At 65.8% G+C, this 55,051-nt stretch carries 55 protein-coding genes and 1 tRNA gene (1 of these 56 only partly in view); 25 read left to right on the top strand and 31 right to left on the bottom strand.

Annotated features, from left to right (window positions below):
* A protein-coding gene (locus ACFFJ6_RS09450) for a VOC family protein (protein ID WP_378386822.1) crosses the window boundary here: on the bottom strand, positions 1-142 show its 5' end (the start). Its footprint begins 254 nt before the window's first position; only the first 142 of its 396 coding nucleotides appear in the window; the start codon lies at positions 140-142; the stop codon falls past the left edge of the window.
* 496 nt (positions 143-638) lie between these two features.
* Here ACFFJ6_RS09450 and ACFFJ6_RS09445 point away from each other — a divergent pair, with 496 nt between their 5' ends.
* Positions 639-2,618, top strand: a complete 1,980-nt coding sequence (locus ACFFJ6_RS09445) for a sigma-54-dependent Fis family transcriptional regulator (protein WP_378386819.1) — start codon at positions 639-641, stop codon at positions 2,616-2,618.
* Between the two features lie 235 nt (positions 2,619-2,853).
* Here the strand turns inward: ACFFJ6_RS09445 and ACFFJ6_RS09440 are convergent, their stop codons facing one another.
* From ACFFJ6_RS09440 to ACFFJ6_RS09395, 10 genes are all read right to left on the bottom strand, one after another.
* Positions 2,854-4,482: a molecular chaperone GroEL gene (locus tag ACFFJ6_RS09440; protein ID WP_378386817.1), complete on the bottom strand. Its 1,629-nt coding sequence runs from the start codon at positions 4,480-4,482 to the stop codon at positions 2,854-2,856.
* 28 nt (positions 4,483-4,510) lie between these two features.
* A complete protein-coding gene (locus tag ACFFJ6_RS09435; RefSeq protein WP_378386815.1) occupies positions 4,511-5,272 on the bottom strand; it encodes a metal-sulfur cluster assembly factor in 762 nt (253 codons plus the stop codon).
* A gap of 4 nt (positions 5,273-5,276) precedes the next feature.
* Positions 5,277-6,317 carry an amidohydrolase family protein gene (locus ACFFJ6_RS09430; RefSeq protein WP_378386813.1) on the bottom strand — a complete coding sequence of 347 codons (1,041 nt, stop codon included), beginning with the start codon at positions 6,315-6,317 and terminating at the stop codon, positions 5,277-5,279.
* A gap of 104 nt (positions 6,318-6,421) precedes the next feature.
* A complete protein-coding gene (locus ACFFJ6_RS09425; protein WP_054163166.1) occupies positions 6,422-6,781 on the bottom strand; it encodes an MmoB/DmpM family protein in 360 nt (119 codons plus the stop codon).
* A 61-nt stretch (positions 6,782-6,842) separates the two neighbouring features.
* A complete protein-coding gene (locus tag ACFFJ6_RS09420) occupies positions 6,843-7,907 on the bottom strand; it encodes an aromatic/alkene monooxygenase hydroxylase subunit beta (RefSeq protein WP_378386810.1) in 1,065 nt (354 codons plus the stop codon).
* Positions 7,908-7,975: 68 nt separating this feature from the next.
* Positions 7,976-9,019 carry an NADH:ubiquinone reductase (Na(+)-transporting) subunit F gene (locus ACFFJ6_RS09415; RefSeq protein ID WP_378386808.1) on the bottom strand — a complete coding sequence of 348 codons (1,044 nt, stop codon included), beginning with the start codon at positions 9,017-9,019 and terminating at the stop codon, positions 7,976-7,978.
* Between the two features lie 103 nt (positions 9,020-9,122).
* The gene (locus tag ACFFJ6_RS09410) at positions 9,123-10,796 is read right to left on the bottom strand and encodes an aromatic/alkene/methane monooxygenase hydroxylase/oxygenase subunit alpha (protein ID WP_054163169.1); all 1,674 of its coding nucleotides are present in this window, start codon (positions 10,794-10,796) and stop codon (positions 9,123-9,125) included.
* 129 nt (positions 10,797-10,925) lie between these two features.
* Positions 10,926-11,198, bottom strand: coding sequence for a hypothetical protein (locus ACFFJ6_RS09405; protein WP_378386805.1), 273 nt, complete (start codon positions 11,196-11,198; stop codon positions 10,926-10,928).
* Positions 11,198-11,566 carry a hypothetical protein gene (locus ACFFJ6_RS09400; RefSeq protein WP_378386803.1) on the bottom strand — a complete coding sequence of 123 codons (369 nt, stop codon included), beginning with the start codon at positions 11,564-11,566 and terminating at the stop codon, positions 11,198-11,200. Before ACFFJ6_RS09400 ends, ACFFJ6_RS09405 begins: the two co-directional genes overlap by 1 nt.
* Positions 11,567-11,616: 50 nt before the next feature.
* Positions 11,617-12,660, bottom strand: coding sequence for an NAD(P)-dependent alcohol dehydrogenase (locus ACFFJ6_RS09395; RefSeq protein WP_378386801.1), 1,044 nt, complete (start codon positions 12,658-12,660; stop codon positions 11,617-11,619).
* A gap of 296 nt (positions 12,661-12,956) precedes the next feature.
* Between ACFFJ6_RS09395 and ACFFJ6_RS09390 the strand changes: the two genes are divergently transcribed.
* Both ACFFJ6_RS09390 and ACFFJ6_RS09385 read left to right on the top strand, forming a co-directional pair.
* Positions 12,957-14,858, top strand: a complete 1,902-nt coding sequence (locus tag ACFFJ6_RS09390; protein ID WP_378386799.1) for a sigma-54-dependent Fis family transcriptional regulator — start codon at positions 12,957-12,959, stop codon at positions 14,856-14,858.
* Positions 14,859-14,884: 26 nt separating this feature from the next.
* Positions 14,885-15,340 (top strand): SseB family protein, encoded by a 456-nt coding sequence (locus ACFFJ6_RS09385; protein ID WP_378386797.1) that lies wholly within the window; start codon positions 14,885-14,887, stop codon positions 15,338-15,340.
* 61 nt (positions 15,341-15,401) lie between these two features.
* Here ACFFJ6_RS09385 and ACFFJ6_RS09380 read toward each other — a convergent pair whose 3' ends face one another.
* Positions 15,402-15,656, bottom strand: coding sequence for a hypothetical protein (locus tag ACFFJ6_RS09380; RefSeq protein ID WP_378386795.1), 255 nt, complete (start codon positions 15,654-15,656; stop codon positions 15,402-15,404).
* A gap of 142 nt (positions 15,657-15,798) precedes the next feature.
* Between ACFFJ6_RS09380 and ACFFJ6_RS09375 the strand changes: the two genes are divergently transcribed.
* Positions 15,799-17,991: a methyl-accepting chemotaxis protein gene (locus ACFFJ6_RS09375; RefSeq protein ID WP_378386793.1), complete on the top strand. Its 2,193-nt coding sequence runs from the start codon at positions 15,799-15,801 to the stop codon at positions 17,989-17,991.
* A gap of 166 nt (positions 17,992-18,157) precedes the next feature.
* On the opposite strand, the gene ACFFJ6_RS09370 is transcribed toward ACFFJ6_RS09375, so the two are convergent.
* Together ACFFJ6_RS09370 and ACFFJ6_RS09365 are read right to left on the bottom strand one after the other, a co-directional pair.
* A tRNA-Ser gene (locus ACFFJ6_RS09370) sits at positions 18,158-18,247 on the bottom strand.
* A 189-nt stretch (positions 18,248-18,436) separates the two neighbouring features.
* A complete protein-coding gene (locus ACFFJ6_RS09365) occupies positions 18,437-19,564 on the bottom strand; it encodes an ROK family protein (protein ID WP_378386791.1) in 1,128 nt (375 codons plus the stop codon).
* A gap of 330 nt (positions 19,565-19,894) precedes the next feature.
* Between ACFFJ6_RS09365 and rplU the strand changes: the two genes are divergently transcribed.
* From rplU to ACFFJ6_RS09340, 5 genes are all read left to right on the top strand, one after another.
* Positions 19,895-20,281 (top strand): 50S ribosomal protein L21, encoded by a 387-nt coding sequence (gene rplU, locus ACFFJ6_RS09360; protein ID WP_378386789.1) that lies wholly within the window; start codon positions 19,895-19,897, stop codon positions 20,279-20,281.
* 87 nt (positions 20,282-20,368) lie between these two features.
* Entirely contained in the window at positions 20,369-20,638 is a 270-nt protein-coding gene (gene rpmA / locus ACFFJ6_RS09355) for a 50S ribosomal protein L27 (protein WP_011439148.1), read from the top strand.
* 127 nt (positions 20,639-20,765) lie between these two features.
* Positions 20,766-21,359 (top strand): GNAT family N-acetyltransferase, encoded by a 594-nt coding sequence (locus tag ACFFJ6_RS09350; RefSeq protein WP_378386786.1) that lies wholly within the window; start codon positions 20,766-20,768, stop codon positions 21,357-21,359.
* A 185-nt stretch (positions 21,360-21,544) separates the two neighbouring features.
* Positions 21,545-21,736 (top strand): hypothetical protein, encoded by a 192-nt coding sequence (locus tag ACFFJ6_RS09345; RefSeq protein WP_378386783.1) that lies wholly within the window; start codon positions 21,545-21,547, stop codon positions 21,734-21,736.
* A 162-nt stretch (positions 21,737-21,898) separates the two neighbouring features.
* Positions 21,899-22,066, top strand: coding sequence for a hypothetical protein (locus tag ACFFJ6_RS09340; protein ID WP_378386781.1), 168 nt, complete (start codon positions 21,899-21,901; stop codon positions 22,064-22,066).
* A 5-nt stretch (positions 22,067-22,071) separates the two neighbouring features.
* On the opposite strand, the gene ACFFJ6_RS09335 is transcribed toward ACFFJ6_RS09340, so the two are convergent.
* A complete protein-coding gene (locus ACFFJ6_RS09335) occupies positions 22,072-22,989 on the bottom strand; it encodes a DMT family transporter (protein WP_378386779.1) in 918 nt (305 codons plus the stop codon).
* A gap of 158 nt (positions 22,990-23,147) precedes the next feature.
* On the opposite strand from ACFFJ6_RS09335, the gene obgE reads away from it, so the two are divergent.
* The gene (gene obgE / locus ACFFJ6_RS09330) at positions 23,148-24,209 is read left to right on the top strand and encodes a GTPase ObgE (RefSeq protein ID WP_378386777.1); all 1,062 of its coding nucleotides are present in this window, start codon (positions 23,148-23,150) and stop codon (positions 24,207-24,209) included.
* 169 nt (positions 24,210-24,378) lie between these two features.
* A complete protein-coding gene (locus tag ACFFJ6_RS09325) occupies positions 24,379-25,554 on the top strand; it encodes a glycosyltransferase family 2 protein (protein WP_378386775.1) in 1,176 nt (391 codons plus the stop codon).
* On the opposite strand, the gene ACFFJ6_RS09320 is transcribed toward ACFFJ6_RS09325, so the two are convergent.
* The 3 genes from ACFFJ6_RS09320 to ACFFJ6_RS09310 are packed head-to-tail and all read right to left on the bottom strand — an operon-like array spanning position 25,487 to position 27,888.
* Positions 25,487-26,068, bottom strand: coding sequence for a class I SAM-dependent DNA methyltransferase (locus tag ACFFJ6_RS09320; RefSeq protein ID WP_378386772.1), 582 nt, complete (start codon positions 26,066-26,068; stop codon positions 25,487-25,489). The genes ACFFJ6_RS09325 and ACFFJ6_RS09320 overlap by 68 nt on opposite strands.
* The gene (locus ACFFJ6_RS09315) at positions 26,065-26,805 is read right to left on the bottom strand and encodes a PIG-L deacetylase family protein (protein ID WP_378386770.1); all 741 of its coding nucleotides are present in this window, start codon (positions 26,803-26,805) and stop codon (positions 26,065-26,067) included. Before ACFFJ6_RS09315 ends, ACFFJ6_RS09320 begins: the two co-directional genes overlap by 4 nt.
* Positions 26,806-27,888, bottom strand: a complete 1,083-nt coding sequence (locus ACFFJ6_RS09310; RefSeq protein WP_378386767.1) for an acyl-CoA dehydrogenase family protein — start codon at positions 27,886-27,888, stop codon at positions 26,806-26,808.
* Positions 27,889-28,369: 481 nt separating this feature from the next.
* Here ACFFJ6_RS09310 and proB point away from each other — a divergent pair, with 481 nt between their 5' ends.
* Positions 28,370-29,500, top strand: coding sequence for a glutamate 5-kinase (gene proB, locus ACFFJ6_RS09305; RefSeq protein ID WP_378386765.1), 1,131 nt, complete (start codon positions 28,370-28,372; stop codon positions 29,498-29,500).
* Between the two features lie 3 nt (positions 29,501-29,503).
* Here proB and ACFFJ6_RS09300 read toward each other — a convergent pair whose 3' ends face one another.
* Complete coding sequence (locus ACFFJ6_RS09300; RefSeq protein WP_378386762.1) at positions 29,504-29,800, bottom strand: type II toxin-antitoxin system RelE/ParE family toxin; 297 nt, start codon at positions 29,798-29,800, stop codon at positions 29,504-29,506.
* The gene (locus ACFFJ6_RS09295; protein ID WP_378386760.1) at positions 29,790-30,047 is read right to left on the bottom strand and encodes a type II toxin-antitoxin system ParD family antitoxin; all 258 of its coding nucleotides are present in this window, start codon (positions 30,045-30,047) and stop codon (positions 29,790-29,792) included. The genes ACFFJ6_RS09300 and ACFFJ6_RS09295 overlap by 11 nt, the downstream gene beginning before the upstream one ends.
* A 117-nt stretch (positions 30,048-30,164) precedes the next feature.
* Here ACFFJ6_RS09295 and ACFFJ6_RS09290 point away from each other — a divergent pair, with 117 nt between their 5' ends.
* The 8 genes from ACFFJ6_RS09290 (at position 30,165) to ACFFJ6_RS09255 (ending at position 38,102) form a co-directional block, all read left to right on the top strand.
* Positions 30,165-31,457 (top strand): glutamate-5-semialdehyde dehydrogenase, encoded by a 1,293-nt coding sequence (locus ACFFJ6_RS09290; protein WP_378386757.1) that lies wholly within the window; start codon positions 30,165-30,167, stop codon positions 31,455-31,457.
* A gap of 30 nt (positions 31,458-31,487) precedes the next feature.
* Positions 31,488-32,117 (top strand): nicotinate-nucleotide adenylyltransferase, encoded by a 630-nt coding sequence (locus ACFFJ6_RS09285; protein WP_378386755.1) that lies wholly within the window; start codon positions 31,488-31,490, stop codon positions 32,115-32,117.
* 239 nt (positions 32,118-32,356) lie between these two features.
* Positions 32,357-32,707 carry a ribosome silencing factor gene (gene rsfS, locus ACFFJ6_RS09280; protein ID WP_378386752.1) on the top strand — a complete coding sequence of 117 codons (351 nt, stop codon included), beginning with the start codon at positions 32,357-32,359 and terminating at the stop codon, positions 32,705-32,707.
* 111 nt (positions 32,708-32,818) lie between these two features.
* Positions 32,819-33,301, top strand: a complete 483-nt coding sequence (gene rlmH / locus ACFFJ6_RS09275) for a 23S rRNA (pseudouridine(1915)-N(3))-methyltransferase RlmH (protein WP_378386750.1) — start codon at positions 32,819-32,821, stop codon at positions 33,299-33,301.
* Between the two features lie 46 nt (positions 33,302-33,347).
* Positions 33,348-34,694: a murein hydrolase activator EnvC family protein gene (locus ACFFJ6_RS09270; protein ID WP_378387059.1), complete on the top strand. Its 1,347-nt coding sequence runs from the start codon at positions 33,348-33,350 to the stop codon at positions 34,692-34,694.
* The gene (locus ACFFJ6_RS09265) at positions 34,691-36,061 is read left to right on the top strand and encodes a S41 family peptidase (RefSeq protein WP_378386748.1); all 1,371 of its coding nucleotides are present in this window, start codon (positions 34,691-34,693) and stop codon (positions 36,059-36,061) included. The genes ACFFJ6_RS09270 and ACFFJ6_RS09265 overlap by 4 nt, the downstream gene beginning before the upstream one ends.
* Positions 36,062-36,220: 159 nt before the next feature.
* Positions 36,221-37,462 carry a divergent polysaccharide deacetylase family protein gene (locus ACFFJ6_RS09260; RefSeq protein WP_378386746.1) on the top strand — a complete coding sequence of 414 codons (1,242 nt, stop codon included), beginning with the start codon at positions 36,221-36,223 and terminating at the stop codon, positions 37,460-37,462.
* Between the two features lie 136 nt (positions 37,463-37,598).
* Positions 37,599-38,102 carry an RNA pyrophosphohydrolase gene (locus ACFFJ6_RS09255; protein WP_378386744.1) on the top strand — a complete coding sequence of 168 codons (504 nt, stop codon included), beginning with the start codon at positions 37,599-37,601 and terminating at the stop codon, positions 38,100-38,102.
* Between the two features lie 115 nt (positions 38,103-38,217).
* Here the strand turns inward: ACFFJ6_RS09255 and ACFFJ6_RS09250 are convergent, their stop codons facing one another.
* Positions 38,218-39,306 carry a glycosyltransferase gene (locus ACFFJ6_RS09250; RefSeq protein WP_378386742.1) on the bottom strand — a complete coding sequence of 363 codons (1,089 nt, stop codon included), beginning with the start codon at positions 39,304-39,306 and terminating at the stop codon, positions 38,218-38,220.
* 195 nt (positions 39,307-39,501) lie between these two features.
* Here ACFFJ6_RS09250 and ACFFJ6_RS09245 point away from each other — a divergent pair, with 195 nt between their 5' ends.
* Together ACFFJ6_RS09245 and ACFFJ6_RS09240 are read left to right on the top strand one after the other, a co-directional pair.
* Positions 39,502-40,449: a UDP-glucuronic acid decarboxylase family protein gene (locus tag ACFFJ6_RS09245; RefSeq protein WP_378386740.1), complete on the top strand. Its 948-nt coding sequence runs from the start codon at positions 39,502-39,504 to the stop codon at positions 40,447-40,449.
* On the top strand, positions 40,446-40,961 hold the full coding sequence (locus ACFFJ6_RS09240) for an RNA pyrophosphohydrolase (protein WP_378386738.1): 516 nt from the start codon (positions 40,446-40,448) through the stop codon (positions 40,959-40,961). Before ACFFJ6_RS09245 ends, ACFFJ6_RS09240 begins: the two co-directional genes overlap by 4 nt.
* Positions 40,962-41,056: 95 nt before the next feature.
* On the opposite strand, the gene ACFFJ6_RS09235 is transcribed toward ACFFJ6_RS09240, so the two are convergent.
* The 5 genes from ACFFJ6_RS09235 to ACFFJ6_RS09215 form a co-directional block, all read right to left on the bottom strand.
* Positions 41,057-41,464 (bottom strand): F0F1 ATP synthase subunit epsilon, encoded by a 408-nt coding sequence (locus tag ACFFJ6_RS09235; RefSeq protein ID WP_378386736.1) that lies wholly within the window; start codon positions 41,462-41,464, stop codon positions 41,057-41,059.
* A gap of 129 nt (positions 41,465-41,593) precedes the next feature.
* Positions 41,594-43,024, bottom strand: a complete 1,431-nt coding sequence (atpD, locus tag ACFFJ6_RS09230) for a F0F1 ATP synthase subunit beta (protein ID WP_378386734.1) — start codon at positions 43,022-43,024, stop codon at positions 41,594-41,596.
* 63 nt (positions 43,025-43,087) lie between these two features.
* A complete protein-coding gene (locus ACFFJ6_RS09225; RefSeq protein ID WP_378386732.1) occupies positions 43,088-43,963 on the bottom strand; it encodes a F0F1 ATP synthase subunit gamma in 876 nt (291 codons plus the stop codon).
* A 139-nt stretch (positions 43,964-44,102) separates the two neighbouring features.
* A complete protein-coding gene (atpA, locus tag ACFFJ6_RS09220; protein WP_378386730.1) occupies positions 44,103-45,635 on the bottom strand; it encodes a F0F1 ATP synthase subunit alpha in 1,533 nt (510 codons plus the stop codon).
* The gene (locus tag ACFFJ6_RS09215; RefSeq protein ID WP_378387057.1) at positions 45,635-46,195 is read right to left on the bottom strand and encodes a F0F1 ATP synthase subunit delta; all 561 of its coding nucleotides are present in this window, start codon (positions 46,193-46,195) and stop codon (positions 45,635-45,637) included. Before ACFFJ6_RS09215 ends, atpA begins: the two co-directional genes overlap by 1 nt.
* An 808-nt stretch (positions 46,196-47,003) precedes the next feature.
* Between ACFFJ6_RS09215 and ACFFJ6_RS09210 the strand changes: the two genes are divergently transcribed.
* Positions 47,004-47,501, top strand: a complete 498-nt coding sequence (locus ACFFJ6_RS09210; RefSeq protein ID WP_378386727.1) for a septal ring lytic transglycosylase RlpA family protein — start codon at positions 47,004-47,006, stop codon at positions 47,499-47,501.
* 223 nt (positions 47,502-47,724) lie between these two features.
* Here the strand turns inward: ACFFJ6_RS09210 and ACFFJ6_RS09205 are convergent, their stop codons facing one another.
* A complete protein-coding gene (locus tag ACFFJ6_RS09205) occupies positions 47,725-49,935 on the bottom strand; it encodes a primosomal protein N' (protein WP_378386725.1) in 2,211 nt (736 codons plus the stop codon).
* A 195-nt stretch (positions 49,936-50,130) separates the two neighbouring features.
* Here ACFFJ6_RS09205 and ACFFJ6_RS09200 point away from each other — a divergent pair, with 195 nt between their 5' ends.
* Both ACFFJ6_RS09200 and ACFFJ6_RS09195 read left to right on the top strand, forming a co-directional pair.
* Entirely contained in the window at positions 50,131-51,102 is a 972-nt protein-coding gene (locus ACFFJ6_RS09200; RefSeq protein ID WP_378386723.1) for a tyrosine recombinase XerC, read from the top strand.
* A 144-nt stretch (positions 51,103-51,246) separates the two neighbouring features.
* Positions 51,247-51,837: a DUF4337 domain-containing protein gene (locus ACFFJ6_RS09195; RefSeq protein WP_378386721.1), complete on the top strand. Its 591-nt coding sequence runs from the start codon at positions 51,247-51,249 to the stop codon at positions 51,835-51,837.
* A gap of 28 nt (positions 51,838-51,865) precedes the next feature.
* Here the strand turns inward: ACFFJ6_RS09195 and ACFFJ6_RS09190 are convergent, their stop codons facing one another.
* From ACFFJ6_RS09190 to ACFFJ6_RS09175, 4 genes are read right to left on the bottom strand one after another with little or no spacing between them, the layout of a single operon-like run.
* Positions 51,866-52,405, bottom strand: a complete 540-nt coding sequence (locus ACFFJ6_RS09190) for a hypothetical protein (RefSeq protein ID WP_378386719.1) — start codon at positions 52,403-52,405, stop codon at positions 51,866-51,868.
* Between the two features lie 50 nt (positions 52,406-52,455).
* Entirely contained in the window at positions 52,456-53,856 is a 1,401-nt protein-coding gene (gene lpdA / locus ACFFJ6_RS09185; RefSeq protein ID WP_378386717.1) for a dihydrolipoyl dehydrogenase, read from the bottom strand.
* A gap of 30 nt (positions 53,857-53,886) precedes the next feature.
* Positions 53,887-54,633 (bottom strand): SDR family oxidoreductase, encoded by a 747-nt coding sequence (locus ACFFJ6_RS09180; protein ID WP_378386715.1) that lies wholly within the window; start codon positions 54,631-54,633, stop codon positions 53,887-53,889.
* A gap of 7 nt (positions 54,634-54,640) precedes the next feature.
* Positions 54,641-55,042 carry an MAPEG family protein gene (locus ACFFJ6_RS09175; RefSeq protein ID WP_378387055.1) on the bottom strand — a complete coding sequence of 134 codons (402 nt, stop codon included), beginning with the start codon at positions 55,040-55,042 and terminating at the stop codon, positions 54,641-54,643.
* Between the last annotated feature and the right edge of the window lie 9 nt (positions 55,043-55,051).

The following is a 55,051-nucleotide window of genomic DNA, read 5'->3' as shown; positions in this document are numbered from 1 at the left end:
ACGACGGGTGCCGCAGATAGATCAGCGTGAAATCCGGGAAGGCAATGCGATCGGCCGGCTCCAGGCCGAAGGCCTTGTTGTAGTAGTTCAGCGACCGCGCTTCGTCGAGCACGCGGATCATCGAATGAACCGGCTTGGCCATCACGGGCAATCCTCTTCTGATGAGTTTACGATCGAGCACCACTCACTGGCGCGCAAGTTGTTCCGGAGAATCCTGCGATGAAGTGCACCAACCGCACCAGCGCCGTCGACGAGCAGCCTCCTCAGGCCACGCACGCCTTGGTAGTAAACGCGTCTCGCAATGCAAACAGCTTCGGCGTCTCAAACCGCAGCGCAGCAACGATTCTTTCTTGCTCAGCTGATTCCCACGCGTCTCCTTCTTGCCACTTTGCCAATGAGGTATAGGCTCACCGATCGCGCCCGGGCAGGCTTTTGATATCGATGACAGCTTGCGCGGAACGTGTTGGGGATCGAGGGGATGCTGCCGGCGTCGACGCAGGGCTGATTGCGGTCGGCGATATCGGCAGGTCGGACGGACGCGAGATGACTTCGCCGAGGTGATTGCGAGCAGCCAGGCTGGGCTTGGTTTTGCGCCGCTGTTTGGTGGCCTCGGACGCCATGACGCCAAGGGAGCCGACATGGACCAGCGAGACGTGCGCGCCGCATGGGAGCGCTTCGTTGAACGCGGCGCGCTGGCAAGCGAGCTGCGATCTCCTGTGGCAAACTCGTGGCAACGCTCCCGCAGCCACCAGGTGGCAATCGATCGCACCACGGCCCCCATCGTAGCCGAAGCCGAACTGTTCCGTCAGCGCGCCAAGCACGTCGCGCTGCGCCATGCCGCGCGTCGGGCGCTGGAGAACTCGCGGACCTTTCTCAGCGACGCGCAGTCGATCATGATCCTCACCGATCCGTCGGGGCTGATCATCGACACCGAAGGTGACGCGCGGGTGATCGACGCCGGGCGGGCCGTGCATCTCGAGCATGGCGGGCGTTGGAGCGAGGCGGACATCGGCACCAACGCGATCGGCGCCGCGATGGCGGAAGCGCGGCCAGTGCAGATTCACGGCGCCGAGCATTTCTGCGCCGAGGTGCAGCGCTGGACCTGCGCGGCGGTGCCGGTGTGCGATCCGGTGGACGGCGAGGTGCTCGGCATCGTCGATATTTCGGGACCGGCGACGACGTTCAATCCGCACAGCCTGGCGCTGGCGGTTTGCGTCGGGCAGCAAGTGGAGAGCGTGCTGGCGCGCGCCATCAAGGAAGACCACGAGCGCCTGCTGCAGCACTACCTCGCCAAGCGCGCGATCTGGGCGAGCGACGAGAGCCTGCTGATCGATCGGCGCGGCACCATACTTCACGGCAGCGAACTCGCCCGCAAGGCGATCCGCGACAATCTCCGCGGCGACGGGCACGATCCGCCGACGCGGATTTTGAAGCGGCTCGACTTCGCCGAGTGGCCCGCCAAGCTGAAGGAGCTGATCCCGGGCGTCAGCGTCGATCTCGTCGCCCACGACGACACCGGCATCGGCGCCGTCATCGTGCTACATGCAAGGCGGCGATTAGCAGGACCGGATCGCGGTCTGCAGAAGCAGGACCAGCCTGATAACCGGCGGATGAGTTCCGGACCGCGCACCGCGCCGCCGCAAGGCTTGCGCTTTTGCGAAGAGCCCGCCGTGAAGCGGCCGCCTTGTGCTGACTCAGCGCCGCGACGGTTGCGCCACGCCCCGTCGCCGGCGACCAGCTTCGTCGTCGCCGATCCGGCCGTGCAGGCCGTGGTGCGCCGCGTCGAGGTCGCGGCCGCGCGACAAATGCCGATCCTGATCCGCGGCGAGACCGGCACCGGCAAGGAACAGCTCGCGCGCCATGCCCACGCGGCCAGCGGGCGACAGGGCGCGTTCGTGCCGGTGAATTGCGCCGCGCTCCCCGACAGTCTGATCGAAGCCGAGCTGTTCGGCTACGCCGAGGGCGCCTTCACCGGCGCACGTCGCGGCGGCGCGCCGGGGCTGGTGCAGGAGGCCGATGGCGGCACGTTATTTCTCGACGAGATCGGCGACATGCCGGTTGCGTTGCAGGCCGTGCTGCTACGCCTGATCGACGACTGGACGGTGCGCCCGGTCGGCGGCGCGCGCAGACGGGTCGATATCTTTCTGGTCTCGGCCACCAATGCCGGGCTCGAAGACGCCGTCGCCCAGGGCCGGTTTCGCTCCGACCTGCTGTATCGGCTGAACACGCTCGAAGTGACGCTGCCGCGGCTGCGCGATCGCACCGACTTCGAGTCGATCGTGCGGCATCTGATCGACGGCATCGATCCGGGCTGCGAGATCGCCGCGCCGACGATGGCAGCGCTGGCGGCGCGGTCGTGGCCCGGCAACATCCGCGAACTCCGCAATATCCTGGCGCGCATTGCGCTCAGCAGCGGCGACGGGCCGGGCTCATCGGTGATCGCCGATCTGATCGGCCAGGCGCCGCAGCCGCGATCGGGCTCGCTGCAGGACATGCAGCTCGCCAGCATCCTCGCCGTCCATGCCGAAACCGCCGGCAATGTCAGCGAAACCGCGCGCCGCCTCGGCGTCTCCCGCAACACCGTGTACCGCGCGCTGGGTCAGACGGCAGCGCGGTGATCGCCATCCAACAATTTCTTTCTTGAGTCACCGAGACGCTCTCAACGGGCACAACCTCATGGTGAGGAGGCGCAAAGCGCCGTCTCGAACCATGCGCCGCAAGCACCCCGCTGCCTCATCCTTCGAGACGCCCGGCTGCGCCGGGCTCCTCAGGATGAGGAGCCCGTGCAGGTGGTAACGGTCGTTTCGCTTCAATCAGTGGAAGTTTTCCGAGGCTGCACCGACGCGTGCACCCTCACAACAACTCCGCGCCGCCCCCACGCGCAGGCTCCGCGGTGATGTCGTAATATTCCGGCTTCTTGGCGATCAGCGTCTGCGTCGTCAGGATCAGGGCGGCGACCGAGCCGGCGTTGCGGACGGCCGAGTAGCTGACCTTCACCGGATCGATGATCCCAGACTTGATCATATCCACGGTGGTGCCGGTCCGCGCGTCGAAGCCGTAGCCGTTGCTGGCCTTGACGACCTTGTCGACCGCGGCGGCGCTGTCGCGGCCGCAATTGGCGACGATACAGGCGAGCGGCTGGCTCAGCGCGCGCTGCATCAGCTCGGCGCCCTGCTTGGCGCTGCCTTCCAACTTGCTAATCAAGTCGTCGAGTTCGGGCGCAACGCGGATCATCGCCACGCCACCTCCCGGCACGACGCCCTCCTCGATCGCCGCGCGGGTGGCGTTGATCGAGTCCTCGATCAGTTGCGCGCGGCGCTTCTGCTCGACCGGCGTGGCGCCCCCGGCGAGGATCATCGCGGTGCCGCCCGACAGCTTGGCGAGCCGCTCCTGAAACTTGTCGCGCTCGATGTTCTCGGGCGCGGCCTCGTATTGCCGCAGCACCTGCTCGCGCCGCGCGTCGATCTCGTTGGGTCTGCCGTGGCCGGCGGTGATCAGCGTCTTCGACGACGAGATCCGCACCTGCCGCGCCGAGCCGAGATCCTCGAGCCTGGCGCGCTCGAGCGTGCCGCCGAGGTCGCGCGAGATCACGCGTCCACCGGTCGCGACCGCGATATCTTCCAGCATCGCCTTGCGCCAGTGGCCGTATTCCGGCGGATGAATCGCCGCGACCTTGACGTTGGTCTTCTCGCGGCGCGACAGCAGCATCATGATCACCGGCGGCGCGACGTCCTCGGCGATGATCAGCAGCGGCCGGCCGCTCTTCTCGATCAGCGCAAACACGCCGGCGAGCTGATCGCTGGTCTGGATCTTGTGGTCGGTCATCAGGATATAGGGCTCGTCGAGCACCACCTGCATGCGCTCCACATCGGTGACCATGTGGTGCGAGAGATAGCCACGTTCGAACGCCATGCCTTCGACCACTTCCAGCGTGGTCTCCACGGTCGAGCCGAATTCGACCGCGACGATGCCGTGATTGCCGGCGCGCGCGAAAGCCTCGGCGACCATCGCGCCGAGCCGGGCATCGTTAACCGCGATGGTGGCGATGGCACGGATGCCGTTCGGGCCGTCGACCGGCTTGGCGGCGCGCTTCAGCGCCTTGATGGTTTCCTCGACGGCGGCTTCCAAACCTTCGACCAGTTCGACCGCGTTGGCGCCGCCGGCCAGCAGCTTGAGGCCGTGCTGCACCAGGAAATCCGCCAGCACCGTCGCCGTCGTGGTGCCGTCGCCCGCCACCTCGTTGGTCTGCTTGGAGACTTCGCGCAGCACCTGGGCGCCCATGTTTTCGAACGGGCATTCCAGCTCGATCTCGGCCGCGATGCTGACGCCATCGCGCGACACCAATGGCGTGCCGATCGGACGGTCCATCACCGCGTTCATGCCCTTCGGCCCGAGCGTCCCGCTGACCGCCTTCGCCAGCTTGGCGACCCCTCGCCCGAGCGCTTCGCGCGCCTGGGCATCGTGAAGCATCATCTTCGGCATCGTGATCCTCCCTGTCTTTTTGGACGCGCTACGCGGGCGCGCTGTTTGTCTGGTCGAGCGGTCTCGCGCACCGGGGCGTCAGCGGCGTTTCGGTATCGAAGCGGACGTGCAGCAGCCCGCGGCACAGCGCGCTGTTGAATTCGGCATTGACGTCGACGCGCCGTAGCGCGCGGACATAGGTGGTCAGCGTCTCGGCCTGCAGCGGCTGCCCCTCGGTATCGACGAAGGCCAGGGACAACCGGTCGGCCACGACAGGCCGCCGCTCCAGATAGCGCGCGACGAGGCGTGCGCCGGTCTCGTCGAGATCCAGCGCCGTGAGTTCGTCACGCGTCAGCTCGACCAGCATCGCGGGCGCGTAGCCCTCGTCGATCAGGTGCGACAGCAGCGCCGCCTGCCGGCGCTGCAACGCCTTCAGCAGAAATGTCCGCCGCACCTCGCCGAGATCGCCGTCGGCCTCGTCGCCGAACGTGTCCTGGAACGAGCGTCCCTCCTTCAGGCCGGCATTGATCTTGTCGGCATACATGTGCTCGCCGAGCGTGACCTCCACGGACGTCACCCACGGCAGTTGCAGCACCGCGGTTCGCATGTCGTCGGCCATCAGAAAGGAAAAATTGGCGGCGCACCAATAGGTCGGCAGGCGGAAGCCGATGTGGACGCGGTGATCCGCATCCACATCGACCCGCGTGACGAACTTCAGATCAGTGACCGACTCGTCGAGCTCCGGGTCGGTCACCGTCTGCAACGCGCCCCAGACCTCGGCCTCGAGGTCCGCGATCGTCACGGCGATCATGGCCTCACTCCGCGGCGTGAGCAGCGGCGAGATGATCGTAACCGCCGGCGGCGCCGATGCGGTTTTTCTGCGCCTCGATATCGATGTTGTAGAGCCGCGCCGCGTTCAGCCCGAGGATCTTCTTCTTGGTCTCGAGCGTCAGCACCGAGCCGGTTTCCTTGCTCAGTTCCTCCGGGATCTCGAACGCCATGAACCGGTCGATCAGCCATTTCGGCGTCCAGATGCCGTAGTCGCTGCCGTACAGGATCTTGTCCGGCCCGATCCAGAACAGCAGCTCCGCCATCACATGCGCGAAGTAAGCCGGGCGGGTGTGGATGAACGGCAGCGCCACCGCGAGGCCGCCATACACGTTGGTCTCCTGCGTGGCGATCCAGCAGAAATCGTCGAGCCGCGGCAGGCCGCAATGTTCGACGATGAAGTTGAGATCCTGGAACGAGGTCGCGACGTCGTCGATGTCGCCGACCTGGAACGAGTCCTTGTTCAGCGGGATGATGGTCGGGCCCTTGTGAACGTGGACGTTCTTGATGCCGAGCTTCTGCGCTTCCTCCAGGAACCGGTACGACTCCTTGTCGTCGAGCCGATAGCCCTTGGAGTCGCCGCGCCATTCCGCGGTGTACAGCTTGACGCCCTGCAGCTTGTACTTCTCGACGTCGGCATGGAGCTGCTCCAGCCCCTTGTTGCCGTCGCGGGGATCGAACGCGCCGTTGAGGATGAAGCGCTCGGGATGCTTGTTCTTCAGCGCGAAGTTGCGCTCCACGGTGTTGAAGCCGTGATTGTAGAAATCGGTCAGATAGGTCGACTGCAGGATCGCCATGTCGTCGTAGCCGTGGACGAACAGATCGTCGTGCATGGTCTGCGCGTCGTACTTCTCGAACTTGTCCTGCGGCCACTTCTCTTCAGGCGGGCTAAGGTTGGAGTGGTAGGCGTAGAAGCATTCGATGAACTGCTTGCCGTGGATGTTCTTCTGGTTGGCCGGGCTGCCGTCCCAGAAATGGGTGTGGCCGTCGATCACGAAGATTTCTTCGCCGGATGCCGTCCTGTACATCGCGTCTCTCCCTGTCACGTCCCGTTCGGGCGTCTGATTGGCGGATCGATCGATCCGAGCTCGTGGAAACGAAGGGAGCCGGCCCGCGGCCGGCCCCGGCCGCGTCAGTGCTCGATGTAGGCGAGCGCCTCGTTCATGTCGCCGAAGCAGACCACGGTGTCGTCGTCGACCATCACCATCCGGCCGTAATGGGTGGAGGTCGAGATCTCGAAAAGATACGGCGTCATCTCGCGGCCGAGCGCTTCGCTGATCTCGCTCATCTTGAACACCAGCTTGCCCTCGCCGTCGATCCGGATCATCGCCGGCATGAACGTCACCTTGACGCCGACCTTCTGCTCCATCACTTCGGCAATGGCGCGCGCCTCGACGCTGTCGTTCATCGTCACCCCGCATTGATGCGAGATCGTCTCCTCGAATTTGATGTCCTTCATCGACTTGAAGATGTTGGTCGCGGCCTCGGTCATCTGGCTCTCCTGGGGTGATGGCTTGCTAGCAGTTGCGTCATGGTGATCTCCGCGCCGACGATCACGGCGCGACGAGGCCGACCTGCGCGCAGATCGTCTTGATGCGGTTGTCGGCCTGCGCCTGGGCGTCGGCGAAGCCGGTGACCTTGACGCGCGGCTGCGACCAGATCGGCTGCAGATTGCTGGCGGCCTCGCGGGCCAGCGCGCCGTGATGTGCGATCCAGCCGTTGAACAGATCGCGGTTGTGCGGGCCGTTCTCGTTGTCGTGCGTCAGCATGTGGATCAGCTCGACGGTGTTGGCGAGATTGCGCTCGTAGTCCGCCTCGGCCGCTGCGACCACGGACGGCGTCGCGAAGTCGCCTTGTGACGCAGCCATCTGCATGATGAAGCCGCTGCGGAACAGCTCGCCGACCAGCGGCTCGAACACCAGATTGGTCGCGAGATATTGTTCGAGATAATCGGTGGCGCCCATGATGGCTTCGACCGCCTTGCGGGTGCCCTGCCAGATCGGATCTTCCAGCCAGTGCTTCTTGCCGGCCGTATGATCGAAGGTGCCGATGTCCATGCCGATCTCGCTGAGATACAGCGTCAGGTCCTGAGCGAAGCGAAGCTTGTAGGACGAGTTGGTCAGCGTCGCGTTGTTGATCATCTGGGTGTAGCCGTAGCGCTGCGCCTGCATCAGCGAGGTGCCGAGCCCGAATTCGGCGTGCTTGTAGGCGCCGAGATGATCCTGCAGCACCTTGACCCAGGCGGCGTCGAAGCGTTTCGGCGCGCCGGACTTGCGCGCGTTCTCGATCACGCCCTGCACCATGCCGCAGATCGTCGATTGCCGCTGATAGTGCGTCCGCTCCCATTCCTGATCGACCGCGCGGAACTGGTGCCAGTTCGAACTACGTGCCTTCGTCCAGTTCTTGGAATAGGTCGGCGTGCCGTCCGGGAACGAGATGATCCAGTCCTGCAACAGATAGCGCTCGGGATCCGGCTGCACGTCGACGGTCATGTCCTCGTAGTGGGTCGCCTTGCGGGCTTTCGGCTCGTAGTAATTGTACTTGCGGCTGTCCGATCCGGCGAAGATCGCGGATCCTGCGGCGCCGGACTTCTGGACGGTCTGTGGGCTGGCACTCATGTCATCCTCCCTGGGTTATGGTTGGTTTCGCCGATTGGCGTTTTCAGGCGTAGCGAGGGCGTCGGCCGTCAGCGCGTGGCCGGCGTGAACTTGTCGAAGAAGATGTGATCGGGCTCGACATTGGCCATCTGCAGCACCGGCAGCACCGCATCGATCATCGGCACCGGTCCGCAGGCGTAAGCGTCGATCACGCCGCTCAGGGATTCGGCGGCGAGCCGTCGCTGCACCACCTCGTGGATGAAGCCGGTCTCGCCGTCCCACTGATCGTCAGCGGTGGCGTGCGACAGCGCCGGGATGAACTCGAAGTCCGGCAGCGCCGCGGCGACCGCCGCGATCTCGTCCAGCATGAACAGATCGGCCCGCGTCCGCGCGCCGTAGAAGAACCGCACCGGGCGCTGATCGCCGCTTTGCACCTGATCCGACAGCATCGACCACAGCGGCGACATGCCGGACCCACCGCCGATCAGCAGCAACGGGCCGGTTCGCCCTTCGCGGCGGAAGCAGGTGCCGTAGGGGCCCTTGGCCTGCAGCACGGCACCGGGCTGCAGCGCGCCGTCGAGCTGCGACGAGAACAGGCCGTTCGGATATTTCTTGATGATGAACGACAGCCGCGTGCCGTCGACCGGCGCGTTGGCCATCGAGAACGCTCGCGTCACGCCGATGTCGGGCAGCGTCAGGTCGACATATTGGCCGGCCCAGAACTTCATCGGCTTGTCGAGGTCGATCTCGAGCAGACGGATGTCGTGGGTCAGCGGCGTCACCTTGGCGAGCCGGGCCTCGAACGACTTCACCGCGATTGAATGCGACAGCAGCTCCTCGTCGAAATTCAGCAGCTCGACCTCGAGGTCGCTGTAGGCGTGGGTCTTGCAGAGCAGCACATGCTCGTTCTCGCGTTCGTAGTCCGGCAGCGCGAAGGTCGAGTATTTCAGCATCTCGATATCGCCGCTCAGCACACGCGCCTTGCAAGAGCCGCACTGCCCTTCCTTGCAGCCATGCATCAGCGCGATGCCCTGGCGGAATCCGGCGTCCAGAACGGTTTCGCCTTCCTCGACATCCATCTCGATGCCGACCGGCTCGAGGCGGACCTTGTAGGTGGTGGTGGTTTCCGACATGGATCTCGGCCTGGTTAGTGGGACGGAGGTCGCAGCGCGCGCGGCGCCGCATCGGCGGGGACGAGGGGGCCGCGGCGTGCGGCCCCCTCGCCTCCAACCTGGCTCAGTTGCAGGGGTTGATGGTGAAGCCCTTGCGATACTCGGCGACGGCGGCGTCGCGTTCGGCGCCGGGCTTCAGGGCCCGGAACGAGCGCAGCGGGCTGCCGAGCGTGTTGCCGCGAACGTGGTCGAGCGTCCACATGTCCTTCTGCTCGAAGCGCAGATGCGGCTGCGGCACCAGCGTCTTGCCGTCGGAGCGCACGAAGCCGAGATCCACCAGGGCATCGGCGTGATCCCAGCCGTGGTAGCACTCCTCCCACTCGCGGCGACCGCTGAAGCGGCCCATCGCCGGCGTGGCGCGGCCTTCATACTCGGCGGCGAACGCCACCTTGTGGGTCCAGCGGCAGCCTTCCGAGCAGTAGGTGTAGACCTTGCCGTCGACTTCGTCGCAGCAGAAGTCCTCGCGGATCAGGCACGGCACCATGCAGCTCCAGCAGCGGTGCGGATAGACGTAGCCGACGTCCGAATTGAAGGCGATCACCTTCTCGCCCGGCTTCGACAGCTTCGCGTACCACTTCCAGTAGTCGCCGAATTCGGCGTACCAGCCCGGATATTTGTGCTCGAACCACTCGAAATCCTTCTCAGTCTGGGCTTCGATGCGCCAGAAGTTGAACGACCAGCCGACCGAGAAGAACTGCGCGGTCTTGTGGACGTAATTCTTCTTGACGATGCGGTCCCAGGCCTCGGCGACGTCGTCGTGGTGGATCTTGATGCCGTACTTTTCGAGCGGCAGCATGTAGGTCCGGTAGTAGTCTTCGTAGATCCAGCGGTGCCACAGCTCGGCGTAGGACTCCTTGTTCTTGTCGCGGTTGGTGGTGCCGTATTCGATGAAGGTGCCGATCGCGGCGTCGACGATGGCGTGGTTCTGCCAGAACGCGTATTTCAGGTCGCGCTCGAGCAGCTGATGGTTCGACGGATCGTGGATCATCGCCATCAGCATCGAGTGGCCGTTGCCGATGTGGCGGGATTCGTCGGACTGCACCGAGAGGAACACGGTCGGCAGCGCATAGTCGCCGTTGCGGGCGGCTTCCGACGGCATCGCGACGAACAGCGTGTTGGTGAAGGCGGTCTCGGCCACCACTGTCAGATAGATGTTGGCCGCGGTGATCGCGTCACCGGTGAGGAAGCCCTCGGCGAACTGCCGGCCGATCGTGGTGGCGTAGCACTTGCCGAACGCCGCTTCGGTGATGTCGAAGCCGGCGGGATCGATGTAGTTCTCCATGTACCACTTCTTCAGATTCATCTGAATCGTGGAATGGCGGAACTCGTCGACCATCTGCATGGTGAAGCCGGTGCGCAGTTCCTCGCCCGGCGCCAGCCGGCCGACCATCGCCATCGAGCGCGCCGCGGAGATTTCCGGGAACGGGATGATGGCCAGGAACAGCTTCATCCATTCGACCCAGCGCGGCTCGACATTGCGGAACATGTCGCCGCGCAGCGCCGCGTCGAGCGCGCCGTAGACGCGGTTGTCCTTCTCTTCCTGCATCGGGAAGTAGGAGCGCAGCACCTGCTTCATCGGGTCGCGCGGCACCCGCGAGATCTTGTAGTCGGTCGGGAAGGTCATCGCCTCCTGGACGTAGCTCGGCGTCCAGCCGAGATCGGACACGCGGTTGGCGGCTTCCGCGGTGCTGATGCCCTTCTGGCTCACGATCTTGTTCAGCGTCAGTGTCTCAGACATTTAGGTCTCCCTTGGACGTTGCTTGGACTTCGTCTTGACTTCACTTCCTGCCTTGGTTGGTCGGGCGCCCGCTCGACGATTGGTTGCTACGCATGAGGCAGGTGCGCCCGATGGTCGGTGGCCCGTCGCTCAGGACGGGCCGGAGACCGGCCGCTCGGCCGGGTCGCGTTGCGCGGCGCCCTTGGTCAAGGGCTTGCCTTCGGCGATGAACCGCGCGGTGAGCACCAGGGCGCCCATCGCGAAATCCTTGCCGTGGCTGGCGATCATCGCCTCGGCGATGCCCGCGAGCTGCACGAAGAAGCCGTCCTTGGAGCGGTCCTCTTCGCTGAGTTCGATCGGACCGGATGGCGGCACGCCGTCGCGCGGCCCCTTGCCAACCGTGTCGGTGCTGTTGCTGGTCATCATGCGTTTCCTGATCGGTAGTGAGTGCCCCCGCCCTGCGGGCCGGCGTCGAATTCGAGCAGCGATGCGTTGAGCCACTCGCGTTCGGCGACGAGCCGATCGTGTTCGTCCTGCAGCGCCTTGAGCCGCGCGGTCATCCGCTCCACTTCGGCAGCCGCATCTTCCGACGCGCCGGGCAGCCGGCTGTCGCGGATCGCGCAATGCATCTCGATCTCGGCACCGCCGCGTGCGCTGTCGTTGCGCAGCTGCGCCTCGTTGTTGCGGATGATCGCCTCGATCAGCCGATGTCGGGCCAGCATGCTGGCGCGCGCCGCCTCGCGATCCGACCGGTCGGCATTCGGCGGATCGTCCGCGCTGTTGTTGGTCATGTCGCCCATCCAGGTTTGCGGCGGTGAGCGGACCGCCTCGCAGCGGCCCGTCATGGCACCAGCACGGCCCGGCCGTGGATGCGGCCATGATGCAGGTCGTGCAGCGCATCGTTGGCGGCGCTGAGCTTGTATTCCTTGGTGTGAAGCTGAACGAGACCGCGGTCGGCGAGCTTCATCAGCTCGACCAGCTCGGCATAGCTGCCGACCAGATTGCCCACGATGGTCTTCTCGGTGGTGATCAGGTCGATGGTCGGCAGCTCGATTTTGCCGCCGTAGCCGACCACGTAGTAGAAGCCGTCATTCGCCGTCATCGCCAGGCCGCGCGCGACGGCCTCGCCTTCGCCGACGAAGTCGATCACGGCTTCGGCGCCGCGGCCGCCGGTCAGTGCGAGCGTGGCTTCGACCTCGTTGCCGTCGGCCTTCACCAGATGATGCGCGCCGCAGGTCTTGGCGAGTTCGAGCGATTTGTCGTCGCGATCGACCACGATGATTTCGGCGGCGCACAACGCGGCCAGAACCTGGATGCCGATGTGGCCGAGACCGCCGGCGCCGATCACCGCGACGTACTGCCCGGGCAGCAGATGCCGCGAGGCTTTCTTCGCAGCGCGATAAGCGGTGAGGCCGGCGTCCGTGTAGGGAGCCACGTCCTTCGGCGCCAGCGTCTTCGGCAGCTTGATCAGCGAGCGCTGGCCCGTCAGCAGATATTGCGCATAGCCGCCATTGGCGTTGATGCCGGGAAACACACTGTCATCGGCATGCATGTCGTTGCCGCGGCGGCACGCCAGACAATGACCGCTGGTGACCAGCGGATGGCAGATCACCGGATCGCCGACCTTGATGCCTTCGACGCCGGGACCGATCGCCTCGACCCAGCCGGCATTCTCGTGCCCCATGATGTAAGGCAGGTTGACGTCAACCTTGCTACGCCAGATGCCTTCGACGATATGCAGATCGGTCCGGCACACGCCGGCGCCGCCGATCCGCACCACCACGTCCGATGGCCGCGTGATCTTCGGATCAGCCACGTCTTCGTATTTGACGAATTCCTTCGCCGTCAGCTTCTCGTCGAATGCATGCAGAACCGCGGCTTTCATCGAACCTTCGCTCCCTGAAAATTATTTTTGTTCTGTCACCTCGTTGGCGCCGGGCGACGAACTAACAACAGCAAGAGCCATGCCACGCGACTAACAGCCTGAGTTACATGCACTTCCGGATCGCGCGACGGCGCCGCCGCGATCCGCATTGGACCAACGTGGTGAACATTCGTGTTCCGCCGCGGAACACTTCGAGACGAGACGAAGAATTTGGAATTTTGCTTAGTTGGAATATGTTGAAGTTCGAACGCCGCAACGAGAAGCCGAATACGGCTCGCGGGACGGAGGAACGTCTGATGCTCGATCAGGGAGGGCAGTCGATGCTGCTTGCCGGGCGGCGCCTCGACAACATCGGATTAGCGCTCGAGCAACGCGGCGGTTCGCCGGCCGGCTACATGCCGGTCGATATCTACGACAGCTGGATGCGCTGCATCGCACTCGGGCTCGATATGCGGCGGCCGCCTCCGCCGGAGTTCGTCAGCCCGGCCACGCTGCGGCAGGAACAACAGCGCTGCTCGCTGGTGCGCGGCTTGGCGCTGGCCGAAATGCACACGCTGCATCAGCAGATCTCCGGCTCCAATTTCATGGTCGCGTTTGCCAGCGCCGAAGGCTTGCTGCTCGACATCATTGGCGACCGCAGTTTTCGCGATGCGTCCGACGCCGCCGGCATCCGGCCCGGCGCGCTGTGGACCGAACGCCACTGCGGCACCAACGGGCTCGGCACGGCGGCGCATCTGAAGCGGCCGGTCGCGGTGCACGGCGATCAGCACTTCTTCCCGCGCTACAACAATCTCACCTGCGTGGCTGCGCCGATCTTCGCGCCTGATGGTGAACTGACCGGCATCCTCGACGCATCATCGGATTGCCTGTCGCGCCAGACTCACACCCAGGCGCTGGTCGGAATGGCGGCGACGCAGATCGAGAACGGCCTGTTCCGCGAGTATCACCGCGGCAATATCCTGATCGCGTTTCACAACCGCGGTGAGTATCTGCACACGCTCAGCGCCGGCCTGCTCGCGGTCGATGAGGATGGCCGAATCCTCTCCGCCAATCGCGCTGCGCGCGTGCTGCTCCACGGGCTGCCGGCCGCGGCCGGCCGGCATTTCGCCGACGTGTTCCGCACTGACTTCAACCGTTTCGTCGATGAAGGCCGGCGCAGCGAGCGGCAGAGCCTGGAGGACGACGTCGGCAGCCAGTTCGTCGCCACCATCGAAAACACGCGGCAGTTTCCGATGATGTCGCAGCCGATCGTCAAGGCACCGCCTCCGCCGGCGCCGGCCGTGGCCGAGTTCGTCTCCGCCGATCCGGCGATCGCGGCGATCGTGCGCCAGGTCGAGAACGCCGCAGCGCGCAAGATGCCGATCCTGGTGCGCGGCGAGACCGGCACCGGCAAGGAACAACTCGCCCGCCACGCCCACGCCGCCAGCCGACGCTCCGGTTCGTTCGTGCCGGTCAACTGCGCCGCGCTGCCGGACAGCCTGATCGAAGCCGAACTGTTCGGCTACGCCGAGGGCTCGTTCACCGGCGCGCGCAAAGGCGGAGCCAGCGGACTGTTCAAGGAGGCCGACGGCGGCACGCTGTTTCTCGACGAGATCGGCGACATGCCGGTGTCGCTGCAGGCTGTGTTGCTACGTTTCCTCGATGACTGGACCGTTCGGCCGGTCGGCGGCGCCAAGCGCAAGGTGGACGTCCAGCTGGTCTCCGCCACCAATGCCGATCTCGACGAGTCGATCGCCAAGGGCCGCTTCCGCGCCGATCTTTTGTTCCGGCTCAACACGCTAGAGGTGACGCTGCCGCCGCTGCGCGAGCGATCCGACTTCGCCGACATCGCCCGGCACGTGTTGGCCCGGGTCGATCCGTCGGCCCGGCTGACGCCGGGCGCGATCGAGCGGCTCGCCGAACTCGAGTGGGCCGGCAACATCCGGCAATTGCGCAACGTGCTGTCGCGGCTGTCGCTCGCCGAGCAAGGCGGCCTGATCGGCGAAGCGGCCGTCAAGGCGGCGATCGGCGACCTCACGGCGAAACGACTCTCGGCAAGCGCGCCGAGCAGCGGCGGACTGAAGCGCGGACTGCGCGACTTGCAGCGCGCGCAACTGCTGAGCGCCTACGCGGAGGCCGGCAACAATGTCAGCAAGGCCGCCCGCAAGCTCGGCGTGTCCCGCAACATGATCTATCGCGCGCTGCGCGAGCAGGATTGACGACTCATCGCATACCAGCAGGGAGGATGTCCGTGTTCGAACCGCAGAACAATCTCGAAGCGCTGATGCAGGCCGCCGCCAGAGACCCCGGCGCCGCGCCGGCGTTCTATCAGGCGTTGCTGAAGACCGAGATCTACATCCTGGTGCCGGAGGCGCCGGTCGCGCCGGGCGAGACCCGCGCGCTGCAGCCGCAGGAGACGATCAATGTCGCCACCGTCGACTTTCAGGGCCTGCGCTGGCACCCGGCCTTCACGTCGAAGTCGCGCATCTCGGAGTACGTCAAGGAGCCCGAGAGCTGTCTCGGCGCTGTCGCCGAGGATTTGTTCGCCATGCTGCCCGGCTCGAATTTCTGGCTCAATCCGTCGTCCGAATGCCAGAAGCCGCTGCCTGCCTCGGAGATCGAAATGATCACCGGCGGCAAGATCTTCGCGGCGGTCGGCGCCAAGCCCAGCCAGCAACGACGCCCGCCGCGCAGCAGCTGAAGCAACGCCGACACTGGGTGCACATCATCGCAGTTGGCGGGTATCGCAACTCGCCGCTGCTTCAAGCAGCCAGCGCTCGACGCACCGCGGCGGTGCCGAGCTCATTCATGATCTTGCGGGTCGGGCCCTTGATCACCAGCCCGCCGATGATCGCGAGACCGCGACGACCGGCCCGCCGAACAGCGTCGCGCAGGCCGTCCGACTGCAGCGCCCATGCGACCTCCTGGGTGAGGCGCGCACCCCGCCGCCGTATCCTCGAAGAGTTACGTTGACACAGGTATCTTGGTAGCGCCGTTGAGAACGGCGAACCGCGCATGCTCATTGCCTCCCCCAAAAATGTACGACGCAAGTAATCGCACTACGCACAAAGTATGACGCTATCCCGTATTCGTACCAGTAATGAAATTCATATCCACTTTAGTGCTTGTCCCTAGGTTCCTTCTGACCAGGAGGACTTCATGGCACTCTCGTTTCAATCCATTCGAAAACTGCAAATCAAGATCGCGCTCATCGCGGGACTTTGTCTCGCCGGTGCAAGCCTCGTCCTCATCGTGCTCAGCGTGCTGTTCGCGCAGAATTCGCATCGTTACGTGAGCACCGAGGTGATGCGATTGGTTGATAGTCAGACCAAGGAATTATTGTTGAACCGAGGTGCCGCAGAGGCCAATGCGATCAAGGCCGAACTCGATGTCGGGCTGGATTCAGCGCGAAATATGGCGCATGCCTTCGAGGTCCTCGCCGACGACAAGAACGGCGGGACCCCCATTGCGGAGCGGCGTGTTCAGCTCAATGCCATTCTTCGCAACACGCTCGAACAGAACCCGTCGTTCAACGGGACCTATTCGGCGTGGTTGCCCAACGCTCTCGACGGCGACGATGCGAACTTCAAGAGCCGGCGGGAATTCGGCTCGGACCAGACCGGACGATTTCTTCCCTATTGGACCCGCGGCGTCGGCGGCTCCATCGCCGTGCAGCCGCTGGTCGAGTACGACAGCAAGGAACAGCACCCGAACGGTCTGGTGAAAGGCGCCTGGTTCATCAACCCTCAGACAAAAGGCAAGGAAAACATCTTGGGCCCCCTGCCCTACATCGTGCAGGGCAAGGCCGTCTTCCTCGCCACTCTTTCGGTTCCGATCAAGGTCGGCGGCCGGTTCGTCGGTGTCGCCGGCGCCGACTACAATCTCGACTTCGTTCAGAAGCTGGCCAAGCAGATCAACGGCTCGTTGTTCGGTGGCAAGGGCAAGGTTGCCATCCTCAACGACACGGGCCTGATCGTGGCGAACAGTGCGGATCAGGAGTCGATCGGAAAGAGCGCAGCCGGCACCAACCCGCGCTGGGTGGACGCCTCGGCGATGGTGAAGGACGGCAAAGGCCAAGTGCTGGACGATCCGAAATGGGATGATATCGAGGTCTATTCGCCGATCTCATTCGGGCAGACTGGCACCCTCTGGTCGGTGGTGATCTCGGTGCCCCGCGGCGTCGTGCTGGAGTCCGCGCATCAACTCGACGATGCACTGAGCGGCAAGTCGAGCGCGGCGATCTATTGGCAGGTCGGCGGAGGCCTCATCGTCTTGGTGGTCGCAATCATGGTGATCACATTCGCCGCTCGCAGCATCGCCCGTCCCATCGGTGACTGCGCGAGTTTCGCAAACGGCATCGCCAAGGGCGATCTCAACCAAAAGCTGGCGATCGAGCAGGCGGACGAGGTCGGAATTCTCGCGTCTTCGCTTCGAACCATGCAGGCGGAGCTCAAGCGGAGTATCGCAGAACGCGCGGACGCCCAAGCCGCCGCGGACGCCGAACGCCGTCGTGCGATGAACGAGATGGCGGACAACTTCGAAGCAGCTGTCGGCCGCATCGTCCAAAGCGTATCGACGGCTTCGGGCGAACTCGAGAATTCCGCAAGCGCGCTCGCGGTCACGGCGGACCACTCGAAGCAACTGACGTCGCGCGTCAGAGCCGCTTCCGAAGAAGCTTCCACCAACGTTCAATCGGTTGCGTCGGCGACCGAGGAATTGTCCTCGTCGGTGAACGAGATCAGCCGACAGGTGCAGAACTCGGCCCGCATGGCCAACGAAGCCGTCAATCAGGCTCGCGTGACGAACGATCGCGTGGGTGAGTTGACCAAGGCCGCCTCGCGGATCGGTGACGTCGTGGAGCTCATCAATACCATTGCGGGCCAGACCAATCTTCTCGCTCTCAATGCCACGATCGAGGCGGCGCGGGCCGGAGAGGCAGGCCGCGGCTTTGCGGTGGTCGCTTCCGAGGTCAAGGCGCTTGCCGAACAGACCTCCAAAGCGACCGGCGACATCGGACAGCAGATCGCCGGCATCCAGAGCGCGACGCAGGAGTCGGTCGGAGCGATCAAGGAGATCAGCGGTACGATCGAAAAGCTGTCCGAAATCGCCTCCACGATTGCGTCCGCCGTCGAGGAGCAGGGAGCGGCAACCCAGGAGATTTCCCGCAACGTGATGCAGGCAGCCGAAGGCACCCAACAGGTCTCCAGCAACATTAACAATGTCGAACGGGGCGCGACCGAAACAGGGTCCGCCTCGGCGCAGGTGCTGTCGGCCGCAAAGACTCTGTCCGGAGATAGTGGCCTGCTAAGAAACGAGGTCGACAAGTTCCTGAGAACGGTTCGAGCCTCGTAAAGGAGGTCAGCGGGCGGCCTTCGCGGGCCGCCCGCGCCATCTCGCCTGAGGGTCGGAGGGCGTCCCATCGCATTGTACGGCTCGCCAAACATGCGGCTACGCCAACCGCCCGCGAGCGATTGAGAGAAACTTGATTTCTAGGGCTTTCCCGGGACGTCAGAAAAACTGGCGGAGAGGGGGGGATTCGAACCCCCGATAGGCTTGCACCTATGCCGCATTTCGAGTGCGGTACAATCAACCACTCTGCCACCTCTCCGCGGCGCCGTTACCGGGCCTTGCGGCCCGTGGTGGTCGGCGGTGTTCTTAAGCGAGCCGGGCCAGATAAACAAGCCGGGCGATGGGGCTTTGCCGCAAAACTGTCGGCGAATGCCGGGCCGCCGCATTGGCCCCGCCCGGGGCGGCGGCGACGCGCCGCCCCCGTGCCGTCGCCGCGACGTGCGCCGCCTCAGTCGTCCTTGTCCTTGCGGTCCTTGTCCTTCTCCTTCGGCTTGTCCTTCTTGGCCTTCTCTTTCGGCTTGCGGTTGGTGAAGCGGGCGTTGCCGAGGCCGGTGCCGATGGTCAGGACGCCCCAGCGGGTGAAGTCCTGCATGAACGGAACTTCGCTGAGCCCCTGCGCCACGCCGTCGTTGTGCATCAGGATCGCGGTATCATGGTCTCCGATGGTTGGGATGCCGTCGATCAGGCTGCGCGGCAGATGGAATTTGCTGCTTTCCCAATTGCCCGGCAGGTTTTGGGCGCCCTTCTCGATGCTGCCGTCGTCATTGATGACGCCCGGACAGGAAATGCCGATGAACGGCGCCAGCTTGAAGCCCTCCTTCTCGGCATCGGCGATCAGGTCCTTGAGCATCTTGGTCAGGCGCTTGACGGCGCCTTCGCGGGTCGGCTCGTCGTCGGCATGGCGCCATAGGTCGGACTTCCAGACCGAGGCCTTGGACAGATCCTTGGCCTTCTTCCAGCTGGTCTCGACCACGCCGCAGCGGATATTGGAGCCGCCGATATCGACCGCCAGGATGCTGTCGTGGCCTTCGAAGATCCATGACGGCGCCAGATGCAGGCAGCCGATCAGGCCGGCCTCGTCCGGATGGTGCCGGATCGGCACCAGATCGATCTTGAAGCCCTCGGCCTTGAGCAGAATGTCGGTGCGGGCGATCGCCAGCTCGCCGACCCGGCTCTGGCGGAAGCCGCCGCCGACCACGATGCATTCGGTATCGGTCCAGGCCTTGCTCTTGAGGAAGCGCCGGGTGACGTAGGCCAGCTCCTGGGCAAATTCCTCGATCGCGCCGTGCACCAGCGCGGCGGCGGCGACGTCGTCGCCGACCAGCAGCTCGTCGAGCGTGCTCTTGCTGATGTCCTTGGTGTCTTTCTTGCCGAGTGGATCGTCGCCGTTCTTCTTCAGCGGCTTGCGGGAGGCGTCCAGGATGCGCTGGAAGGCGCCCTTGGAGGCGCGGTCGCCGAGAAAGCCGTCCTCGTCCTTGAGCTCGATGTTGTAGGTGTCGACGTCGACCGACGGCAGCCGGGCGGAGCCGTGGGCGGCGATGCCGGCGGTCGTGGTGGTTAGCGTGTCCTCAGCCATTCGTCATTCCCCCGTGTGAAGCCGGGTGACAACCGCGAGGGAACCGGTTGGTTGCACTGCCCCGGGACATCGCGGCGCCGGCTTGTGCTTGACGCGATTCGGGTTTTTGGCGCTTTCGCCTTGACGGGCGGCGACCGGCCGCTATAAGTCGTGCACCCGGCGTGGGCAGGTCCCGCGCCGAATTGCTTTGTGCGCCCGTGCCGAAGCCCCGATAGAGGGCGAAGCCTTCCGCACAGATTCGGCGGCCCATGAGGTCGCTACCCACAACGACTGACCAAAAAGCCGGCCCGGCTCGACCGAGGCTGGGATCGAACACGAAGGATGAAAACGATGTTCGCAGTCATCAAAACCGGCGGCCGGCAGTACCGCGTCGTTCCGGAAGATGTGCTCGAAGTAGGCAAGATCGAAGGCGAAGTCGGCACCATCGTGCAGCTCGGCGAAGTGCTGGTGCTGGGCGGTGACACGCCGGTGCTCGGCGCCCCCACCGTGGCCGGCGCGACCGTCGCCGCCGAGGTGCTGGACCACAAGCGCGGCCCGAAGGTGATTTCCTTCAAGAAGCGCCGCCGCAAGAATTCGAAGCGCAAGCGCGGCTACCGCGACGAGATCACGGTGCTTCGCATCACCGAGATCCTGGCCGACGGCAAGAAGCCCACGGTCGGTCCCCGCCCGAAGCGCGCCAAGGCCGAAACCGCTCCGGCAGCCGAAGCCGCCGAATAAGCGGCGACGCTCGGCAGCTTTGTCAAATCAGTGGATGATTCCGTCGCGGAAATCGTCTAGGTAGAATTCGGATTTTGGAGACGAGCTATGGCTCATAAAAAGGCAGGCGGTTCATCGCGCAACGGGCGTGATTCTGCGGGCAAGCGCCTCGGGATCAAGGCCTATGGCGGCGAACACGTGATTCCCGGCAACATCATCGCGCGTCAGCGCGGCACCACCTGGCACCCCGGCCTCAACGTCGGCATGGGCACGGATCACACCTTGTTCGCCAAGGTGGAAGGCCGCGTCGAATTCCGCGCCAAAGCCAACGGCCGTACCTTCGTATCGGTTCTTCCGATTGCGCAGGCGGCCGAATAGACGGTGGACAAACAAGCGTCCGCCGGGTCCTGACAAACCGGCGGAGCACCAAGGGCTCCAGGGGAGGCGGGACAACCGACCTCCCCTTTCGTTTGCGTCCGTTTGATCGATGCATCAGGAGCCCGCGATGTTGCAGGAAATCCCGACACCCACACCCGTGTTGCGCGAGGCGAGACCTTGCGTCCTTGAGACCGAGCGGCTGACGCTGCGCAAGCCGGCTCTCGCGGACGTTAAGGCCATTGCTCGCCTCGCGAACGATCGCCGGGTCGCCGAGATGACCCGCCGGCTGCCGCATCCCTATACGCGCGACGACGCCGCGCGCTTCGTCACCTCGCTGGGCCAGGACCACGAGACGGTGTTCCTGATCGAAGCCGATTTCGAGCCGGTCGGGATGGTCGGCGTCGACTGGTGCAATCGCGAGGCGCCGGAGCTCGGCTACTGGCTCGGCATCGAGCATTGGGGCAACGGCTACGCCACCGAGGCGGCGCGCGCGGTGATCGATCTGACCTTCGAGGAATATCCGGTCAAGCAGATGATCTCCGCCGCGCGGGTGATCAATCCGGCGTCGCGCAACGTGCTCGAGAAGTGCGGCTTCCAATGGACCGGCGTCGAGCTGCACCGGATGGAAGCGATCGGCTCATCGACCCCGGTCGACTGCTTCCGCCTGACTCGCGGCGTGTGGTCGTCGCTGAAGAGCTGGGGCAAGACCCGGCGCAGCTGACCACGACATAGACTTCGTCCTACATACTTGTACGGCCGGGCCCAGCCCGGCCGTTTTGCTGTGATGCTCGCAAATCGCCGCATCTCGGCCAGTAATGCTTAACCAGGCCATCGCGCGCTGGTGCCTTCCCGAGTACGCAGGCGCGGAGCGGTCGCTTAGCACGGACGTCCACACAGGAGTTCGACATGCTGACCCACCGCTACATCCAGGCCGTTCTGTCCCGCGACCTCACCGACGACGTCAATCACGCCGACAATGCCGCGGAGATCACCGCCGCCGAGATGAAAGAACGTGCCGCACGCGCCGACGAACATCGCGAGCGCGCCGAGCAGCTCAGCTTCCGCTTCGTCGATCTCGACCGCCGCTTCGGCATCTGACGCAGCAACGGCGGGGCCTCGTACCCCGCCGAGGCCGTGTTTGCAGACGTTTAACCAGCCCACTCGTCTCATCGTCCGTCACGCCGGACACACTCGAATTTAATGCATCTGGTGTAGTTCGAAGCCCCGCCCTTCAAAGACCTGCCCCAGCAGGAGGCTTACATGTCCGATCCGATCGAACAGACTGCCGCCCCTCAGGTGCCCGAGGATTTCCGCCGGGATCTCGACGCGTTCGAAGCGCTGGAGCGCCAGCTGCTGTCGGACGAGCGCCGCGAGCGCGCCCGCAAGCTCGCCGAGCGCTTCGCCGGCCTGAAGCTGACCATCGCATAGTCGGCTCAGATCTTCGCATCCGCAGATTTGGCGACGGCCAGACTGCGGTCGCGCAGCGCCAGGAACAGTCCCGCGCCGATGATCACCGCGCCGCCGATCACCGTCGGCAGCGTCGGCACGTCGCCGAACACCAGCCAGCCGAACGCCGCCGCGAAGATGATCATCGTGTACTGATAGGGCACCACCACGCTCGCCGGCGCGAGGCTGAGCGAGCGGTTGACGCAGAGCAGCGCCACCGCCGAGACGATGCCGGCCAGCCCGAACCACAACCAGTCCACCGGCGCCGGTGTCATCCAGCCGGACGGCGCCATCAGCGCTACGCCGAGCAGCGCCGTGCCAACGAACTGCTGCGAGGCCAGCACCATCGCGGGCGTCTGGCGCAGGAATCGCGTGATCAGCAGCAGCGCGGCGAACAGCACGCTGGCCAGGATGGCGATCAGCGCCGACCAGGTCATGGTCTGCGGCGACGGCTGCAGCGCGATCAGCACGCCGCCGAAGCCGATCACGATCACCACCGCCCGCGTCCGGTCGATCCGCTCGCCGAGAAACAGCGCGGCGCCGACCGACACGAACAAAGCCGACGCCAGATAGAAGGTGATGACGTCGGCGAGCGGCAGATAGATCGTGGCGATGAAGAATGCCGCGACTTCGCAGGCCGCGATCAGCGTCCGCAGCATCTGCAGGCCGGGCCGCTCCAGCCGCCGGAAGGCCGCACGCTGTCGCCAGATCAGCGGCGCCAGCACGATCAGCCCGGCGATCGCGCGCAGCAGCAGCAACTCGCCGACCGGATAGGTCGCCACCACCTTCTTGCCGAGCGCATCGCCGAACGAAAACGCCAGCATCGCCAGCAGCATCAGGGCGATCCCGGCGCCATGCGCACCGTGGTCGTCGGGACCGGTGGACAATTTTCGCAACAACCCCATATCGGACCGGTACCCTTTGCGGAGCCGGCGGACGGCTCGGCAGGCGCTTATCGCCAGCGCGGCAGGCCCGCGCAAGGCTGACGGATGGGACCGAACGGCGCGCTTTGCCCCATCACTGCTGTTGCCGCGCCCCCTCCCGGTGCGATACGGATGGCCCCATGAAATTCCTCGATGAAGCCAAGGTTTACATCCGCTCCGGCGACGGCGGGAACGGCTGCGTGGCGTTCCGCCGCGAGAAGTTCATCGAGTTCGGTGGACCGAACGGCGGCAATGGCGGCCGCGGCGGCGACGTCATCGTCGAGGCGGCCGACGGGCTCAACACGCTGATCGACTATCGCTATCAGCAGCACTTCAAGGCCCAGAAGGGCGTCAACGGCATGGGCAGCGACCGCCATGGCGCCAACGGCAAAAACGTCGTGCTGAAGGTCCCGGTCGGTACCCAGATCTTCGACGAGGACAAGGAAACGCTGATCCACGACTTCACCAAGGTCGGGGAGCGCTTCGTGCTGGCCGAGGGCGGCAATGGCGGCTTCGGCAACGCGCACTTCAAATCGTCGACCAACCGCGCGCCGCGCCACGCCAATCCGGGTCTGCCCGGCGAGGAACGCTGGATCTGGCTCCGGCTGAAGCTGATTGCAGATGCCGGGCTGGTCGGCCTGCCGAACGCGGGCAAATCGACCTTCCTGTCCAAGGTCAGCGCCGCCAAGCCGAAGATCGCCGACTATCCGTTCACCACCCTGCATCCGCAGCTCGGCGTGGTGAATGCCGACGGCCGCGAATTCGTGCTGGCGGACATTCCCGGCCTGATCGAGGGCGCCCATGAGGGCGCCGGCCTCGGCGACCGTTTCCTCGGCCACGTCGAGCGCTGCAGGGTGCTGCTGCATCTGATCGACGCCACCTGCGAGCACGCCGGCAAGGCCTACAAGACCGTGCGCGGCGAACTCGAAGCCTATGCGGAGACGCTGGCCGACAAGATCGAGATCGTGGCGCTGAACAAGATCGATGCGGTCGAGCCGGACGAGCTGAAGAAGCAGAAGGACCGGCTGAAGCGCGCCGCCAAGAAGACGCCGCTGCTGATCTCCGGCATTACCGGGCAGGGCGTGCCCGAGGCCTTGCGCGGGCTCGCCGCCGTGATCGGCGAAGCGCCGGTGTCCGACAAGGCGAAGGGCGCCGCCGAGAACGCGGCCGATGCCAAGCCCTGGGCGCCGCAGGACGCCTGATCGGCACAGCCGTCTCACCGGCATCCGGCGGCGCTGAGGCGACCAATCAGCAGCAGCCACGCCGCGCGCGGCGGAACGGAATCGCGCACCATCACTTTCCCACAGCGACGGCGTGAATCGCCTTGCGCCGCAACCGGGTGATGGAAGCGTATCAGTGGGTGAGGTATCGATGACGGCCGACCGCAGTTTCAGTGCCGGCCGCGCCATTGTGGCTATCCCCGCACACAACGAAGCCCAACGCATCCGCCGCTGCCTGTCCGCGCTGGCGATGCAGCGCGACGAAGCCGGCGCTCCGGTCCGCACCGGCGCATTCGAAATTCTGATCTTCGCCAATAATTGCACAGACGACACCGCAGCGGTCGTCCGCGACTTCGCCGCCCTGGTGCCGCATCCGGTCGTGGTGATCGAGTCGCAATTGCCGCCGGATCAGCTCTCCGCCGGCCGCGCCCGCAAGCAGGCGATGGACCTCGCGGCGGCGCGCCTGATCGAGCGCGGCGCCGCGGACGGCCTGATCCTGACCACCGATGCCGACAGCTGCGTATCGCCGACCTGGTTCGCCGCAACGCTGCGCGAGATGCAGAGCGGCGTCGATAGCGTCGCCGGCTACATCGACGCCGAGCCGCTGGAAATCGTCGGCCTCGGCAGCGCCTTCCTGGCCCGCGGGCGGTTGGAAGACACGTATTTGCGATTGCTCGCCGAGATCGACGCCCGCTGCGACCCGCGCCCGCATGATCCGTGGCCGAACCATCGGGTGTCGTCCGGCGCAAGCCTGGCGCTGACGCTCGCTTCCTATCAGGCGATCGGCGGCCTGCCGCCGCGTCCGGTCGGCGAAGATTCCGCGCTGACGGCTGCGCTCGAGCGCGCCGGCTTCAAGGTGCGCCATTCGATGGCAGTGTCGGTGATGACGTCGTGTCGGCTCGACGGCCGCGCGCAGGGCGGCGCGGCCGATACCATGCGGCTGCGGCACGAACAGACCGACGCGCCGTGCGACGACGATCTCGAACCCGCCCTGCAGGCGACGCGGCGTTCGATCTATCGCGGTCATCTGCGGCGTCTGCTGGCCGAACCGCCGGCACATCGCGATCTGCCGCGTGGCTGGCAGGTGTCGAAGGAGACGATGCGACTGCTGGCGGAGCCCGGCATCGCGTTCGAGGAAGCCTGGCTACGGATCAGCCGCGACAGCCCGGCCTTGCAGCGCGGCGCGCCGCTTCGACCGTCCGATTTGCCGCGGCAGATCGCGGTCGCCAGGTTGATCTTGCGCCAGCTTCGGCTGCGGGTCAGCGCGCCGACAATCGCTCCAGCCGATACACCTCGTCGTTCGCGATGGCTCGAACCGGCAGCCTAGCCGCCACCGCCTCGGCAAACTGATCGCTGGATTCGAGCCCGGTCAGCGGATAATCGGTTTCGCCGAGCCAATGGCACAGGATGATCTCGCCGTCTGGCAGCAGTGCGTCGATGCACTGCTGCGCCACGCGTACCAGGTCAGGCGTCGCGAAGTAGTACAGGACCTCCGACAGCAAGATCAGATCGAATGGCCCGGACGGAAACTGCTGCGGCAGTGTTGCGACCTCGAACGTGACGTTGGCAGGCACACCGCCCGCACGCGCCGCCTCGATCGCGGTTTGCGATGCGTCGATGGCGAGCAGCTTGTCGCAGCGCGGCGCGAGCTTGGCCGTCAACACGCCGATCGAACAGCCGACTTCCAGCGCCGAGGCGAACCGCGGATGGCCGAGCGCCGCCAGCGTCGACTGATACTTCTCTCGTTCGTAGTCGCTGCTGCGAAATCGCCACGGATCGATGTCGGCACGGTATTTCTGCTCGAAATAGTCGGCCGCGATCGTCTCGGTCCGGCGGCTCATAGCGTGACCTTCAAATAGTACTCGTAAGGGCCAACGAACGGCGCCAGGGTCTGGTCGGTGAAGCGGAAGCCATCCGGATCGTCATCGATCAGATCGGTCATCTGCGAGACGTGGGCGTCGATCGCCGCGCGCTTGCGGACCTGCTGCGCCGAAATGTCGAGCCGCAGTCCCACGGGTGACGGCCGGTTCAGCGGCTCGGCCGGATCGAGATGCCAGCCCCAGATCGGAAACGCCCACAGCGCGATCTCCGGGTGCTGCCGGCAAACCGCCTCGGCGATACGCGCCGTCGCTTGATGATCGCAATGCGGATCGCCGTCCCACGTCACCAGCAGAGATCTGGCTGACGCATGAGCGCAGATCGCTGCGATCGCATCGACGGCGGCATCGAACGGCGGTCCTTGGGTCGGCGCCTGGGTGTCGGGCAATCCGAGATGATGAACGTGCTCGGGCGGCAGTCCAAGCAATTGGGCGGCCCGTTCGAGCTCTGAGCGTCGCAGTTCGATCAGACGTTGCCGGGGGTAGCTCGGCGAGTTCAGATGGGAAGCGCCGCCATCCGTAATCAAAACGACCTCGATGCGCTGGCCGGCGTCGCAGGCCGCGGCGATCAGACCGCCGGCGCCGAGCGATTCGTCATCGGGATGCGGCGACAGCACTACACAGGGCTCACCACCCGTGATATCAGCGAGCGAGCCGATCGGCAGGCGGCGGATCGCGTCGAGATATGCCGAGGCGAGCAATCAAAACTCTCCTACAGGCAGCGACGAAGTCAGCCACGCACGGGCCGCGTTACTCATCGCCAGATCCGGCACCGGCTGACGCAGATAGGTCGCCAGGTCGCGACAGATCCGCTCGATCGGGTCGGGCCGGATGAACGCGAGCAGGCCGACGCCGCGCTGGACGTTCTCCATGATGTCGAGCGCAGCGCGCTCGGTGACCATCCGGGTCATATTGGCGAAAGCCACAATTGCCTCCGCATCGGCGTCGCTGCCGAACCGGCGCGCGGCCTCCTCGACCCAGAACCGCACGGTGCGCGCCGCGGCGACGCAGGTGGCGACGCGCTGCAGCTGATACGGATCCTCGGCCCGGCCGCGCGATACCAAATGATGCCGAAACAATTCGACCAAGCGCTCCATCGCACCGAGATGCGCCGCGCAGAAACGCCAGGCGCCGCCCGACAGATATGGCTGGCGCATGAAGTCGCCTGCGCCGCCGACCTGTTCGTCAGGGCCGATCCGCATGCCGGTGAGGTCGATCGCGCCGGTCGCCGTCGACCGCATGCCCTGCGCGGTCCAGCCACTGAGGTCGACGGGATGATCCGGCGCGATCCGCAACAGATACATGTACTGATCGTCACCGGACTTGGCGGTGACGATGGGGCGCGTCACGAAGCCAGCGCCCGAAGCGAGGATCTTGCGCCCGCGCAATTCGTCATGGTCTACCCGACTGACGATCTTCAGCCCGGCCGCATCGTCGGCGCCCCACACGGCGGCGAAGGCGCCGTCGCGCACATCGGACGCCAGCGAGGCTTGCTGCGCCGCTGTGCCGTACCGGCAGACCAGGGCGATCGCATTGATGTGGCCTTCGATCAGCCGTGCGGTCGACAGATCGCCGGCGCCGAGCAGCCGCAGCACCGTGCACAACTCGCTCTGGCGATCGGAATCGATCAGCCCAAGGCCGCCGAGCGATTCTGGAAACGCCGCCGTGGCCAGAGCGGACCGATGGAATTCGGCCCACAGGCTCCCGTCGACCGCCGCAGTGGCGTCCGACGCCGCGGCGCATGCGAACGCCCGCGCGGCAAACGCTTCGGTGCGGGTGAGCAAAAGCTGGATGTCGGTTGGGGCTAAAATCGCTGATACTCACACTTGGATCGGACACATCGTCGAGATGTGAATGCCAGGGTGAGAGCGAAGTTCCTTTTGGGGATCGCGGCCACCAAGGCGCGCGTTCTCAGGCGCCCCCGCCCCGCTCCGTTGACGATGAACCGCCGAGCGTCTGTGGCGTGCGCTTGGCAGGCCGCAGGCCCGCTGGGTGAAGTCCCGCCGGGAAGTGCGGGATGGGCCGTTGCTGGCGAACGGCGGTGACTGGCCCTCCCGCTATTGATTTCAACTTGCCGCGCATCGTTGGACCCGGGCGACAACGGACATGCCGCGCGTCGGCAAGCGGAGGGTGGGACCATCGGATCGCTTGCGGCCGCTGACCTGCCGGCCGCTTGCCGCGGCTTGCGCCGGCCGGTGGCGTGCTGCAAAACGACGCGTTGCATCCCTCGGCGCGGCAATGCGCCAAATCCCAGATCCGTGTTCGATGGCCAGCCCGAAGCTTCATGATTTCCGCCGCATCGTCGTCAAGGTCGGCTCCTCGCTGCTGATCGACTCGAACGCCGGCGAGGTGCGGGCGGACTGGCTCGCCGCGCTCGCCGCCGACATTGCCGAGCTGCATCGCGGCGGCCGCGACGTGATGATCGTGTCGTCGGGCTCGATCGCGCTCGGCCGCAGCCGATTGAAGCTGCCGCGCGGCCCGCTCAAGCTCGAGGAGAGCCAGGCCGCCGCCGCCGTCGGCCAGATCGCGCTGGCGCGGACCTGGTCGGAGGTGCTCGGCGCCCACGACATCGGCGCCGGCCAGATCCTCGTCACCTTCCAGGACACCGAGGAGCGCCGCCGCTATCTCAACGCCCGCTCCACCATCGGCAAGCTGCTGGAATGGCGCGCGGTGCCGGTGATCAACGAGAACGACACGGTCGCCACCACCGAGATCCGCTACGGCGACAACGACCGCCTCGCGGCCCGCGTCGCCACCATGGCCAGCGCGGACCTGCTGATCCTGCTGTCGGACATCGACGGCCTCTACACCGCGCCGCCGGGCAGCAATCCGGATGCGACGCTGATTCCGGTGGTGGAATCCATCACCGCTGAGATCGAAGGCATGGCCGGCGCGGCGGGCTCCGAGCTGTCGCGCGGCGGGATGCGGACCAAGATCGAGGCCGGCAAGATCGCGACATCCGCCGGCACCCACATGCTGATCGCCTCCGGCAAGATCGACCATCCGCTGAAAGCGATCGCCGACGGCGGCCCGTGTACCTGGTTTCTGACCCCGGCCAATCCCGTGACCGCGCGAAAGCGCTGGATCGCCGGCTCGCTGGAGCCCAAGGGCACGCTGACGATCGACGCCGGCGCCGTGGTGGCGCTGCGCGCCGGCAAGAGCCTGCTGCCGGCCGGCGTAATCCGCATCGACGGTCAGTTCGCCCGCGGCGACGCGGTGATCGTCCGCGGCCCGGATACGCATGAAATCGGCCGCGGCCTCGTCGCTTACGACGCCGACGACGCCGACAGGATCAAGGGACGCTCGTCGTCCGACGTGATGATGATCCTCGGCATCACCGGCCGCGCCGAGATGATCCATCGCGACGATTTGGTGGTGGGGACGGCGCCAGGGTGACGTTTACCTGAAGTCCTCAGGGGAGATGTCCTGCCGTCCGTGCAGAACGCGAACGATAACCACGCCGTCCTTCAGGGGGAGATAGTAAAGGACGTAGCTTCCCGACGGAAAGCTGCGCAACTTCGGGGACAATTCCGGGCGCGCTCGTCCGACTAAAGGTGATTGCACCAGAACGTCAAACACCTTCTCGATGGCTTCGAGGAGGCGATCCGCAGCGTCGGCGCTATCTTCTGCGACAAAACGCCAGATCGCCGCAATATCGCGCTCGGCTTGCGGACTTTTCCGCGCCCTAGTCGCCACGTTCCGCTGCCAGCCGCCTGCGTCCCTCGGTCTTGATACGTTCGAACATGTCGCCGACCTCTTCCATCGGCCCGCTGTCCAGCCCCTTCTGGATCTCGGCCCGCAGCGTATCGAGCTTGGCTTCCCGCGCCTGCATCAGGCGAACGCTGTCGCGCAACACGTCGTCGGCCGTCTCGTAGCGGCCGCTTTCCACCAGTCTTTCGACGAATGCCGCCGAGTGCTCGTCCAGAGTGTAGTTTCCGGCCATCTGCGCCTCCCGAGAACACCCAAAGGATAGGCATCACCCGGTTTCCCCGCAACCAGCTTGGCGTACCGCCAAATTCCGCCTATTTACATGACAGACCACGGATTTCAGGCTTCGCCCATGACCGCCTCGCTCAAAGCCATCGACGGCAGCGCCGAATTGTCGACGCTGATGACCGATCTGGGACGCAGCGCCCGCGTTGCCGCCCGGGTGCTGGCGCTGGCGCCGCCGGAGCAGAAGAACCGCGCGCTGGAAGCGATGGAGCGGGCGATCCGCGCTGACGACGACAAGATCCTTGCCGCCAATGCCGAGGACGTCGCCGACGCCACGGCGTCCGGCGCCAATTCGGCGTTCCTCGACCGGCTGACTCTGACGCCCGCGCGGGTCGAGGCGATGGCCGAGGGCATTGCGGTGGTGCGCGGCATTCCCGATCCGGTCGGTACCGTGACCGAGAGCTGGCAGCGGCCCAACGGCATGACGATCGAACGCGTCCGCGTTCCGCTCGGCGTCGTCGCCGTGATCTATGAGAGCCGCCCCAACGTCACCGCCGACGCCGGCGTGCTGTGCCTGAAGTCGGGCAATGCCGTGATCCTGCGCGGTGGATCGGAGAGCTTCCGCTCCGGCCGCGCGATCCACGACTGCCTCGTGCAGGGCCTGCGCGAGGCGGGGCTGCCCGAGGCGGCGATCACGCTGGTGCCGACCCGCGATCGCGCCGCCGTCGGCCTGCTGCTGTCGGGCCTCGACGGCAACGTCGATGTGATCGTGCCGCGCGGCGGCAAGAGCCTGGTGGCGCGGGTCGAGAGCGAGGCCCGCGTCCCGGTGTTCGCGCATCTCGAAGGCGTCAACCATGTCTATGTCGATCGCAGCGCAGATCTCGACATGGCGAAATCGATCGTGCTGAACGCCAAGATGCGCCGCACCGGCGTCTGCGGCGCGGCCGAGACTCTGCTGGTCGACCGTGCCGCGGCCGCGACGCATCTGGCGCCGCTGATCACCATGCTGATCGAGTCCGGCTGTGAAGTCCGCGGCGACGATGCCGTGCAGCGGGTCGACGCCCGGGTGGCACCGGCCGCCGAGCAGGACTGGGACACCGAGTATCTCGACGCCGTGATCGCCGCCAAGCTGGTCGACGGCGTCGATGCGGCGATCGCGCATATCCATCAGCACGGCTCGCACCATACCGATGCGATCGTCGCCGAGGATGCGCAGGCAGCGGCCAAATTTCTCGCCGAGGTCGACTCCGCGATCGTGCTGCACAACGCCTCGACCCAGTTCGCCGATGGCGGCGAATTCGGCTTCGGCGCCGAGATCGGCATCGCGACCGGCAAATTCCACGCGCGCGGCCCGGTCGGCGCCGAGCAGCTCACGACCTTCAAATACCGGGTGCATGGCACCGGGCAGACCCGGCCGTGAGGCCCCGCCGCGCCGAGCGTGGAGTTTGAGTTGACGCCTGATCCTGTCGCGGCCCGGCGCGCCGTTCCGGCGTACAGCCGTGGCATGCGGATCGGCCTGCTCGGCGGCTCTTTCAATCCGCCGCACGAGGCGCATCGGGCGATCAGCCGCTTCGCGCTGACGCGGCTGAAGCTCGACCGGATCTGGTGGCTGGTGTCGCCCGGCAATCCGCTCAAGGACATCTCCGGCCTGCGCGAGCTCGATGCCCGCGTGGCCGCCGCCCAGGTGGTCGCCGACGATCCGCGCATCCAAGTGAGCGGCCTGGAGGCGGCGATCGGCACCCGCTACACCGCCGATACTGTCGATTATTTGCGTCGGCACTGCCCGGGCGCCCGCTTCGTCTGGATCATGGGCGCCGACAATCTGGCGCAGTTCCACCGCTGGCAGCGCTGGCGGGCGATCGCGGATTCGCTCCCGATCGCTGTCGTCGACCGCCCTCCCGCCACCTTCCGGGCGCTGGCGGCTCCGGCGGCGCAGGCGCTCCGAAAATACCGATTGTCGAATGCGGCGGCCGCGACGCTGGCCGATCAGCGCCCGCCGGCTTGGGTTTTCCTGACCGGGTTGAAGTCGCCGCTGTCCTCGACGGCACTCCGGAACCCCGACGGAAGTTGGAAGAAATGAAGTCCGGGCGGTCTCTGGATTGTTGAAACAGTCATCCCCACATGCCTACTATGGTGATCAGGCGCCGGGATTCGGCGCGCGCGATACAGTGAAAGGAAAGGTCCCTGACCACATCTGTATTGTCCAAGTCGGCTGTGCCGAAGGCCGCTGCGGCCAAGCCGCTGAAATCGAAGGCCGCTGCAGCGAAGGCAGTTACTTCGCCCTCTGCGGAAACGCCGGTATCCGGTGCGATCTCCAGAATGCCTTTGACGGCGGAGGAGACGCTGAAGCTGATCCTCTCCCGCCTCGACGACATGAAGGCGGAAGAAACGATCGCCATCGACCTCCGCGGCAAATCAGCGATGTTCGACTACGTCGTCGTCACCAGCGGGCGGGCCAACCGCCACGTCGGTGCGATCGCCGAGAACGTCTCGAAGGCGCTGAAGGAAGCGGGCGTTGCCAAGATCCATGTCGAGGGCCTGACCAATTGCGATTGGGTGCTGATGGATTGCGGCGACGTGGTGGTACACGTGTTTCGGCCGGAGGTTCGGGAGTTCTACAATCTCGAACGGTTGTGGACCCAAGGGCCGCAGCCGGCCAAGACGCTGTAGCAGCCTTTCATTCCGACGCGCGCAGGACCGCGCGCGTCGATGATGTCGCGCGTGCCGGCGGGCGCCGCTTGAACGGTTCGTTCCGCAACGCGTGAGATGTGCGCCTGACCCATGCGCCTGACCGTCATTGCCGTCGGCAAACTCAAGCAAGGTCCGGAGCGTGAGCTCGCCGACCGCTACAAATCCCGCTTCGACGATATCGGCCGCAAGCTCGGCTTCCGTGGCCTCGACATCCATGAACTCGGTGAAAGCCGCGCGCGAGACGCAGCCGCCCGCATGGCCGAAGAGGCGGCGGCCATCACGGCGCTGATGGCTGACGGCAGCGTCCTCGTGACGCTCGACGAGCGCGGCCAGAGCCTCGACAGCGCCAGCTTTGCGAGCCAGCTCGGCCGTTGGCGCGATGCCTCGGTGCCCGGTACTATTTTCGTGATCGGTGGCGCGGACGGACTTTTGCCTGAATTGCGGCGCAAGGCAAAGCTCTGCCTGTCGTTCGGTGCCGCGACTTGGCCGCACCAGATGGTCCGTGTGATGCTGCTGGAGCAGATCTACAGGGCCGCGACGATTTTGGCGGGACATCCATACCATCGTGCCTAGCGAGCGCCGCAGCCACCAGATGCATCACGACTTCGGGCAACAGCAGATGGCCTTGGCTGCGAGGGATAGTACCTCAGGCAGCTTCTGGCCGTCGGTCGCATTGCTGGCGGCGAGCCTGATTTCCGGGGCCGTGGTGACGCGCGCGCAGGCGCAGACGGCGCCCGCCCCGACACCGGCTGCGGCGTCCGCGGCCGCGACGGCCGATCTGCTCAAGCAGCGCGCGCAGGAGCTGGAAGCCGCCCGCGAAGCGCAGAAGCGCGCCGCCGAGCTGCAGGACAAGCTCAAGGCCGACCTTGCGGCGATCGGCGAGGACCGCACCAAACTCAATCAGCAACTGATCGATATCGCCGCCAAGGTGCGCGCGGTCGAAACCAAGATCAGCGACGCGGAAGCGCGGCTGGTGCCGCTCGACGCGCGCGAGTCGCAGATCCGCCAGTCGCTCGACCAGCGTCGCGGCGAAATCGGCGAAGTTCTGGCGGCCTTGCAGCGCGCCGGTCGCCGCGCCCCGCCGGCCCTGCTGGTCCGGCCCGAGGATGCGTTGAAGTCGCTGCGCGCCGCCATTCTGCTCGGCGCCGTGGTGCCGGATCTGCGCGAGCGCGCCGAGCGCCTCGCGACCGACCTCGGCGAACTGATCGCCGTGCGCAAGACCATCGCGGCCGAGCGCGACCAGCTGGCCGCCGACCGCAGCGCCATGACGACCGATCAGACCCGGCTCGCAGCGTTGGTCGATGAACGTCAGCGCAAGCAAAGCTCGGTCGAAAAGGATATTGAAACCGAACGCTCCCGGGCCCTGACGCTCTCCCGCCAGGTCGACAGCCTGACCGGCCTGATCGCCAAGATGGAGCAGGACCTCAAGAGCGCCGCCAAGGCGGCCGCCGCGGCCGGCCAGAAGGGCGCGCCGATGGCCAATCTGGCGGCGCTCAAGGATCCCGGCCGGCTCAGCCCGGCGATCGCCTTCGCGTCGGCCAAGGGCATGCTCGGCTTTCCGGTCAACGGCACCAAAATCCGCGACTTCGGCCGCCCCGACGGGGTCGGCGGCGTGGAGCGCGGGATTTCACTGGCGGCGCGGCCCGGCGCCCAGGTCACAACCCCGTGTGACGGCTGGGTTGTGTATGCGGGGCCGTTTCGGTCCTATGGACAACTCTTGATCCTCAATGCCGGTGGCGGATATCATGTTCTGATCGCCGGGATGGAGCGCATTTCGGTCAATATCGGCCAGTTCGTGCTCACGGGAGAGCCGGTGGCGACCATGGGGTCGACGTCGCAGGTCGCTTCGATTTTGGCGGCCAGCGCTACTCAGCCCATTCTCTACATCGAGTTCCGTAAGGACGGCACTCCCATTGATCCAGGCCCATGGTGGGCCGCAAACGAAGGCGAAAAGGTTCGCGGATGATGCGCAAGACTTCGGTAATCCTCCTCAGCGCCGTCACGGGCGCTGCGCTGACACTTTTCGTCACCCAGCCGCGGTCGATTCTGATGGGCTCGACGGCGCGCGCCGCGACTTCCGATACGTATCGTCAGCTCAACCTGTTTGGCGATGTGTTCGAGCGCGTGCGCAGCGACTATGTCGAGAAGCCGGACGACAGCAAGCTGATCGAATCCGCGATCAGCGGCATGCTGACCGGGCTCGATCCGCATTCGAGCTACATGGACGCCAAGAGCTTCCGCGACATGCAGGTGCAGACCCGCGGTGAGTTCGGCGGCCTCGGCATCGAAGTCACGATGGAAGACGGCCTGATCAAGGTGGTGTCGCCGATCGACGATACCCCGGCCTCGAAGGCCGGCATCATGGCCAACGACATCATCACCAATCTCGACGACGAAGCCGTGCAGGGCCTGACCCTGAACCAGGCAGTCGAGAAGATGCGCGGCCCGGTGAATACCAAGATCAAGCTCAAGATCATGCGGAAGGGCCAGGACAATCCGCTCGAGATCACGCTGGTGCGCGACAACATCCGGGTCCGCTCGGTGCGGGCGCGCGTCGAGGCCGACGATATCGGCTACATCCGCATCACCACCTTCAACGAGCAGACCACCGAGGGCTTGAAGAAGGAGATTGCCAATCTCACCAACCAGATCGGCGCCGACAAGCTGAAGGGCTTCATCCTCGATCTGCGCAACAATCCGGGCGGCCTGCTCGAAGAGGCCGTGACCGTCTCCGACACCTTCCTGGATCGCGGCGAGATCGTCTCCACCCGCGGCCGCAATGCCGAAGAGACCCAGCGCCGCTCCGCCCATGCGGGCGACTTGACCAAGGGCAAGCCGCTGATCGTGCTGATCAACGGCGGCTCGGCCTCGGCATCGGAAATCGTCGCCGGCGCGCTGCAGGACCACAAGCGGGCGACGCTGGTCGGCACCCGCTCGTTCGGCAAGGGCTCGGTGCAGACCATCATCCCGCTCGGCTCGGGCAACGGCGCGCTGCGTCTGACCACGGCGCGCTACTACACGCCGTCGGGCAAGTCGATCCAGGCCAAGGGCATCACCCCGGACATCGAGGTGCTGCAGGACGTGCCGGAGGATCTCAAGGCCCGCACCGACACCAAGGGCGAAGCCTCGCTGCGCGGCCATCTCAAGGGCCAGGATGGCGACGAGAAGACCGGTTCGCAGTCCTACGTGCCGCCGGACGCCAAGGACGACAAGGCGCTCAAGACCGCCGACGATCTGCTGCACGGCATCAAGGCGAGCGTCACCGCGCCGGCTCCGGCCACCGGCGAGAAGGCCGCGATCGACAAGCCGGCCGGCAACAAGGCGGCGAACTAATCGCCTCGCTCCAATTCCAGCCTGCAAAGGGCGGCCTTCGGGTCGCCCTTTTTGCTGGCCGATCCGTCGCTCCGCGCGCGACGGGGTGAGGGCCGCGGCTGCCGCCCGCCCGGCGCGACGTGGTATCGTCGCCGCGGGTGATTCGGGAGACGGTTGGCTGTGGCGGCGGACGAACTGAGCACACCGCTGGGTCAGAAACGCGGACGACTGCGCCGCTTTCGGCTGCCGTTCACCGCGACCCAGGCGATCGCCGCCGTGCTGGGCCTGTTCCTGCTCGCCTTCCTCGGATTCGCGCTGTTCAACAACGATCCGCTCGGCGGCGAGCCGATGGCGCAGATCACGCTCAAGCCTCCCACCGATCCGAAGGACGCCACGGCGCCCGCCGACAAGGCTCAGGCCGATGCCGGCCACGGCGACAAGGCGCAGGCCGACAAGGGCGCCAAGAAGACCGAACAAGCCGACGCCAAGGCCGCGGCCGGGCCGGGCCAGAAGACCATCACCATCATCGACGGCTCCAAGGGCACCCGCCAGGACGTCGTGGTCTCGACCGGCGACGACAAGGGCGACGCCCCCGCATCAAGCCCGGCGAGCCCCACCGGCATCAATCCGCGCCTGCTGGAGCAATCGCGCTACGGCATGATCCCGATCGCGGCAGGCGGCCTGAAGCCGTTCTCCGCCTATGCGATGGCCACCGAGGCCGACCGCGCCAAGGCCGACAAGATGCCGACGGTCGCAATTGTGGTCACCGGGCTGGGCATCGGCGCGGCGCGCACCAACGACGCGGTGATGAAGCTGCCGCGCGAGGTTGCGCTGGCCTTCACGCCTTACGGCTCGGACCCCGGCAAGCTGGTCGAGGAGGCGCGCGCCAAGCAGCACGAGGTGCTGCTGCAGCTTCCGATGGAGCCGTTCGATTACCCTGACAATGATCCCGGCCCGCAAACGCTGCTTGCGTCGGCCGCACCGGAGCAGAACCTCGACCGCCTGAACTGGCACCTCAGCCGGTTTCAGGGCTATGTCGGGCTGTCGAATTTCATGGGCGCGCGGTTCGTCGCGACCGAGCCGGCGATGCAGCCGATCATTCGCGAGGCCGCCAAGCGCGGGCTCGGCTATCTGGACGACGGCTCGGCGCCGCGCAGCGTCGCGCCGAGCCTCGCCAAGGCGCTGGCGATCCCGTTCGCGCGCGCCGATCTCACCATCGACACGGTGCCGACCGCCGCCGACATCGACAAGGCGCTGGCGCGGCTGGAGGGGCTCGCCAAGGAGCGCGGCAACGCCGTCGGGATCGCCTCCGCGCTGCCCGTGTCGATTGAACGAATTGTTAGCTGGAGCAAGAGCTTGGAGAGTCGTGGCATCCTGATCGTGCCATTGACAACGGCGATGCTCAAATCAAAATCAACCTGAGGGCCTCGGTTCTGATGGAATCATGACCGATAGTCCTCGATGATGGTTTGACGCGTTCTCCCGGAGCGGAGGCATCAGCGGTTCGCCGCAAAACGTTTACAGTCCGCCAGTCGCGGACGGATGAGGCATTGATCGAATGGCGCGCTACGAGGACCTGCCCTATCGAACATGCGTCGGCATGATGCTGATCAACCGGGAGGGTCTCGTCTTCATCGGGCGTCGCGCCGGTGGTATCGAGCATGTCGACGAAACCCACGTCTGGCAGATGCCGCAGGGCGGCGTCGACCCGGGCGAAGACACCTGGGAAGCCGCCAAGCGCGAGCTCTACGAGGAAACAAACGTCCGCTCGGTCGAGAAGATCGGCGAGGTTCCCGACTGGCTGATCTACGACATCCCTCGCACGGTCGCTGGCCGCGCCTGGAAGGGCCGCTACCGCGGCCAGCGTCAGAAATGGTTCGCGATCCGCTTCACCGGGCAGGACTCCGAGATCGACATCATCGCGCCCCCCGGCCACAAGTCGGAATTCACCGGCTGGCGCTGGGAGCCGATGCAAAACCTGCCGGACCTGATCGTGCCGTTCAAACGCCCGGTCTATGAGCGCGTGGTAAAGGAATTCTCGCAGCTCGCCGTGCCGGTTTAACAACGGCGCTCAAACCAGCTGCCGGCTTTGCGTCCCGACCGACAGCGCATCCGTCCTTGCGCGCAAGCGAAGCCATCGCGGTCTGGCGCGCGTCGGCCAAGCGATGGCAGACTGCTCAGGACGCGCCGAGCGCGACCTGGAGGATGTGGTCGCAATGCGCCTTGACGGTGTGGTGGGCGAGGACGTGGTCGCGGGCGGCCAGTGCCATGGTGCGAAGTTTGTCCTTGTCGGCGAGCGCCGCGGTGACGGCGCGCTCCAGTCCGCCCGGCTCGATGTCGTAATAGACGCCGTGCACGCCCGACTGCAGGGGCGCATAGCGCACGATCGTCGGATTGTTCATCACCGGCACCGCCTGGACGATCGGCGCCTCATAGTGGCGATAGCAGTCCCAGCCCATCCCTTCCGGCGACCAGGCCAGCCAGGAATGCGACATCCGCTCCATGAAGGCGTCGTAGGGCAGCCGTTCGGTCGGCTGGTCGATCCGCACGCCGGCTGCCCGGAGGCGCTCCAGTTCGGCGAGGCCCGCGGCCCGCACGGTCGAGTTGCCGACGATGCCACCGGAGAAAAACAGGTCGTGGGTCTTCTCGGGGAACGGCGCGTCGCGCCAGTGCTCGTCGAAGCGGAACTGCGGCAGCGAGATCGGGCGCAGCTTGCCGATCCGGCGCTGCCACGTCTCGCTGCGCCGATAGCGCAACGTCGGCAGATGCGGATGCACGGTGCCGGCCAGCGCCTGCCAATTGTCGGCCGGAAGCTCGCGCTTGAAGAACGCCTTGGCCTTGTCGAGCAGGAACACGCTGCTCCTGGCGATCGCGAAATGATCGTCCATCTCGACCGCGACCAGCGGCACCGGGACGTCGAGCCAGCGCAGCATGCTGGGCCCGAACTGCCGCGTCAGCGCCGCCCAGGGATTGGCCGGCGTGTAGAAGATGCCCCGGGCCCAATAGCGCGGATGCCAGGGTGAATAGCGCAGGCTGTTGACCACGACGACATCGTATTTGCCCTCTCGCGCGGCGCGAAGCTCACGCCAGATCCGGTCCGGCGTCGAGAAGCCATCGAGCTTGCCGAAATCGTCCGTGAGCTTGGTCCAGGTCCACAGGCAGGTGGTCCGCTCGGGATACTGCAGCTTGAAATAGCCGCCACCGATCTCGAGGATCCGGGCCTTGGAGGTGTCGACGGGCTCGGCCCTCGCTCGATCATCGCTCATGGGGTGAGATCGCCTGCAGGCCCGCTCGGCCTGAATTCGCGGATCGGTGCGATCCGGGGAGCCGCGGCCGGGCCGCGCCGCGGGCGCGCTCGGGGGGCCGGTTTCGGCGCTTGCCTAGCATGGGGTTTCTTGCCATTCAATGCGGCGGAAAACGGCCGTCGCGACTTCGGGGCGGGGTAGGCCCAGGACTGAGCGATGCGATTGTCTCGACGAATTCTCGTGAGCGGCGGCGCCGGCTTCATCGGCTCGCATTTATGCGAGAAGCTGCTCGCGGAGGGCCACGAGGTTCTCTGCGTCGACAATTACTTCACCGGCTGGCGGCGGAACATCGAGCATCTGGTGAACACGCCGCGCTTCGAGGTGATGCGCCACGACGTCACCTTTCCGCTCTATGTCGAGGTCGACGACATCTACAATCTCGCCTGCCCGGCCTCGCCGGTCCATTACCAGCACGATCCGGTGCAGACGCTGAAGACCAGCGTGCACGGCGCCATCAACATGCTGGGGCTCGCCAAGCGGACGCGGGCGAAGATCTTCCAGGCCTCGACCAGCGAGGTCTATGGCGACCCGACCGTGCACCCGCAGCCGGAGAGCTATTGGGGGCACGTCAACCCGCTCGGCATCCGCGCCTGCTACGACGAGGGCAAGCGCGCCGCCGAGACGCTGTTCTTCGACTATCACCGCCAGCACAAGGTGAAGATCAAGGTTGCGCGGATCTTCAACACCTACGGCCCGCGGATGCATCCGAGCGACGGCCGCGTGGTGTCGAACTTCATCGTTCAGGCGCTGTCCGGCAGCGACATCACCATCTACGGCGACGGCAGCCAGACGCGCTCGTTCTGCTACGTCACCGACCTGCTCGACGGCTTCGCGCGCCTGATGGAGACCGGCGACGATTTCATCGGCCCGGTCAATCTCGGCAATCCGGTGGAATTCAGCATGCGCGAGCTGGCCGAGATGGTGATCGCAATGACGGACTCCAAGTCCAAGCTGATCTATCTGCCGCTGCCGGCGGACGACCCCAGGCAGCGCCAGCCCGACATCACGCTGGCGCGCAGCGCGCTCGGCTGGGAGCCGAAGGTCGCGCTCGCCGACGGGCTGAAAGAGACCATCGGTTACTTCCGCAAGCTGCTGGCGTCGTGACGACGCGTCGCGACACCGACGCCCTTCCCTACCGACGTAATGTCGGGATCGCGTTGTTCAATGCCGACGGCCATGTGCTGATCGGGCGCCGGTTTCGCGACGACGGCCCCGAGATAATCCTGCCCGGCCTGGAATGGCAGATGCCGCCGGGCGGTATCGATGCCGATGAGGCGCCGGACGTCGCGGTGATGCGCGAATTGTGGGAAGAGACCGGCGTCAGGCAGGCCGAGATCCTCGGCGAGACCGACTGGGTCACCTACGACTTCCCGCCCTACGACGGCCAGCCGCATCGGCTGTCGGTGTTTCGCGGCCAGCGCCAGAAATGGTTCGCACTGCGCTTCACCGGCGACGATCGCGAGATCGATCCGCTCGCCGTCCGCAACGGCATGCCGCCGGAGTTCGACGCGTGGCGCTGGGAGCACCTTCATCGCGTCGCCGATCTGGTGGTGCCGTTCCGCCGTGAGGTCTATCGCGAGGTGGCGCGGAGCTTTGCGCGATTTGCGTCAGTTTAGTTGAAAGCTGGCGCAGCGGTTGGGGTGGGGGAGACGCGGGCAGTCAGTTAGCTCGGCAAGAAAAGCACGCGCCGAGGGGCCACGGCCAGCGCGGCTTAGTGCATCGCGGTGGTGTTGAGCTGGTGCTGGATGCTCTTGTAGTGATCCAGCCGCTCGATCGACTTGTCGAGTTCGTCGCCGACCTTGCCGGGGAGCTGCTGCTCCATGGTGGTGATGGTTTCGGCGAAGCCCTGCAGGTCCATCTCGGTCGCCGCGGTGGCAACGTCGGCCAGCACCGTCAGGCCCTTCTCGGACACCTCGGCGATGCCGCCGAGCACGACGATCTTGCGCTGGCTGCCGCCCGCCGTGACGGTCAGGATGCCGGGGCGGATCGCCGCCACCACCGGCGCGTGGCCGGCCAGCACGCCGAAATCACCCTCGGCGCCCGGGATGTCGACCTGATCGACTTCGCCCGAGAAGGCGACTTGTTCGGGCGAAACCAGATCGAAGTGGAAGGTGGCCATCGTTCGTTCATCCGCTGACCTCATCCTGAGGAGCGCGCCCGCGGCGCGCGCCTCGAAGGATGAGAAAGGTGGTCGTCACCCTGCGAGACGCCGGCCTGCGGCCGGCTCCTCAGGGTGAGGCTCTGGTGTTTAGGCCGCTTCCGCAGCCAGCTTCTTGCCCTTCTCGACCGCCTCTTCGATGGCGCCGACCATGTAGAACGCCGCTTCCGGCAGATGGTCGTACTTGCCTTCGCAGATCGCGCGGAAGCCCTTGATGGTGTCGGCGAGCTCGACGAACTTGCCCGGCGAGCCGGTGAAGATTTCGGCGACGAAGAACGGCTGCGACAGGAAGCGCTCGATCTTGCGGGCGCGGGCGACCGCGAGCTTGTCCTCTTCGGACAGTTCGTCCATGCCCAGAATGGCGATGATGTCCTGCAGCGACTTGTACTTCTGCAGCACCTGCTGAACCATACGGGCGGTCTGGTAGTGCTCTTCGCCTACGATCAGCGGCGACAGCATGCGCGAGGTCGAGTCGAGCGGATCCACCGCCGGATAGATGCCCTTTTCGGAGATCGCGCGGTTGAGCACGGTCGTCGCGTCCAAGTGGGCGAACGAGGTGGCGGGCGCCGGGTCGGTCAAGTCGTCGGCCGGCACGTAGATCGCCTGCACCGAAGTGATCGAACCCTTGTTGGTGGTGGTGATGCGCTCCTGCAGCGCGCCCATGTCGGTCGCGAGCGTCGGCTGATAACCCACCGCCGACGGAATACGGCCGAGCAGCGCCGACACTTCCGAACCCGCCTGGGTGAAGCGGAATATGTTGTCGACGAAGAACAGCACGTCCTGGCCCTGATCGCGGAAGTGCTCGGCGACGGTCAGACCCGACAGCGCGACGCGGGCGCGGGCGCCGGGCGGCTCGTTCATCTGGCCGTAAACGAGGGCGCACTTGGAGCCTTCGCCGCCGCCCTTCTTGTTCACGCCGGATTCGATGAACTCGTGATAAAGGTCGTTGCCTTCGCGGGTACGCTCGCCGACGCCGGCGAACACCGAGTAACCGCCGTGGGCCTTGGCGACGTTGTTGATCAGTTCCTGAATCAGCACGGTCTTGCCGACGCCGGCGCCGCCGAACAGGCCGATCTTGCCGCCCTTGGCGTAGGGCGCCAGCAGGTCGACGACCTTGATGCCGGTGACCAGAATTTCAGCTTCGGTGGACTGGTCGGTGTAGCTCGGCGCCTCGGCGTGGATCGGGCGCAGGCCCTCGTTGGCGACCGGGCCCTGTTCGTCGACCGGCTCGCCGATCACGTTCATGATGCGGCCGAGCGTGCCGACGCCGACCGGCACCCGGATCGGAGCGCCGGTGTCGGTGACTTCCTGGCCGCGGACCAGACCCTCGGTGGTGTCCATCGCGATGGTACGGACGGTCGATTCGCCGAGATGCTGGGCGACTTCGAGCACCAGGCGGTTGTCGCCGTTCTTGGTCTCGAGCGCGTTCAGAATGGCCGGCAGGTGGCCTTCGAACTGCACGTCGACGACGGCGCCGATGACCTGGGTGATGCGTCCGGTCTGATTGGCGGGTGTAGCCATTAAACTCTCTCCCTGAAGTCCGAAATCGAAATCACGGTCGTCGACCGGATGTAAGCTTGAAGATTAGATCGCCTCGGCGCCCGAGATGATCTCGATCAGTTCCTTGGTGATCATCGCCTGACGCGTGCGGTTGTAGATCAGCGTCTGCTTCCTGATCATGTCGCCGGCGTTGCGGGTGGCGTTGTCCATCGCGCTCATCTGCGCGCCGTAGAACGACGCGTTGTTCTCGAGCAGCGCCCGGAAGATCTGCACCGCGAGGTTGCGCGGCAGCAGGCTGGAGAGGATCTCGTCCTCCTCCGGCTCGTATTCGTAGTTGGTGGCGACCGCACCGGCGGCCGGCGCTTCGACCACCAGCGGGATCAGCTGCTGCGCGGTCGGGACCTGCGAGATCACCGACTTGAAGCGCGAATAGAACAGCGTGCAGACGTCGAACTCGCCGTTGTTGAAGCGGGCGATCACCTTCTTGGCGATGTCCTCGGCGTTGACGAAACCGAGCTGGCGCACCGAGCGCAGCTCGATGTTCTCGACGATCTGCTTGTCGAAGGTGCGGCGGAGCTGCTCGTAGCCCTTGCGGCCGACGCAGAAGAATTTGACTTCCTTGCCCTGGTTCATCAGCGCCAGCGCGCGCTCGCGCGCCAGGCGGACGATCGAGGAGTTGAAGGCGCCCGACAGGCCGCGCTCGCCGGTGCACACCAGCAGCAGGTGAACCTGATCCTTGCCGGTGCCGGCGAGCAGCACCGGCGCGCCCGGCGAACCAGCAGCGGCGCCGGCGATGTTCGAAATCACCGCATCCATCTTCTCGGCGTAGGGCCGCGCGGCTTCGGCCGCAGTCTGGGCGCGGCGCAGCTTCGAGGCCGCGACCATCTGCATCGCCTTGGTGATCTTCTGCGTCGCCTTGGTCGAGGCGATGCGGACCCGCATGTCCTTAAGTGAAGCCATTCTCAGTCCACCCCGACGATCAGATCGACAATCCGACCGCAAACCTCACATTCGTCATGCCCGGGCTCACCCCGGGCATCCACGATTCCGAATTCTCGCAACAATTGCGAATGGCCGGCGCGAGGCCGGCCATCACGCCTTAGGCGAAGGTCTTGGCGTAGCCTTCGACCACGGCCTTGAGCTTGGCGGCCGTGTCGTCCGACAAGTCGCGGCTGGTGCGGATCGCTTCCAGGATCGCCGACTCCTTGCCGCGCAGCAGCGACAGCAGGCCGTCTTCGAACGCCCGCACCTTGTTGATCGGCAGCGCGTCCAGATAGCCGTTGGTGCCGGCCCAGATCACCACCACCTGCTCTTCCATCTTCAGCGGCGAGAACTGCGGCTGCTTCAGGAGTTCGGTGAGGCGCGAGCCGCGGTTCAGCAGGCGCTGGGTCGAGGCGTCGAGGTCCGAGCCGAACTGCGCGAACGCCGCCATTTCGCGGTACTGCGCCAGCTCGCCCTTGATCTTGCCGGCGACCTTCTTCATCGCCTTGGTCTGCGCCGACGAACCGACGCGCGACACCGACAGACCGACGTTCACGGCCGGACGGATGCCCTGGAAGAACAGATCGGTCTCCAGGAAGATCTGGCCGTCGGTGATCGAAATCACGTTGGTCGGGATGTAGGCCGACACGTCGTTGGCCTGGGTTTCGATGACCGGCAGAGCGGTCAGCGAGCCGGCGCCGTGATCGTCGTTCAGCTTGGCGGCGCGCTCGAGCAGGCGGGAGTGCAGATAGAACACGTCGCCCGGATAGGCTTCGCGGCCCGGCGGGCGGCGCAGCAGCAGCGACATCTGGCGGTAGGCGACGGCCTGCTTGGACAAGTCGTCATAGATGATCACGGCGTGCATGCCGTTGTCGCGGAAGTATTCGCCCATCGTGCAGCCGGTGAACGGCGCGATGTACTGCATCGGCGCCGGGTCCGACGCGGTGGCGGCGACGACGATCGAATATTCGAGCGCGCCCTGCTCTTCCAGCACCTTGACGAACTGGGCGACGGTGGAGCGCTTCTGGCCGACCGCGACGTAGACGCAGTACAGCTTCTGGCTTTCCGGCGCGCCTTCGACGTTCAGCGGCTTCTGGTTCAGGATGGTGTCGAGCGCGATCGCGGTCTTGCCGGTCTGACGGTCGCCGATGATCAATTCGCGCTGGCCGCGGCCGACCGGGATCAGCGCGTCGATCGCCTTCAGGCCGGTCGCCATCGGCTCGTTCACCGACTTGCGTGGAATGATGCCGGGCGCCTTAACGTCGACCCGCTTGCGCTCGGTCGCCTGGATCGGCCCCTTGCCGTCGATCGGATTGCCGAGCGCGTCGACGACGCGGCCGAGCAGGCCCTTGCCGACCGGCGCGTCCACGATCGAGCGGGTGCGCTTGACGGTCTGGCCTTCCTTGATCTCACGGTCCGCGCCGAAGATCACGATGCCGACGTTGTCGGTTTCGAGGTTCAGCGCCATGCCGCGCGTGCCGTTCTCGAACTCGACCATTTCGCCGGCGAGGACGTTGTCCAGACCATAGACACGGGCGATGCCGTCGCCGACGGACAGCACCTGCCCGACTTCGGTGACTTCGGCTTCCTGTCCGAAATTCTTGATCTGGTCCTTGAGGATCGCGGAAATTTCCGCGGCGCGGATGTCCATCAGCCTGCCTCTTTCATCGCGTGCTTGATCGAATTGAGTTTGGTGCGAATCGAACTGTCGACCATGCGGCTGCCGAGCTTGACGGCAAGCCCGCCGATGATCGCCGGATCGACGTTGATATTGAGGGTGACATCCTTGCCGGTCACCGACTTCAGCGCGGTCTTCAGCGCTTCGAGATTCTTGTCGCTGAGGTTTTCGGCGACAGTGACGTCGGCAGTCGCCTCGCCCTTGAACTTGGCCACCAGCGCCCGATAGGCGCGGATCACATCGGCGACCACGAACAGCCGGCGATTGGCCGCGAGCAGTTTCAGGAAGTTGGCGCTGATGCCGGTGATGCCGGCCTTGTCGAGCACGGCGCCGAGCGCCTTGCCCTGCACGTCGGCGCCAAACACCGGGCTGCGCACCAGGCGCAGCAGATCCGGGCTGTCCTTCAGCAGGGCGCTGAACTTGTCCAGATCGGCCTTGACCGCATCGACGACTTTCTCATCGCGGGCCAGTTCAAACAGGGCGGTCGCGTAACGACCAGAGACTCCGGAAACCGATGGATCTTCAGATGCCACAGACGCGCTCTTTTGTGCTGTCAAATTGCCAAGAGAAAAACCGTCGCCACGTCGCGGCGCCCCCGATTTAAGCCCTTGGAATTCAAGCTGGACTTGGATTTTGGACCGGCACGACGAAGCCGGCGGCCTATAAAATCGCGGCTTTGCTAACATAGCGCGCGCACGCGCGCAACATGACGCACCGCCTCCGGACCGTCTGTCGCATTTCTTCGTTCGACGCCCCGCGGGACGGAATTCACGTAGCAGGCATTCCGCGCCGAGCACGGCCGGCGCGCACTACGCCGGCGCTCGCACCGGCGAGATCAAACATGGAGATGCGATCATGGGCGAGGCGGGCGGCAGCGGTGCCGCGAGTCAGACCTCGACGCCCGCGGCGTCAGTCCTCAGCGCGCCCCCACGAGCGAAGCGGTTCGGTCGCGCGGTCGCGGCTCAGTCCCTCAAGGTCGAGCGTCTCCCGTGGCCCGTTCACGCATCGGGACCGCCCTGCTGCTTCCGGTTGAGGTTGCCGGCCGGGAAGATCGCGAAGATCGGGACCTGAATTCTTGCGTTCGACTACGAGGAGCTCAAATGGGGATAATAAAGACTTACGTCTTTAGTATTCCTATGTATAGAAAGTCGTAGTTCTATTTTCCGCGTAACGCAATCCTGGACTTTTTGATCCGCCGCATCGCTTCAAAAGTTATTTCAGACGAGAACGATTCGACCGTTCGTCAATTTCTTGCCTCATTACGCAGCGAACGCTCCACCATCGTAAACGGGACGGGGGTTCCACTTGCCGCGCACGTGGCAATACTGAGGGCTTACATTAATGACTGATATGAAAAATTCTCCGCCGGGGATCGCCGCCCGGCCGCGCATGGCGGTCGCACTGATCGCCGCAACGGTTATTATGAGTGGGGCAGCCACCACCGAAGCTTCGGCTCGGTCGAAGCGCCACCATCATCATCAAGGTCATCATCACCACCACCGTCATCACGCCCAGAACGACTGGCGCGATGCCAATGCGTCGCTCGGCTCGAGCGGCGGCCGCACCTTCTCGGGCATGGCGTCGTACTACGGCAGCGAGTCCGGCAGCCGCACCGCTTCGGGTCAGCGCTTCAACGCCGGCGCCATGACGGCCGCCCATCGCAGCCTGCCGTTCGGCACCAAGCTGCGCGTCACCCATGGCGGCCGCAGTGTCGTCGTCACCATCAACGATCGCGGCCCGTTCATTCGCGGCCGGGTGCTCGACCTGTCGACCGGCGCTGCACGCGCGATCGGTCTGACCAGCCGCGGAGTCGGCCGGGTCGTTGCGGAAGTGATGTAACCGCCGAAGCGGTTCGCTTCCCTCCCAAGAAACACATCCCCAGTTTCGAACGGCCGCAAGCTTTTGCGCGCCTGATCTAGGCCTGCCGTCAGACCGACGGCGGGCCTTTCCTTTTTGGGATGCATACGGTCACGACGCTGCAGGTCCGGCGTCTCGCGTCATCGTCGTGTGTAGTAACGCAGCGCGGCCGCAAAAGTTTCGCCGTTCGACAGATCCAACAAGACTACAGGAAGCTTTGCGGATCGACGTCGACCTCGAGCTTGAGATTTCCTTTTGTCTTCGGTCCGAGCGCCAGCCATGAGCGCAAGTAGTTCGACAGATCGAACGACCGCACCGACTTCACCAGCAGCCGGAAACGATAGCGCCCCTTGATCACCGCGAGCGGCGCTTCGGCCGGGCCGAGCACCTGCACGCGCTCGTCGACCGGCGCGCAGCCGGCGAGCTTGCGGGCGAAGCCTTCGGCAGTCGGCCGGTCGCCGGCCGAAATGATCAAACTCGCGAGGCGTCCGAACGGCGGATACAGCGTGCGCTCGCGGATATCGATTTCGCTCGCATAGAAGGCTTCACGGTCGCACGCGACCAGCGCCTTCATCACCGGATGTTCCGGCTGGTGCGTCTGAAGAAAGCCGACGCCGCGGCCCTGCTCGCGACCGGCGCGGCCGATCACCTGATTGAGCAATTGAAACGTGCGCTCGGCAGCGCGCGGGTCGCCATTGCTGAGCCCGAGATCGGCATCGACAACGCCGACCAGATTCAGCCGCGGGAAGTTGTGGCCTTTCGCCACGAGCTGCGTGCCGATGATGATGTCGACCCGGCCCTCGGCGATCTCGTTCAGCTCCGACCGCATGGTTTCGATCGAGGTGATCAGGTCGCTCGACAGCACCATGGTCCGGGCGTTCGGAAACAGGCTCGCCGCCTCCTCCTGCAGCCGCTCGACGCCGGGGCCGATTGCGACCAAAGATTCTTCCGCCCCGCAATGCGGGCACTGGTGCGGGCGCGGCATCGAGAAGCCGCAATGGTGGCAGACCAGCCGCTGCCGGAAACGGTGATCGACCAGCCACGCGTCGCAGATCGTGCAGGCGAAGCGGTGGCCGCAGGCGCGGCACAGCGTCAGCGGCGCATAGCCGCGGCGGTTGAGAAACAGCAGCGCCTGTTCGCGCTTCTCGATGGCGTGACCGATCTGCTCGGCCAGCACCGGCGAGATGAAGCGACCCCGGGCCGGCGGGGCGCGGCGCAGGTCGATCGCCTCGATCTGCGGCATGTGCTGGCCGCCGAACCGCGACGGCAGCGGGATGCGCTGGTAGCGGCCCTTGCGGGCGTTGACCTCGGTCTCGACCGACGGCGTCGCCGAGGCCAGCACGATCGGAATCTTGGCGATCGAAGCTCGCACCACTGCCATGTCGCGGGCGTGATAATGCGCGCCGTCCTCCTGCTTGTAGGCCTGGTCGTGCTCCTCATCGACGATGATCAGGCCGAGATCGCCGTAAGGCAGAAACAGCGCCGAGCGGGCGCCGACCACGACGCGCGCCTCACCGGCCGCGATCGCCGCCCAGTTGCGGGCGCGGGTGCGCGGCGTCAGTTCGGAGTGCCATTCGAGCGGCCGGACGCCGAACCGCAACGCGAAGCGGTCGAGGAATTGCCCGGTCAGCGCGATCTCGGGCATCAGAATCAGCGTCTGGCGGCCCTGACGGATCACCTCGGCAACCGCCTCGAAATACACTTCGGTCTTGCCGGACCCGGTGACGCCGTCGAGCAGCGCGGCGCGAAATCCGCCGCCCGCCTGCACCAGCTCGCGCATCGTCTCGGCCGCCTTCGCCTGGTCGGGCGAAAAATCCGCGGGCGAAAAATCCGGATCCGGGATCGGCGCCGCCGGCTCGCGCGGCATCGCCTCGACGCTCAGCGTCCCTTCGTCGACCAACCCGTCGATCACGCCGGGGCTGACGCCGGCTTCCTTGGCGACGTCGGATTTGCTGTGCAGTAGCCCGTCCGACAGAATCTCCAGCAGGCGCCGCCGCGCCGGCGTCATGCGCTGCGGCGGCGACCCGACCAGCCGCACGCCCATGCGCTGACGCTCGGGGCCGAGATGCTCGCCCATCCGCAACGTCATCCGCAGCACCTGGCCGCGCGGCGACAGCGTGTAGGTGGCGACCCAGTCCACCATCCGCCGAAGTTCTTCGCGCAGCGGCGGAACGTCGAGCTTTTCGGACACGTCCTTGAGACGATTGTGCAGCCGCGGATCGGGATTCGGGTTTTCGGCCCAGACCACGCCCAGCACCTCGCGCGGTCCGAGCGGTACGCCGACGACATCGCCCGGCTTCAGCTCGAGCCCGCGCGGCACCCGGTACGAATAGGCCTGATCGACCGCGACCGGCACCTGCACGTCGACGACGCGCATCGCCGAGGGCGAGGCCGGGCTGGTTCGAGAGTCGTCCATCGCCCCGGTGTGCCGCCAAAGCCGGCTTTCATCAATGGGAAAGGAAATCGGCTATGATCCAGCCCCAGCCTCCACGTCATTGCGAGGAGCGAAGCGACGAAGCAATCCAGACCCCGTATACCGCGCTGGATTGCTTCGCTTCGCTCGCAATGACGGAGGGAATCCCGTTTCTATCGGCATTCACATAAGCACCACATGGCCAAAGCACAGCCGTCCCCTCCGCCGATCGATCTCGACTGCGCGGCCGCCGACCTCAATGCGGAGTTCACGCGCTGGCTGGCGCATCTGCGCGCCGAGCGGCGGTTGTCGGGCAAGACGCTGGAGGCCTATGCGCGCGATCTGCGGCAGTTCCTGCTGTTTCTCGCCGGGCATTGGGGCGGCGAGGTCACGCTCGGTCGATTCGCGCGGCTGGAGGCGACCGACGTGCGGGCCTTCATGGCGGCGCGGCGGGCCGATGCGATCGCCGGCCGCTCGCTGATGCGCGCACTGGCGGGGCTGCGCTCGTTCGGCCGCTTCCTGGAACGTGAAGGCAAGGGCCGGGTCGGGGCGCTGGCCGCGGTGCGGGCGCCGAAGATCAAGAAGAGCCTGCCGAAGCCGATCCAGATCGCCGCCGCCAAGCGGCTGGCCGACGCCGATGAACGCGCCGGCGAGGACCGCGAGACCTGGGTGCTGGTCCGCGACGCCGCCGTGATGGCGCTGCTGTATGGCTCGGGCCTGCGGATTTCCGAAGCGCTCGGGCTGAAGCGCCGCGACGTGCCGGCGCCCGGCAAGGGCGACACGCTGATCGTGCTCGGCAAGGGCAACAAGACCCGGATGGTGCCGGTGCTGCCGGGCGTTCTGGCGCAGATCGCCGACTACGCGGCCACCTGCCCGCATCCGCTGCCGCCCGACGGCCCGATGTTCGTCGGCGCTCGCGGCGGGCCGCTCAGCCCCCGCATCATTCAGCTGGCGATGGAACGGCTGCGCGGCGCGTTCGGTCTGCCCGACAGCGCCACGCCGCACGCGCTGCGACACTCCTTTGCGACGCATCTGCTGACGCGAGGCGGTGACCTCCGCGCCATTCAGGAATTGCTCGGCCACGCCTCGCTGTCGACCACGCAGGTCTATACCGGCATCGATACCGAACGGCTGCTCGACGTCTATGCCAGCGCGCACCCCCGCGCTTAGGACACGACTGCGCTGAAAGAGCCCGGCGAAGTTGTTAGCAGCCCATCGCCGGGCTTGACCCGCTCTGCCTTCCAACTGACAAGTTCCTGATCTGATGATCACCAGCCCGCTTCGGGCATGACGAATCGATGACAGGAGACAAGCATGGGCGCGCACGAGAGCATGGAGCATGCTGAACATGCGGAGCATGCATCCGGCTCGAACAAGAACATCGCGCTGCTGATCTCGGTGATCGCGCTGTTTCTCGCCTTCTCGGAAACGCTCGGCAAAGCTGCACAGACCGAATCGCTCGCCAAGAACGTCGAAGCGTCGAACCTGTGGGCGTTCTTCCAGGCCAAGAGCATCCGCCGCACGGTGGTGCAGACGGTATCCGAAGAGGCGCGGCTCAGCATGAGCACGGTCGGCGACGAAGCCGCCAAAGCCGCGCTGCAAAAGCAGATCGAAGAGTGGCAGAAGACCGCCCAGCGCTACCGCTCCGAACCGGAAACCGGCGAAGGCTCCGAGCAGCTCGCCGAGCGCGCCAAGCACGCCGAACACGACCGCGACCTCGCCCAGGCGCGTTATCATCACTACGAGCTGGCGTCGGCCGCCTTCCAGATCGGCATCGTGCTGGCGTCCGCGACGATCATCACCGGCATGATCGCCCTGGCCTGGATCTCCGGATTACTGACGGTCGGCGGCCTCGCCTTCACGGCGATCGGCCTGTTCGCTCCGCATGCGGTGCATCTGTTCTGACGGAAGATCCGCGACGCCCGGGCGTCGCTCAGCGCGTCGCGCGGATTCGCTTGCGGAACTGCATCGCCTTGCGTAGCAGCCGCTTGAACGGCCCCTCGCCGTCGCCGTCGAACGCGCGCATCTGCGCGCGGATCCGTGCCATCACCGGCGCGACGATCTCGTGCGCCTTGGCCTTCACCCGCAGCACGAACTCATAGACGCTGACGAACCACGCCATCTGCATCAGCTTCGGCTTGGTGACGTCGAAGATGAAGGCGATCAGGCCGAGCCCGACGAACTGCGCCAGCGCGAAAGCCAGAATGCCGGCGACAAAATGCTGGGTGGCGATCAGCCACAGCGCGAACAGCTTGAACGGGTACAGCGGGATCAGCGGCACCACGAACACGATCAGCGCCATGGGCGGTGACAGATGCGCGACCCGATCCGCCGTCCACGCCTTCACTTCGCGCAACGGGATGGCGGCGACCAGCCGCGCCACCCACGGTTCGAGATGCTCCCACAGCCACGCCTCGACCAGAAACAGGACGGCGAGGATGAACCAGAGCGGCTGCAGCAGGCGACGTTTCATGTCCCTCACACTCCCTGCCCGGCGCGGGCCGGGCAGGTCAAAGGCGGGACTTACATATGGATGGCGCGTTTTCCGACCGCAAGCGCGGCTTCCTTGACGGCCTCCGAGCGGGTCGGATGGGCGTGGCAGGTGCGGGCCAGATCCTCAGCCGAGCCGCCGAACTCCATCAACACCGCTGCCTCGTGGATCATCTCGCCGGCCTCGCGGCCGATGATGTGAACGCCGAGCACGCGATCGGTCTTGGCGTCGGCGAGGATCTTCACGAAGCCATCGGTGGTCTGGTTGACCTTGGAGCGGCCGTTGGCGGTGAAGGGGAATTTGCCGACGCTGTAGGCGACGCCGGCCTGCTTGAGGTCTTCCTCGGTCTTGCCGACGCTGGAGACTTCCGGGGTGGTGTACACCACGCCCGGAATCACGTCGTAGTTCACGTGGCCGGCCTTGCCGGCGATCAGTTCGGCGACCGCGACGCCCTCGTCCTCGGCCTTGTGGGCCAGCATCGGACCGCGCACGACGTCGCCGATCGCATACACGCCCTTCACGGTGGTGGCGAAGTGATCGTCGATCTGCACACGGCCACGCTCGTCGAGCGCGACGCCGGCTTCCTTCAGCCCGAGGCCCTCCGTGAACGGCACGCGGCCGATCGCGACCAGCACGACGTCGGCTTCGAGCGTTTCCGGATTGCCGCCGGCCGAGGCCTCGACGCTGACCTTCAGCTGCTTGCCGGAGCTGTCGACCGCGGTGACCTTGGCGCCGAGCTTGAAGGCGAAGCCCTGCTTTTCGAGGATGCGCTGGAACTGCTTGCAGATTTCGCCGTCCATGCCGGGCAGGATGCGATCGAGGAATTCCACCACGGTGACCTCGGCGCCGAGCCGGCGCCACACCGAGCCGAGTTCGAGCCCGATCACGCCGGCGCCGACCACGATCAGCTTGCCCGGCACCTTGTCGAGCGACAGCGCGCCGGTCGACGACACCACCCGCTTCTCGTCGATCTCGATGCCCTTGAGCTGGGCGACCGACGAGCCGGTAGCGATCACCACCGACTTCGTCTCGACCGTCTGGGCCTTGCCGTCGGCGCCGGTCACTTCGACCTTGCCGGTGCCGAGGATCTTGCCCTTGCCGGCCAGTACGTCGATCTTGTTCTTCTTCATCAGGAACTCGACGCCCTTGACGTTGCCGTCGATGCCCTGCTGCTTGAAGGTCATCATCGCCGGCAGATCGAGCTTCGGTGCCGGGACGGAGATTCCCATCTTGGCGAAGGAATGTCCGGCCTCTTCGAACAGCTCCGAGGCGTGTAGCAGCGCCTTCGACGGCATGCAGCCGACGTTGAGACAAGTGCCGCCGAGTGTGGGGTTTTTCTCGACCACCGCGACCTTGAGGCCGAGCTGCGCCGCGCGGATCGCGCAGACATAACCGCCGGGGCCGGTGCCGATGACGACGAGATCGTAGGCCATAGAACAATCCTGTAGTTGGCGCCAAGACGGCTAGCGGCCGCCCGAAACATCCAAGATGGCGCTGGTGACGTAGGAGGCCTCGTCCGACAGCAGCCAGACGACAGCATTGGCGATTTCATCGGCGCGGCCGACGCGCTTCATCGGCACGTGGACGCTGAGCCGATGCGCGCGGTCCGGATCGCCGCCGGAGGCATGAATGTCGGTGTCGATCAGGCCGGGCCGGATCGCAGCGACGCGAATGCCCTCGCCGGCGACCTCATGGCCGAGCCCGACCGTGAAGGAATCGACCGCGCCCTTGGACGCGGCGTAGTCGACGTAAGTATTCGGCGAGCCGAGCTTGGCGGCGACCGACGACAAATTGACGATGACGCCGCCCTTGCCGCCGTGGCGGGTCGACATCCGCTTCACCGCCTCGCGGGCACAGAGAATGCTGCCGGTGACGTTGACGGCCATCATCCGCTGAATGCGTTCGGCCGACATCTCGTCGACGCGGGACGTCGGACCGACGATGCCGGCATTGTTGACCAGCCCGCCGAGCGGGCCGAATGCGTCGGCCGCGGCGAACAACGCGAGGATATCGGCTTCGCTGCCGACGTCGCATTTCACCGCGATCGCCTTGCCGTTGCTGGCCGCGATCTCCGCCACCACCTCGTTCGCGGCGGCTTCGTTGCTGGCGTAGCCGAGCACGACCTTGAAGCCGCGTTTGGCGCACGCGAGCGCCGTAGCGCGGCCGATGCCGCGACTGCCGCCGGTGATGATAACGACGCGATCGGTCATGGGCCCCTCAGCTCAGCAGACGGATCAGCATGGCGATCAGCGCCAGCAGCGACACGAACCAGACGATGCTGCGGGCGAACGGGATTTCGATAATGTAAAGCGGCGCATACAGGGCGCGGGCGATCAGCCAAATCACCGAGGCGGTGGCCGCATAGCCGCCGGCCTTGCCGGTGATCGCCAACGCCAGCGCGAGACCGACGAACGCCGGATAAGTTTCGAGCAGATTGCGGAAGGCCCGGCTGGCGCGGCCGGCGAACCGCCCCTTCGGCGTGCGCGGCTCGTCGCGGGGACCCGCCTGATAGTCGCCGCCGAGCTCCATGGTGGTCGGGATCGAGGCCAGGAACATCTGCACGATCAGCAGCACCACGCTCCAGCCCAGCACCGTGATCTCGGTCGGCATCGGCGGCATCGTTTCCCC

The organism is Rhodopseudomonas telluris (assembly GCF_042432815.1).
GTDB classification, from domain to species: domain Bacteria; phylum Pseudomonadota; class Alphaproteobacteria; order Rhizobiales; family Xanthobacteraceae; genus Rhodopseudomonas; species Rhodopseudomonas telluris.
This window is presented reverse-complemented; position numbering and strand designations above follow the sequence as displayed.

Excerpts from the sequence above, each read along its gene's own strand:
- ACFFJ6_RS09265 (WP_378386748.1), top strand. The coding sequence starts at position 34,691 with ATGATGCGCAAGACTTCGGTAATCCTCCTCAGCGCCGTCACGGGCGCT.
- ACFFJ6_RS09410 (WP_054163169.1), bottom strand. The coding sequence starts at position 10,796 with ATGTCTGAGACACTGACGCTGAACAAGATCGTGAGCCAGAAGGGCATC.
- ACFFJ6_RS09205 (WP_378386725.1), bottom strand. The coding sequence starts at position 49,935 with ATGGACGACTCTCGAACCAGCCCGGCCTCGCCCTCGGCGATGCGCGTC.
- ACFFJ6_RS09225 (WP_378386732.1), bottom strand. The coding sequence starts at position 43,963 with ATGGCTTCACTTAAGGACATGCGGGTCCGCATCGCCTCGACCAAGGCG.
- rlmH (WP_378386750.1), top strand. The coding sequence starts at position 32,819 with ATGCGCCTGACCGTCATTGCCGTCGGCAAACTCAAGCAAGGTCCGGAG.
- ACFFJ6_RS09430 (WP_378386813.1), bottom strand. The coding sequence starts at position 6,317 with ATGTACAGGACGGCATCCGGCGAAGAAATCTTCGTGATCGACGGCCAC.
- ACFFJ6_RS09250 (WP_378386742.1), bottom strand. The coding sequence starts at position 39,306 with ATGAGCGATGATCGAGCGAGGGCCGAGCCCGTCGACACCTCCAAGGCC.
- ACFFJ6_RS09405 (WP_378386805.1), bottom strand. The coding sequence starts at position 11,198 with ATGACCAGCAACAGCACCGACACGGTTGGCAAGGGGCCGCGCGACGGC.
- ACFFJ6_RS09180 (WP_378386715.1), bottom strand. The coding sequence starts at position 54,633 with ATGACCGATCGCGTCGTTATCATCACCGGCGGCAGTCGCGGCATCGGC.
- ACFFJ6_RS09415 (WP_378386808.1), bottom strand. The coding sequence starts at position 9,019 with ATGTCGGAAACCACCACCACCTACAAGGTCCGCCTCGAGCCGGTCGGC.
- ACFFJ6_RS09235 (WP_378386736.1), bottom strand. The coding sequence starts at position 41,464 with ATGGCCACCTTCCACTTCGATCTGGTTTCGCCCGAACAAGTCGCCTTC.
- ACFFJ6_RS09175 (WP_378387055.1), bottom strand. The coding sequence starts at position 55,042 with ATGCCGCCGATGCCGACCGAGATCACGGTGCTGGGCTGGAGCGTGGTG.
- rsfS (WP_378386752.1), top strand. The coding sequence starts at position 32,357 with ATGCCTTTGACGGCGGAGGAGACGCTGAAGCTGATCCTCTCCCGCCTC.
- ACFFJ6_RS09195 (WP_378386721.1), top strand. The coding sequence starts at position 51,247 with ATGGGCGCGCACGAGAGCATGGAGCATGCTGAACATGCGGAGCATGCA.
- rplU (WP_378386789.1), top strand. The coding sequence starts at position 19,895 with ATGTTCGCAGTCATCAAAACCGGCGGCCGGCAGTACCGCGTCGTTCCG.
- ACFFJ6_RS09390 (WP_378386799.1), top strand. The coding sequence starts at position 12,957 with ATGCTCGATCAGGGAGGGCAGTCGATGCTGCTTGCCGGGCGGCGCCTC.
- atpA (WP_378386730.1), bottom strand. The coding sequence starts at position 45,635 with ATGGACATCCGCGCCGCGGAAATTTCCGCGATCCTCAAGGACCAGATC.
- ACFFJ6_RS09190 (WP_378386719.1), bottom strand. The coding sequence starts at position 52,405 with ATGAAACGTCGCCTGCTGCAGCCGCTCTGGTTCATCCTCGCCGTCCTG.
- proB (WP_378386765.1), top strand. The coding sequence starts at position 28,370 with ATGGCCAGCCCGAAGCTTCATGATTTCCGCCGCATCGTCGTCAAGGTC.
- ACFFJ6_RS09255 (WP_378386744.1), top strand. The coding sequence starts at position 37,599 with ATGGCGCGCTACGAGGACCTGCCCTATCGAACATGCGTCGGCATGATG.
- ACFFJ6_RS09380 (WP_378386795.1), bottom strand. The coding sequence starts at position 15,656 with ATGCGCGGTTCGCCGTTCTCAACGGCGCTACCAAGATACCTGTGTCAA.
- ACFFJ6_RS09440 (WP_378386817.1), bottom strand. The coding sequence starts at position 4,482 with ATGCCGAAGATGATGCTTCACGATGCCCAGGCGCGCGAAGCGCTCGGG.
- ACFFJ6_RS09340 (WP_378386781.1), top strand. The coding sequence starts at position 21,899 with ATGTCCGATCCGATCGAACAGACTGCCGCCCCTCAGGTGCCCGAGGAT.
- ACFFJ6_RS09395 (WP_378386801.1), bottom strand. The coding sequence starts at position 12,660 with ATGAAAGCCGCGGTTCTGCATGCATTCGACGAGAAGCTGACGGCGAAG.
- rpmA (WP_011439148.1), top strand. The coding sequence starts at position 20,369 with ATGGCTCATAAAAAGGCAGGCGGTTCATCGCGCAACGGGCGTGATTCT.
- ACFFJ6_RS09245 (WP_378386740.1), top strand. The coding sequence starts at position 39,502 with ATGCGATTGTCTCGACGAATTCTCGTGAGCGGCGGCGCCGGCTTCATC.
- ACFFJ6_RS09375 (WP_378386793.1), top strand. The coding sequence starts at position 15,799 with ATGGCACTCTCGTTTCAATCCATTCGAAAACTGCAAATCAAGATCGCG.
- ACFFJ6_RS09420 (WP_378386810.1), bottom strand. The coding sequence starts at position 7,907 with ATGAGTGCCAGCCCACAGACCGTCCAGAAGTCCGGCGCCGCAGGATCC.
- ACFFJ6_RS09200 (WP_378386723.1), top strand. The coding sequence starts at position 50,131 with ATGGCCAAAGCACAGCCGTCCCCTCCGCCGATCGATCTCGACTGCGCG.
- ACFFJ6_RS09400 (WP_378386803.1), bottom strand. The coding sequence starts at position 11,566 with ATGACCAACAACAGCGCGGACGATCCGCCGAATGCCGACCGGTCGGAT.
- ACFFJ6_RS09445 (WP_378386819.1), top strand. The coding sequence starts at position 639 with ATGGACCAGCGAGACGTGCGCGCCGCATGGGAGCGCTTCGTTGAACGC.
- ACFFJ6_RS09350 (WP_378386786.1), top strand. The coding sequence starts at position 20,766 with ATGTTGCAGGAAATCCCGACACCCACACCCGTGTTGCGCGAGGCGAGA.
- ACFFJ6_RS09270 (WP_378387059.1), top strand. The coding sequence starts at position 33,348 with ATGGCCTTGGCTGCGAGGGATAGTACCTCAGGCAGCTTCTGGCCGTCG.
- atpD (WP_378386734.1), bottom strand. The coding sequence starts at position 43,024 with ATGGCTACACCCGCCAATCAGACCGGACGCATCACCCAGGTCATCGGC.
- ACFFJ6_RS09210 (WP_378386727.1), top strand. The coding sequence starts at position 47,004 with ATGACTGATATGAAAAATTCTCCGCCGGGGATCGCCGCCCGGCCGCGC.
- ACFFJ6_RS09325 (WP_378386775.1), top strand. The coding sequence starts at position 24,379 with ATGACGGCCGACCGCAGTTTCAGTGCCGGCCGCGCCATTGTGGCTATC.
- obgE (WP_378386777.1), top strand. The coding sequence starts at position 23,148 with ATGAAATTCCTCGATGAAGCCAAGGTTTACATCCGCTCCGGCGACGGC.
- ACFFJ6_RS09290 (WP_378386757.1), top strand. The coding sequence starts at position 30,165 with ATGACCGCCTCGCTCAAAGCCATCGACGGCAGCGCCGAATTGTCGACG.
- ACFFJ6_RS09345 (WP_378386783.1), top strand. The coding sequence starts at position 21,545 with ATGCTGACCCACCGCTACATCCAGGCCGTTCTGTCCCGCGACCTCACC.
- ACFFJ6_RS09320 (WP_378386772.1), bottom strand. The coding sequence starts at position 26,068 with ATGAGCCGCCGGACCGAGACGATCGCGGCCGACTATTTCGAGCAGAAA.
- ACFFJ6_RS09295 (WP_378386760.1), bottom strand. The coding sequence starts at position 30,047 with ATGGCCGGAAACTACACTCTGGACGAGCACTCGGCGGCATTCGTCGAA.
- ACFFJ6_RS09365 (WP_378386791.1), bottom strand. The coding sequence starts at position 19,564 with ATGGCTGAGGACACGCTAACCACCACGACCGCCGGCATCGCCGCCCAC.
- ACFFJ6_RS09435 (WP_378386815.1), bottom strand. The coding sequence starts at position 5,272 with ATGATCGCCGTGACGATCGCGGACCTCGAGGCCGAGGTCTGGGGCGCG.
- ACFFJ6_RS09425 (WP_054163166.1), bottom strand. The coding sequence starts at position 6,781 with ATGACCGAGGCCGCGACCAACATCTTCAAGTCGATGAAGGACATCAAA.
- lpdA (WP_378386717.1), bottom strand. The coding sequence starts at position 53,856 with ATGGCCTACGATCTCGTCGTCATCGGCACCGGCCCCGGCGGTTATGTC.
- ACFFJ6_RS09335 (WP_378386779.1), bottom strand. The coding sequence starts at position 22,989 with ATGGGGTTGTTGCGAAAATTGTCCACCGGTCCCGACGACCACGGTGCG.
- ACFFJ6_RS09385 (WP_378386797.1), top strand. The coding sequence starts at position 14,885 with ATGTCCGTGTTCGAACCGCAGAACAATCTCGAAGCGCTGATGCAGGCC.